Source organism: Sphingobacterium sp. 2149 (assembly GCF_031455655.1).
Classification (GTDB): Bacteria; Bacteroidota; Bacteroidia; order Sphingobacteriales; family Sphingobacteriaceae; genus Sphingobacterium.
This window is the reverse complement of record NZ_JAVDTD010000011.1, coordinates 57672-115342: the sequence shown is the minus strand read 5'-3', so window position 1 is coordinate 115342 and position 57671 is coordinate 57672. Positions and strand designations below refer to the sequence as shown.

At 39.7% G+C, this 57671-nt stretch carries 56 protein-coding genes, 1 tRNA gene and 1 pseudogene (1 of these 58 only partly in view); 23 read left to right on the top strand and 35 right to left on the bottom strand.

The window, feature by feature from the left end:
- Positions 1–258 precede the first annotated feature (258 nt).
- On the bottom strand, positions 259–522 hold the full coding sequence (locus J2X77_RS16625) for a helix-turn-helix domain-containing protein (RefSeq protein WP_310081679.1): 264 nt from the start codon (positions 520–522) through the stop codon (positions 259–261).
- A 704-nt stretch (positions 523–1226) separates the two neighbouring features.
- Between J2X77_RS16625 and J2X77_RS16620 the strand changes: the two genes are divergently transcribed.
- Both J2X77_RS16620 and J2X77_RS16615 read left to right on the top strand, forming a co-directional pair.
- Entirely contained in the window at positions 1227–2021 is a 795-nt protein-coding gene (locus J2X77_RS16620; protein WP_307186447.1) for an alpha/beta fold hydrolase, read from the top strand.
- Between the two features lie 11 nt (positions 2022–2032).
- Complete coding sequence (locus J2X77_RS16615) at positions 2033–3124, top strand: sensor histidine kinase KdpD (RefSeq protein WP_307186446.1); 1092 nt, start codon at positions 2033–2035, stop codon at positions 3122–3124.
- Between the two features lie 997 nt (positions 3125–4121).
- Here the strand turns inward: J2X77_RS16615 and J2X77_RS16610 are convergent.
- The 3 genes from J2X77_RS16610 to J2X77_RS16600 all read right to left on the bottom strand — a co-directional run bounded on the left by J2X77_RS16610 (position 4122) and on the right by J2X77_RS16600 (position 6814).
- Entirely contained in the window at positions 4122–4556 is a 435-nt protein-coding gene (locus J2X77_RS16610; protein ID WP_310081676.1) for a hypothetical protein, read from the bottom strand.
- A complete protein-coding gene (locus J2X77_RS16605; RefSeq protein ID WP_310081675.1) occupies positions 4513–5457 on the bottom strand; it encodes a site-specific integrase in 945 nt (314 codons plus the stop codon). Before J2X77_RS16605 ends, J2X77_RS16610 begins: the two co-directional genes overlap by 44 nt.
- A gap of 499 nt (positions 5458–5956) precedes the next feature.
- On the bottom strand, positions 5957–6814 hold the full coding sequence (locus J2X77_RS16600; protein WP_310081672.1) for a helix-turn-helix transcriptional regulator: 858 nt from the start codon (positions 6812–6814) through the stop codon (positions 5957–5959).
- 742 nt (positions 6815–7556) lie between these two features.
- Between J2X77_RS16600 and J2X77_RS16595 the strand changes: the two genes are divergently transcribed.
- The 3 genes from J2X77_RS16595 to J2X77_RS16585 are packed head-to-tail and all read left to right on the top strand — an operon-like array spanning position 7557 to position 13370.
- Positions 7557–10781 (top strand): SusC/RagA family TonB-linked outer membrane protein, encoded by a 3225-nt coding sequence (locus tag J2X77_RS16595; protein WP_310081670.1) that lies wholly within the window; start codon positions 7557–7559, stop codon positions 10779–10781.
- Positions 10782–10805: 24 nt separating this feature from the next.
- Positions 10806–12167 (top strand): RagB/SusD family nutrient uptake outer membrane protein, encoded by a 1362-nt coding sequence (locus tag J2X77_RS16590; protein ID WP_310081668.1) that lies wholly within the window; start codon positions 10806–10808, stop codon positions 12165–12167.
- A complete protein-coding gene (locus J2X77_RS16585) occupies positions 12168–13370 on the top strand; it encodes a hypothetical protein (protein ID WP_310081666.1) in 1203 nt (400 codons plus the stop codon). It begins immediately after the preceding gene.
- A gap of 55 nt (positions 13371–13425) precedes the next feature.
- On the opposite strand, the gene J2X77_RS16580 is transcribed toward J2X77_RS16585, so the two are convergent.
- The 3 genes from J2X77_RS16580 to J2X77_RS16570 form a co-directional block, all read right to left on the bottom strand.
- Positions 13426–13647 (bottom strand): hypothetical protein, encoded by a 222-nt coding sequence (locus tag J2X77_RS16580; protein WP_310081664.1) that lies wholly within the window; start codon positions 13645–13647, stop codon positions 13426–13428.
- Positions 13648–14140: 493 nt separating this feature from the next.
- Positions 14141–15151: a helix-turn-helix domain-containing protein gene (locus J2X77_RS16575; protein ID WP_310081662.1), complete on the bottom strand. Its 1011-nt coding sequence runs from the start codon at positions 15149–15151 to the stop codon at positions 14141–14143.
- 51 nt (positions 15152–15202) lie between these two features.
- On the bottom strand, positions 15203–15604 hold the full coding sequence (locus J2X77_RS16570; protein ID WP_310081660.1) for a hypothetical protein: 402 nt from the start codon (positions 15602–15604) through the stop codon (positions 15203–15205).
- Between the two features lie 195 nt (positions 15605–15799).
- On the opposite strand from J2X77_RS16570, the gene J2X77_RS16565 reads away from it, so the two are divergent.
- The 5 genes from J2X77_RS16565 (at position 15800) to J2X77_RS16545 (ending at position 19413) form a co-directional block, all read left to right on the top strand.
- A complete protein-coding gene (locus tag J2X77_RS16565) occupies positions 15800–16990 on the top strand; it encodes a hypothetical protein (RefSeq protein ID WP_310081658.1) in 1191 nt (396 codons plus the stop codon).
- A gap of 101 nt (positions 16991–17091) precedes the next feature.
- On the top strand, positions 17092–17400 hold the full coding sequence (locus tag J2X77_RS16560; RefSeq protein ID WP_310081657.1) for a helix-turn-helix domain-containing protein: 309 nt from the start codon (positions 17092–17094) through the stop codon (positions 17398–17400).
- Between the two features lie 491 nt (positions 17401–17891).
- Positions 17892–18536, top strand: a complete 645-nt coding sequence (locus tag J2X77_RS16555) for a DUF6266 family protein (protein WP_293886390.1) — start codon at positions 17892–17894, stop codon at positions 18534–18536.
- A complete protein-coding gene (locus J2X77_RS16550) occupies positions 18484–18942 on the top strand; it encodes a DUF5675 family protein (RefSeq protein ID WP_307186433.1) in 459 nt (152 codons plus the stop codon). The genes J2X77_RS16555 and J2X77_RS16550 overlap by 53 nt, the downstream gene beginning before the upstream one ends.
- Positions 18943–19158: 216 nt before the next feature.
- Positions 19159–19413, top strand: coding sequence for a hypothetical protein (locus tag J2X77_RS16545; RefSeq protein ID WP_310081652.1), 255 nt, complete (start codon positions 19159–19161; stop codon positions 19411–19413).
- A gap of 271 nt (positions 19414–19684) precedes the next feature.
- On the opposite strand, the gene J2X77_RS16540 is transcribed toward J2X77_RS16545, so the two are convergent.
- From J2X77_RS16540 to J2X77_RS16495, 10 genes are all read right to left on the bottom strand, one after another.
- Positions 19685–20104, bottom strand: a complete 420-nt coding sequence (locus J2X77_RS16540; protein WP_310081650.1) for a c-type cytochrome — start codon at positions 20102–20104, stop codon at positions 19685–19687.
- A gap of 91 nt (positions 20105–20195) precedes the next feature.
- Positions 20196–20582 carry a hypothetical protein gene (locus tag J2X77_RS16535; RefSeq protein WP_310081648.1) on the bottom strand — a complete coding sequence of 129 codons (387 nt, stop codon included), beginning with the start codon at positions 20580–20582 and terminating at the stop codon, positions 20196–20198.
- A gap of 43 nt (positions 20583–20625) precedes the next feature.
- Positions 20626–21282, bottom strand: a complete 657-nt coding sequence (locus J2X77_RS16530) for a DUF1345 domain-containing protein (protein WP_310081646.1) — start codon at positions 21280–21282, stop codon at positions 20626–20628.
- A gap of 11 nt (positions 21283–21293) precedes the next feature.
- Entirely contained in the window at positions 21294–22106 is an 813-nt protein-coding gene (locus tag J2X77_RS16525) for a hypothetical protein (protein ID WP_310081644.1), read from the bottom strand.
- Between the two features lie 57 nt (positions 22107–22163).
- The gene (locus J2X77_RS16520) at positions 22164–23153 is read right to left on the bottom strand and encodes an LLM class flavin-dependent oxidoreductase (RefSeq protein ID WP_310081642.1); all 990 of its coding nucleotides are present in this window, start codon (positions 23151–23153) and stop codon (positions 22164–22166) included.
- A 46-nt stretch (positions 23154–23199) separates the two neighbouring features.
- Positions 23200–24387 carry a THUMP-like domain-containing protein gene (locus tag J2X77_RS16515; protein WP_310081640.1) on the bottom strand — a complete coding sequence of 396 codons (1188 nt, stop codon included), beginning with the start codon at positions 24385–24387 and terminating at the stop codon, positions 23200–23202.
- Positions 24388–25650, bottom strand: a complete 1263-nt coding sequence (locus J2X77_RS16510) for an aspartate kinase (protein WP_310081638.1) — start codon at positions 25648–25650, stop codon at positions 24388–24390.
- Positions 25651–25673: 23 nt separating this feature from the next.
- Complete coding sequence (locus J2X77_RS16505) at positions 25674–26465, bottom strand: DUF3298 domain-containing protein (protein WP_310081636.1); 792 nt, start codon at positions 26463–26465, stop codon at positions 25674–25676.
- A gap of 21 nt (positions 26466–26486) precedes the next feature.
- A complete protein-coding gene (locus J2X77_RS16500; protein WP_293886402.1) occupies positions 26487–26939 on the bottom strand; it encodes a GNAT family N-acetyltransferase in 453 nt (150 codons plus the stop codon).
- Positions 26932–27624: a YggS family pyridoxal phosphate-dependent enzyme gene (locus tag J2X77_RS16495; protein ID WP_310081634.1), complete on the bottom strand. Its 693-nt coding sequence runs from the start codon at positions 27622–27624 to the stop codon at positions 26932–26934. The genes J2X77_RS16500 and J2X77_RS16495 overlap by 8 nt, the downstream gene beginning before the upstream one ends.
- A gap of 73 nt (positions 27625–27697) precedes the next feature.
- Between J2X77_RS16495 and J2X77_RS16490 the strand changes: the two genes are divergently transcribed.
- Positions 27698–28444 carry a DUF4296 domain-containing protein gene (locus tag J2X77_RS16490; RefSeq protein ID WP_310081632.1) on the top strand — a complete coding sequence of 249 codons (747 nt, stop codon included), beginning with the start codon at positions 27698–27700 and terminating at the stop codon, positions 28442–28444.
- A 22-nt stretch (positions 28445–28466) separates the two neighbouring features.
- Complete coding sequence (locus tag J2X77_RS16485; RefSeq protein ID WP_209580659.1) at positions 28467–30836, top strand: endonuclease MutS2; 2370 nt, start codon at positions 28467–28469, stop codon at positions 30834–30836.
- Between the two features lie 119 nt (positions 30837–30955).
- On the opposite strand, the gene J2X77_RS16480 is transcribed toward J2X77_RS16485, so the two are convergent.
- From J2X77_RS16480 to J2X77_RS16440, 9 genes are all read right to left on the bottom strand, one after another.
- Positions 30956–31291, bottom strand: a complete 336-nt coding sequence (locus J2X77_RS16480; RefSeq protein WP_293886405.1) for a hypothetical protein — start codon at positions 31289–31291, stop codon at positions 30956–30958.
- Between the two features lie 10 nt (positions 31292–31301).
- Positions 31302–31547 (bottom strand): hypothetical protein, encoded by a 246-nt coding sequence (locus J2X77_RS16475; RefSeq protein WP_209580661.1) that lies wholly within the window; start codon positions 31545–31547, stop codon positions 31302–31304.
- 102 nt (positions 31548–31649) lie between these two features.
- Entirely contained in the window at positions 31650–32981 is a 1332-nt protein-coding gene (gdhA, locus tag J2X77_RS16470; protein ID WP_209580668.1) for an NADP-specific glutamate dehydrogenase, read from the bottom strand.
- A gap of 529 nt (positions 32982–33510) precedes the next feature.
- The gene (locus J2X77_RS16465) at positions 33511–34755 is read right to left on the bottom strand and encodes a sulfate adenylyltransferase subunit 1 (protein WP_209580669.1); all 1245 of its coding nucleotides are present in this window, start codon (positions 34753–34755) and stop codon (positions 33511–33513) included.
- A 35-nt stretch (positions 34756–34790) separates the two neighbouring features.
- Positions 34791–35681, bottom strand: coding sequence for a sulfate adenylyltransferase subunit CysD (gene cysD, locus J2X77_RS16460; RefSeq protein ID WP_209580670.1), 891 nt, complete (start codon positions 35679–35681; stop codon positions 34791–34793).
- Positions 35682–35735: 54 nt separating this feature from the next.
- A complete protein-coding gene (locus J2X77_RS16455; RefSeq protein WP_310081628.1) occupies positions 35736–36437 on the bottom strand; it encodes a phosphoadenylyl-sulfate reductase in 702 nt (233 codons plus the stop codon).
- Entirely contained in the window at positions 36427–37005 is a 579-nt protein-coding gene (locus tag J2X77_RS16450; protein WP_209580672.1) for a bifunctional precorrin-2 dehydrogenase/sirohydrochlorin ferrochelatase, read from the bottom strand. Before J2X77_RS16450 ends, J2X77_RS16455 begins: the two co-directional genes overlap by 11 nt.
- Before the next feature lie 2 nt (positions 37006–37007).
- A complete protein-coding gene (cobA, locus tag J2X77_RS16445) occupies positions 37008–37766 on the bottom strand; it encodes a uroporphyrinogen-III C-methyltransferase (protein WP_209580673.1) in 759 nt (252 codons plus the stop codon).
- Between the two features lie 12 nt (positions 37767–37778).
- Positions 37779–39884, bottom strand: coding sequence for a HEPN domain-containing protein (locus J2X77_RS16440; protein ID WP_209580674.1), 2106 nt, complete (start codon positions 39882–39884; stop codon positions 37779–37781).
- Between the two features lie 148 nt (positions 39885–40032).
- Here J2X77_RS16440 and J2X77_RS16435 point away from each other — a divergent pair, with 148 nt between their 5' ends.
- From J2X77_RS16435 to J2X77_RS16420, 4 genes are read left to right on the top strand one after another with little or no spacing between them, the layout of a single operon-like run.
- The gene (locus J2X77_RS16435; protein ID WP_310081626.1) at positions 40033–41001 is read left to right on the top strand and encodes a substrate-binding domain-containing protein; all 969 of its coding nucleotides are present in this window, start codon (positions 40033–40035) and stop codon (positions 40999–41001) included.
- A 1-nt stretch (position 41002) separates the two neighbouring features.
- Positions 41003–41899, top strand: a complete 897-nt coding sequence (gene pstC, locus J2X77_RS16430; RefSeq protein WP_209580678.1) for a phosphate ABC transporter permease subunit PstC — start codon at positions 41003–41005, stop codon at positions 41897–41899.
- On the top strand, positions 41892–42743 hold the full coding sequence (locus J2X77_RS16425) for a PstA family ABC transporter permease (RefSeq protein WP_209580680.1): 852 nt from the start codon (positions 41892–41894) through the stop codon (positions 42741–42743). Before pstC ends, J2X77_RS16425 begins: the two co-directional genes overlap by 8 nt.
- Positions 42701–43510 carry a phosphate ABC transporter ATP-binding protein gene (locus tag J2X77_RS16420; protein WP_209580682.1) on the top strand — a complete coding sequence of 270 codons (810 nt, stop codon included), beginning with the start codon at positions 42701–42703 and terminating at the stop codon, positions 43508–43510. The genes J2X77_RS16425 and J2X77_RS16420 overlap by 43 nt, the downstream gene beginning before the upstream one ends.
- Positions 43511–43615: 105 nt before the next feature.
- Here the strand turns inward: J2X77_RS16420 and bshB1 are convergent, their stop codons facing one another.
- The 3 genes from bshB1 to J2X77_RS16405 all read right to left on the bottom strand — a co-directional run bounded on the left by bshB1 (position 43616) and on the right by J2X77_RS16405 (position 45616).
- A complete protein-coding gene (bshB1, locus tag J2X77_RS16415; protein ID WP_209580684.1) occupies positions 43616–44347 on the bottom strand; it encodes a bacillithiol biosynthesis deacetylase BshB1 in 732 nt (243 codons plus the stop codon).
- Between the two features lie 125 nt (positions 44348–44472).
- On the bottom strand, positions 44473–44964 hold the full coding sequence (locus J2X77_RS16410; RefSeq protein ID WP_209580686.1) for a glutathione peroxidase: 492 nt from the start codon (positions 44962–44964) through the stop codon (positions 44473–44475).
- Between the two features lie 19 nt (positions 44965–44983).
- Positions 44984–45616: a DUF4294 domain-containing protein gene (locus J2X77_RS16405; RefSeq protein WP_209580688.1), complete on the bottom strand. Its 633-nt coding sequence runs from the start codon at positions 45614–45616 to the stop codon at positions 44984–44986.
- 151 nt (positions 45617–45767) lie between these two features.
- On the opposite strand from J2X77_RS16405, the gene J2X77_RS16400 reads away from it, so the two are divergent.
- From J2X77_RS16400 to J2X77_RS16375, 6 genes are all read left to right on the top strand, one after another.
- Positions 45768–47987 carry a bifunctional (p)ppGpp synthetase/guanosine-3',5'-bis(diphosphate) 3'-pyrophosphohydrolase gene (locus J2X77_RS16400; protein ID WP_209580690.1) on the top strand — a complete coding sequence of 740 codons (2220 nt, stop codon included), beginning with the start codon at positions 45768–45770 and terminating at the stop codon, positions 47985–47987.
- 108 nt (positions 47988–48095) lie between these two features.
- Entirely contained in the window at positions 48096–48587 is a 492-nt protein-coding gene (locus tag J2X77_RS16395) for a Fur family transcriptional regulator (protein WP_209580691.1), read from the top strand.
- A gap of 128 nt (positions 48588–48715) precedes the next feature.
- The gene (locus J2X77_RS16390; protein WP_209580692.1) at positions 48716–49993 is read left to right on the top strand and encodes an adenylosuccinate synthase; all 1278 of its coding nucleotides are present in this window, start codon (positions 48716–48718) and stop codon (positions 49991–49993) included.
- A 3-nt stretch (positions 49994–49996) separates the two neighbouring features.
- Positions 49997–51283, top strand: coding sequence for an anthranilate synthase component I family protein (locus J2X77_RS16385; protein ID WP_209580693.1), 1287 nt, complete (start codon positions 49997–49999; stop codon positions 51281–51283).
- A 61-nt stretch (positions 51284–51344) separates the two neighbouring features.
- Positions 51345–52010: a TatD family hydrolase gene (locus tag J2X77_RS16380; protein WP_209580694.1), complete on the top strand. Its 666-nt coding sequence runs from the start codon at positions 51345–51347 to the stop codon at positions 52008–52010.
- Between the two features lie 75 nt (positions 52011–52085).
- A complete protein-coding gene (locus tag J2X77_RS16375) occupies positions 52086–52811 on the top strand; it encodes a ThiF family adenylyltransferase (protein WP_209580695.1) in 726 nt (241 codons plus the stop codon).
- A 73-nt stretch (positions 52812–52884) separates the two neighbouring features.
- Here the strand turns inward: J2X77_RS16375 and J2X77_RS16370 are convergent, their stop codons facing one another.
- Both J2X77_RS16370 and J2X77_RS16365 read right to left on the bottom strand, forming a co-directional pair.
- The gene (locus tag J2X77_RS16370; RefSeq protein ID WP_209580696.1) at positions 52885–53397 is read right to left on the bottom strand and encodes a BON domain-containing protein; all 513 of its coding nucleotides are present in this window, start codon (positions 53395–53397) and stop codon (positions 52885–52887) included.
- A gap of 72 nt (positions 53398–53469) precedes the next feature.
- Positions 53470–53940 (bottom strand): GreA/GreB family elongation factor, encoded by a 471-nt coding sequence (locus tag J2X77_RS16365; protein WP_209580697.1) that lies wholly within the window; start codon positions 53938–53940, stop codon positions 53470–53472.
- Positions 53941–54084: 144 nt separating this feature from the next.
- On the opposite strand from J2X77_RS16365, the gene J2X77_RS16360 reads away from it, so the two are divergent.
- Positions 54085–54175 (top strand) — tRNA-Ser (locus J2X77_RS16360).
- Between the two features lie 217 nt (positions 54176–54392).
- Here J2X77_RS16360 and J2X77_RS16355 read toward each other — a convergent pair.
- The 4 genes and pseudogenes from J2X77_RS16355 to J2X77_RS23780 form a co-directional block, all read right to left on the bottom strand.
- Complete coding sequence (locus J2X77_RS16355) at positions 54393–54668, bottom strand: helix-turn-helix domain-containing protein (protein ID WP_209580224.1); 276 nt, start codon at positions 54666–54668, stop codon at positions 54393–54395.
- A gap of 427 nt (positions 54669–55095) precedes the next feature.
- On the bottom strand, positions 55096–55683 hold the full coding sequence (locus J2X77_RS16350) for a family 43 glycosylhydrolase (protein ID WP_310081617.1): 588 nt from the start codon (positions 55681–55683) through the stop codon (positions 55096–55098).
- Positions 55684–55759: 76 nt separating this feature from the next.
- Complete coding sequence (locus J2X77_RS23785) at positions 55760–56953, bottom strand: glycoside hydrolase family 27 protein (RefSeq protein WP_409050317.1); 1194 nt, start codon at positions 56951–56953, stop codon at positions 55760–55762.
- A gap of 102 nt (positions 56954–57055) precedes the next feature.
- A pseudogene (locus J2X77_RS23780) lies at positions 57056–57671 on the bottom strand (NPCBM/NEW2 domain-containing protein) (its annotated part continues 67 nt past the right edge of the window); the annotation flags it as partial.

Here is a 57671-nt window from a genome sequence, read left to right as displayed (position 1 = left end):
CTACGGTAACCCGGATGATAAGATGGCACATATTTTATGTAACCAAAATTCTGTAATTGCTTAAAATATTTATGATAGGTAGGAGCAGTATCAATATGAGACATTTTCATTAGCTTACTTCTACTCACCAGTATAGTCCTACCTTCATTTTGCCGGTATGCCAATCGAGTTATCGCGACGAGCAAAGAAATATGCCAAACATTTAATCGATCATCACTACAAGCATTATCGAGATATTGCAATCCGTTTTTTGATAAATCAATTTTCATCTTCAAACAGTTTTTGTAAATCATCCTTACTGTAATAGTACGAGCCCTGAACTTTTTTGAATCTAATTTTGCCAGTAACTCTTAAGTTCTGTAATGTTGCTGGAGAAATATTCATCATCTTCCGAATTGCTTTGCTTCTGAGCCACCCAAAATCATCGGTGGAATGATTTAAATTAGCTTCCAGCATCTTACCGATATCCGACAGTATTCTAATTCTGAATAATTCAAGATCTTGTTTTGATATAATTTCCATATTGTACGTTTTGAATAATTCAAAATTATATCAGTACAATGCTGGTAAAGGGAAGTTTTCCAAATGTTACTTATCTTTTCCTAATATGTCATGTGCTTTGTTAAGTGATTCGTATTGCCTATTGCATACGCATTTTAGCAACGTAATTGTATACGGCTTAAAATTTTTAGCAATCCTTTCATGCGAACTTGAAAGGATGATCTTCGAACCGTCTGATACAAGATTTAAATTGGATTATGAAGTTAAATATCTGATGATTAGTTTGTTGTGTGTATGTTCGGAAAATTCGAATCCTCTTGCCATATTGATTTTATTAAGTTTTCGGACTTTTTGTAATAACCAAAATACATATTTACAGATTGGAATTGATGATAAAACAGCTCCAATTTAGTTTATAAAGAGGATTGTTTTTTTATATATTTTAATCATGTTATTGATGTCAATTACAAGTTTTATAATTTCATTTTTTTATATGCAAGGGAGAGATTCGAACCAACCATTATAATACACTTTGAAAACTCATTTTCAAGTATAATTTTACAATTATTATTAAATTGGGGGTTAATTGAAATGAACAGATTTGTGAGGGTTTAACCTTTTTAAATTTTCTGCTAAAATAATTCATGTCTTGAAATCACATTTTTGTAAATAATGGTTATAAAAAAGTTCTGTAAATAGTTTATATTTATTCAAAGTATTTAGCCATGAATATAATAAAAAGAAATAATGTCATTATTAAAGGAAAAGGTAATAAAACTATAATGTTTGCTCATGGTTTTGGTTGTGATCAGAATATGTGGCGGTATATTTATCCCGACTTTGAGCAAGATTACAAGATCATTCTTTTCGATCACGTTGGAGCTGGCCATTCCGATTTGTCTGCTTATTGCTTTACAAAATACGACAGCCTTGAGGGATATGCATCTGATATCATCGAAATTGCAACTGAATTGGACATTACAAATGGAATCTTTATTGGACATTCGGTAAGTGCAATGATAGGACTTATAGTTGCAGATTTGGCTCCTAACGTTTTTGAAACACTTATCATGATTGGACCATCACCCTATTATATCAATGAGGATAATTACATCGGCGGATTTAGCAGATCTGAAATTGAGGAATTATTGGAATCTATGAATAATAATCATCTCGGCTGGTCAATGACGATGGCTCCAATTATCATGGGAAATCCTGACAAGAAAGAACTTAGCGTAGAATTAGCAAGCAGTTTCTGTAAAACGGATCCCGAAATAGCAAAGCATTTCGCAAAGACTACATTTCTAACAGACAAACGTGAGATGTTAAAGCATACCAAAGCCTCTGTATTAATACTGCAATGTAGTAATGATATTATTGCACCAGTCGAAGTGGGTTATTATATGCATCAACAAATTCCCAATAGTATATTGAGGATTATGAAAGCCACTGGACACTGCCCAAATCTTAGTGCTCCTCAAGAGACCATTGAAATGATTAGAACATTTCTAACTATTTAGTATTACATTTTATGGTATTAGACTTTGAAGATTTTTTTGAATCGCCGCTAAACGGATTCGTGATTACTGATGCCGAAGGGAAGATTTTAAAAATGAATAAACGGATGAGTGACTGGCTTAACTGTGAACCACAGTTCTTTTATGGAGCCCGTTTTTCAAATATTCTTTCTATTGGAGGCAGAATTTATTTTGAAACTCATTTATGGCCATTATTGAATATGCAGGGTTATTTTGAGGAGATTGCTTTAGAATTGAATGACACTGGAAAAGGAAGGCTGCCTATATATATGAATTGTTATGATAGAAAGGATAGAGGTGGACGATCTCTTTTTAAGATTTTTACATTATTTAAAGCGTCAGATCGGCGGTTATACGAAGAAAATCTTAAAATGGCCAAAAAGATAGCTGAAGAGAAACTAAAATTGGAGGTGGAACAGGCTCTATTGAGGGAGCAATTTATAGCTGTTCTTGGGCACGACCTTCGGAATCCGCTAGCCGGAATTATGAGTGCTTCTACTGTTTTAGCTCGTTTTATGCTTAATGAGAGAGAAGTCAGACTTGTAAATATTATAGAGAAGGGTGGGAAGAGAATGTTGGAAATGATAAATAATATTATGGATTTTGCTAGAGGACGTTTAGGTGACGGTATTAAAATTAATTCTATCGCCACGGATCTTGAACAGGTGTTAGATCAGGTTAGGGATGAATTGCAAGTTGCATGGCCCGACAGAACTATTGTGAGAAAATACAATATTAACAGTTATGTTGAGTGTGACGCGGCACGAATTGCACAAATGGTATCGAATCTTCTTGCAAATGCAATAACACATGGTTCATCGAATGACCCTGTGTACCTAGAATCAATAGCCTCTGAAAACTTTTGGCAAATATCTGTTACAAATAGGGGTGAGCCAATTCCAGAGGAAAAATTAAAATATATTTTTAATCCTTTTCACAGGGGAGACTCCAATTTAAATAACGGATTAGGACTGGGCCTTTATATTGCTTCAGAAATAGCGAAAGCACATAAAGGCGATCTATCAGTTGTATCTGAAAAAGAGCAAACCTGTTTTACTTTTAAGGTAGTTAGGATTAATATGTGATTGATTTTTAAGTTAATGACCATAAAAAGTTAAAGTACCATTTTTGAGATTAGTTTAAAGATATATTATATGTTTGGCAATAATTTATTGATAGTGATGCTTAATGAAATTTAATTTCTTTCAATTTTCTCATATCACGGGATATGATAATGAAATATGTCCGAGTATTGTATATTTCTATCGGGTATTTAGGGGAAAATATGCATACAGTGGAGTCTAATTGGTATTTCTGGAAAATTTATATAGTGGTTCTCAAAAATCCTATTAGAATATACTTCGAGTAATGGTTGATTTAGCTGTTTTTTAAGCCTTCTCGTAAGTTTAACCAAAAAGATGCCTAGAATACTCATGAATTAAAAATTAATAAGCTATATTTCCATTAAATTTTTCAATATTATAATTAACACAATGATTATCTATATAGATCTGTTCGTTTAAAATTTTATTTTAAAATTTACTTTTACGTAAAACATAAGTGTTGAACTTATAGAGTTGGCATGCCGTCAACTCTATTTTTTGTTCTATACTCAAAAACCGTGGACGTTATTGTATTTGATTTATCCAATAGATTTGCAACTGTTTTTTATTAGCTTATAAAATTGGGGAGTAGGTGGGATGAACAGATTTGTGGGGCATTAACTGTTTAAATTTTCTCCAACCATTACGCAGTACTTTTGGAGGCGATCTTTCAATTCTTTTTTTCATTTCTTAAATCTTAGATTACAATTTTGGTTTTATATTTGAGCAGCTAATGCAAGTGGCATTCATACTTTTTGTATTAGCTGTCCAACTATTGAGCTCCTAATTTCATAAATTATTTCAATTACATCAGTGATATTAAACATTTGAATATAAGGAAATAGTATTCGCTCGATGGCTGTAAATATTCGAGGTAATTCAAAGGTTGTAAATTATAGCCATGTGAGATTTAAATTGACCGTCCAAACCTACCTTTTCCAATTCTTCCCGGTTTAAAACTGACTATTTTACAAATATTTTAGTTTGGCTTTTTTGAGCGAATTCTACTTAATGTAGACTGCGTTATTCCGTGATATGAGGAGATCATTCCTAAAGGAACCCGTGCGATAATATTGGGATACTTCTGGATTAAGTGCTGATAGCGCTCCGTCGCACTAAAGACTCGTAACTCGTTTGCTTTCTCTTCCGCTTTAATATAATAGTTTTCAGTCAGGATTCTTCCTATATAATTAAATTCAGGAAACTGCTGATACAACTGCATAAGTTTTTCATGGCTAAGCACTAGGAAACTTGTATCTTCTACAGCTTCTAAGACCTCGAAAGATCGCTTCTGGCTAAAAAAACTGTATACAGAAATGGCCACATCCCCCTCAAATAGCAGCCACGAAGTGGCATCCCTTCCGAAACTATCAAGGTAATAATGGGTGATTTTTGTATCGTTCCATAATTTCAATCGCTTGGGGCAGAAGAGGAATATCAGTTTTCGATTTTGATTTTTGCCTGCTTGTCATTATCCATAGGCTGCCGTCGATTCCATTTTTGATATCATCCGGCCTTAACTGGTATGCATCAATGTAAGCAAGTCCTGTATAACATTGGAAAACAAATATATCTCTTATGACTGAAAGTCGCTCAGAAGAAAACACTTTATTTTCAAGCCTTTCAAGTTCTTCCGAAGAAAGTGGCTTTTTATTACATTTTGTTTTTTTGCTTTTAAACATTTTAAAAGGATCCTTTGGAATTATATCTTTTGCAATAGCCCTAAGAATTATGGTTTTAAAGTTAGCAATATATTTTAATGCCGTATTATTGCTACAGTTTCTGACGGTCTTTAAATAAAATTCATAATCCTTTACGAATTCATAGTTCAATTCTCTGAATTCAAAGTCTTCCCTGCCATATTTATAACTTATAAATTCCTTAACATGGGACCGGGCTGTTGTATAACGCTCAAATGTTCCATACGCATATTCTCCTTTTTTAACCAGTGCCAACATTTCATCATTGTGCAACTGGAACTCTTCAAGTACTTTTACTTTTGATACATTCTTGCCTCTTACAAAATCAATGAGCTTCTGAGCAGTAATTGTCTGGTCGTTATTGATTAGTTCTGTGCGATAGTTAGAAATACGATTAGATAAAGAATCCAAAAAGTAATTTAGTGATTTTGCATCTTCCTTGCTGCCGGTAGCCCGTTCTGATTTTTGATTCCAACGGGCAACATCCCATTTACGTTTTGTTGAAATCTCCTTTGGAATACCGTCAACGGTAATTCTCAAATAAACTGTTCGTTGAATTTCATTTTTTTTAGGTGTTTTTAAAAAGAATATTACACCAAAACTGTTTTCAAGCATAATCCAAATTTTATTAAGTTAAAGTTCGAAATATGTTGCTCTTTAGTCAAGTCGTTAACGAGGTATACATCTTGATATACAGTGTTTTAAGCTACTTTTTGTGGCACTTTTTTTTCCTGACAAAAAGTGCCACAAATCTGCCACAAAAATTAAGAGTGTTTTTGAAAATTTTGCGATTTCCAGCTGAAAAAAAAAGCCTGTAATTTTTAAAAATTACAGGCTTTAAAGCTTTTTAGACCATTTGAAAGGTATTATCTTTCAAATCTTGCGGAGAGTGAGGGACTGGAACTTTCTTTGTTTTTAGCCCTATTAGAGCTGTTTTGCGACTGTTAAAGAATCATTTTGCCACGATTCTGCCACAATCTTATTTTCCATGCCTCAAACTGCGCTTTTATGTCTCAGCGGAAAGGGGGGGATTCGAACCCTCGGTACTACGTTTCAATGAATATTTCCAAGCACTATAAATTTATCCCGTACTATGTCTATTATTCGGAGAATACTATACTTCCAATTCTCTTAGCAGTTTAGAGCCCTTGTCTGTCAATTTATAACTCTGTAAACTGCTGGTAACTGGAGATTTAGTTTTAGTAATCAACTTAATATTTTCTAAGACTTTTATTGTCCTAACGACATTGTTGGTATCATTTATCATCTCGGCTTTACTAAAAAGTTCTTTTCTTGTTTTCTCACCGTCATCCAATGATAGAAGCATAATAGCCATTTTTCTTAAAGAAGGTTTGTCTTTTTTGTTGTCACTATTCACTAAGTCAGGTTTGAATAGTTTACAAATTTGCTCTAATTTAATTACTAAGTCGAAAAGGGGATCTATTTCTTTGGGAAACTTTTTGTTGGAACGCTTATATTTTATGGGTGATGTTTGAGTCTTTACTAGTAATCCAATATTTACCAAAGAATTTAAACAATTCTGCACTTTATTTGGTTCAATATTTATTTTGAACTTTGTGGAAATTATTGCTGTTAATTCCGCAGCAGTTGTAGGATCTTCCAGTAGCTTTTCAGGAAGAATTCTTTGCATAATCATTTTTTTAGGTTTGGTCTCTTTACTCGAAATATTACAAATAGATGGGTTTTCGGGATGATTCTTTCTCAAAATTGCTGTTACCTCTCTCCATGTTAAATTGAAAGAAGAGCTAGATAAAACGCTTTTTTCTATACCGATAAATTTTATATATTTCTCCTGCTCTTCTGTATTAAAGTATTTATGAGCCTTCTCAATTCGTTCTATTGATCCTCGGTTAATTCCTGACTTATTAGCCATTTCAATTCGACTAAACAGTAGCTTTTCTCTAGCTATTTTGAGATTTTTTCCGATTATAATATTGATATCCTTTGCCATGTATTAATTTATGGCGGTTTGTGAAAAAATGTATTAAATATTTCTATGAATTATTAGAGGAATTCACTAAGTTTGTATAAATAGTTTCTTCTCCGAAAGAGAGGATTTATGGTATTTAAAACAAAGAGTCTTGCGGTTGCAATTTCTGAAGCCGTAACGCAAGGCAGTAGTTTAAATACCCGCGTCTATTCTTATATAAAAGCTTTTAGTATATTTGCTTGATAAGATAGATGTGGGCCTACTGTTAGTCCGTGTTACGTTAGGCTTCAGAAACTTTTTCGCAACCACGGCATGTAGGCCCGCATTTATCTAAAAATGTCTCATCCCAAGACTCGTTTAACCAATAACGAGTTATGATTATTAAAAACAAACATTCAAAAAATCCCAATCCGCCTTAATTCCATTAAGGCTAGAGGTCTGTATGACCATCCGAAAAAGTGTCATTGTAAATATATCATCTGCTTTGTAACCAATTAGAGACTACTATATCGGAACATTTTTACGAGTTATTCTAATGACCTGATCCATCGCCTCCGCGAGGAAAGGGGAAGATTATGACCATTTTTAAAACCTTAAAATGAACAATTTTATAAGGACTGGGAGAAGTATAGCCTGTTCAAAGCAGGCTGCCCAGCAGGTAAATTTAGCAAATACACAAACTAATTGTATTACAAATAAAGCATATAGCTTAAGAGAACTATTAATCCTAAGGACTCTTTTAGTAATTGTTACCGTATTTCATATGTTTAGTTTATCGGCTCAGACGCCCCGCAAGGACAGCGGGGCCGATGGGTTGTTATCCATCAGCGGTTCTGTGGTATCGTCTGTCGACGGTAAGCCGATCCAAGGTGTTTCCATCCGAGTCGAAGGTGAAAAGGGTAGGGCTTCGTCCAAAAATGATGGTTCCTTTTCGTTAACAGTCTCCAATCCGAAAGGTACTGTTTCATTCTCCCATGTCGGTTTTAAGCGCTTAGAAACTTCGTATAGTGCTGGAGTATCATTGGCTATAAAACTGCTACCACTAGAGAATCAATTGGAAGAGGTGGGGGTGGTCTCTACCGGGTACCAAAAAATTCCGAAGGAGCGGGCGACGGGGAGTTTTGAGCTGATCAATAATAAGATATTAAATAAGCGCGTTGGGGGTAATATATTAGACCGTCTAGAAAACGCAAGCGTCAGCCTTCGGATTGATAAAGATTACCAGTTTGCTGACCGATCACCATATAATGCTACACCGCCCAACAACCTTTTAATGCGCGGTAGATCAGCGATATCAGGAACATTTAAGCAGACAGTGGTATTGGACAATGCGATTTATGAAGGTGATGTACGTGATATTAATCCAAATGATATTGAGAGTGTCACGATATTAAAAGATGCGGTAGCTTCGTCCATCTGGGGTACAGCCGGCGGGGGGGGCGTCATTGTGCTGACTAGTAAAAGTGGAAGCTACAGCCAACCTAGAAGGGTAAATTTTACGTCTAATCTGACATTTGCAGGCAAACCTGACATTTATAAGCTTCCATTTATGTCCAGCCCCAATTTTATAGATTATGAAAGATATCTATTTGATAAAGGTTACTATGATTACTATTTGAATGAGAGGAATAGCTACAGTACCGTGAGCCCGGTTATTGAAATGCTCGGTGCGTTGAGAAGTGGAAATGCGATACAAAAGGATGTCGACAATGCCATCGAAAATTTTAGGCGATATGACGTCCGTGAAGATTACAGCAACTATTTTTATAGAAACTCATTCCTCCAACAGTATAATTTGGATGTATCCGGTGGCAATCAAAAAATCACCTATTTATTCTCTTTGGGAACTGATATCAACAAAAATCAAAATATTGCCTCTAAAAATAACAGATATACGTTCAGGTCTTCGGTTAAGGCCAAGCCTATTGCTAACCTAGAGATCAATACGGATATAAGATACACAAAGGTACACGCCAGAGACCAGAGTATTTTACAGACAATCTCATACGGTGCATCAGATGCAAATGGAAGTGAGTGGCCTTACCTTAAGCTGGTAGATAATAATGGTCAGCCAGTAGATGTGGATATTGTGCCGATACGAAAGGCTTATAGGGACACGGCTGGCAACGGGAAGTTATTGGACTGGCATTTTAACCCATTAAAGGAAATAGATGCGAACCATCAACTAGCCAATCCAAAAGATCTACTGATCAATTTTTCGGCAAGCTACAGATTGATCGACAACCTCAATCTTAACCTAGCTTATATTTATCAGAATTTTCAAAATCCGATAGAAGACTGGGTAGGAGTTGACTCCTACGCAGCAAGAAATATGATCAATTTTTATTCTCAGTGGAATGATAATAGTGTATTAAAAAGACCAATTCCTATTGGTGATCGTATGAACTACATCAATGATAATACGGAAAGTCATACGTTGCGTTTTCAGGGGAACTACAGCTGGCTTTCACCTAATCAGTTACACCGCATACAATTGTTGAGTGGCAGCGAGATAAGGGATAAGAAATATACTAGAAATGCAAATATCCTATATGGTTATAACCGCGAAAATCTCAATCACCTACCTGTAGATTATACTTCGGTTTTTCCGATTTTAAATAAAGGTTATGGTGGCAGTACGATTGAGGATGGGGTAGATCTAATGTTGCAGCAAAATCGCTTTGTATCTTTCTTTGCTAATGCTAATTACGAATTTAAAGAAAAGTATATCGTATCAGGTAGCCTACGTCAGGATGCCTCTAACATATTTGGAATTGGAGCCAATAACAAATGGCAGCCACTATGGTCAGCAGGTGTTTCATGGCGAATGGATAAAGAATGGTTTGCGAAAAATGATCACATTGATCAGTTGAAACTCCGGTTTACCTATGGATTCGCTGGTAGGGCCAATACATCATATAGTGCCTATCCAATTATTTATTATAATGGAGCAGACTCTTATACAAATTTGCCGTATGGATCGCTAAGTTCGGCGCCTAATCCAAGTTTGACCTGGGAAAAGATACAGACCATGAATTTGGCCTTGGACTTTGGTCTTTTTCGGAACCGAATTTCTGGAACATTTGAATATTACCACAAGAATTCAAAAGATCTGATTACAAACGTTCCTATTGACCCTACCATGGGGTATGAATCGGTTACCAAGAACGGTGGTGAATTACGTGGGAAAGGTTTTGAGCTCACAGTTATGAGCCAAAACATCCGTCATGGGAACTTTAGCTGGAATAATAAGCTGCTTTTGAGTAAAAATAGGACTAAAGTTGCCAGATATCCCTATAAATGGTCAAGCCCGGCGACCTACGTTACTACCTCGGGTTCTGCAGGCGGTTTCCTGCGCGAAGGATTTGAAGAGGGGGCAGTCTTCGCTTTTGCTTACGCAGGTCTTGATCCGCAGAATGGTGATCCCCGTGGATATCTGAATGGTGAAGTGTCTACAGACTATAACGGTATTTTATACGGTTCGCTAGACAATATGAAATATGTCGGACCTGGACGCCCCGTTTTTTACGGCTCGCTGGAAAACGAGTTTTCAATCGGCAATTTCTCCTTCGCTTTTAATATGCAGGCACGATGGGGGCACTATATGTTTCGCAAATCTTTTTTTGAAATGGACTTTGCGCTTAATCGTGTGGGGCACGATGATTATTTGAAAAGATGGCAGAATCCCGGTGACGAATTAACAACGGTAGTCCCATCATTACAATATCCATTGAATTCGCTGCGAGATGAATTTTACAAAAAATCTGAAGTACTGGTCATCAAAGGAGATAATTTGCGTCTTCAGGACCTTTACTTATCCTATCGATTACCAAAACCGGGCTTTTGTAAATCGCTTGCACTGACATCCTTTGCTAAAAATATCAATTGGATTATTTGGAAAGCGAACAAACTCAACATAGATCCTGAATATAGGGATGCTATTCCGCTACAATTTACATTATCACTAGGTGCTAAGGTCGAATTATAAGGTAACATTTTAAGAAGAGTTAAGATGAAAGTAGAAAAGATTATTTTTATGCTAGCCTGCAGTTTATTAACACTTGCAGGTTGTAATAAATATCTGGATGTGAAGCCAGATCAAAAAATGCTCGTACCAAAAACATTGGCAGACTGTGATGCCTTGCTCGATAATAGAAGTACGATGAACTCAAGTTTTTCTCCGATTCCGGATATTGCTTCTGATCACTATTACCTTAAAGCGGCCAATTTTAACGCAATAGCAAATAGTGAAGACCGAAATGCTCATGTATGGAATCAAATGGCTGAATTGGCCACAAATCATTGGCAGGCTCCATATAAAGTAGTCCTCATTGCTAATCAGGTACTGAGCTTATTGAAGGATATTGATCGAAGTGTTAACCCTACAGATTATGAACGCATTAAAGGCGAAGCTCTGTTTTTTAGAGCTTATGCATGGATGCAGCTCCTGAATGTATTTACTGTGGGGTATGATGCCGCCAAAGCAAAGAACATCCTTGGCGTGGTATTAAGGTTAAATCCGGACATCGACTATATTGAATCTCGGTCTTCGCTTGAGGATAGCTATCAGCAGATCAAAAAAGATCTAGAAGAGGCAGTACCATTACTTCCAGAAAAAATTGTAATTAAAACGAGGCCGACAAAGGCAGCTGCTTTAGCGACCTTAGCCCGCTTGGGTTTAATGATGGGCGACTATGGGATAGCTGAAAAGAGAGCAAGAGAAGCACTGGATCTTTATGCGGTTCTGATTGACTATACTACACTGAGTAAGACGGCATCCGCGCCCTTTGCACGTTTTAACGATGAAGTGATTTTTCATGCAGTCACTTTTACAAATGCCAGTATTAATCCGACTATAGCAAAAATCGATTCCAATCTAATCAAATCCTATAAGAATGATGATCTGCGAAGGACGCTATATTTTAAAAGCAATAATAACGGTACATACGCCTTCAAGGGAAGATATGATGGCGCTGTTAACGCCTCGACATTTTGTGGGGTTGCCACAGATGAGCTCTACTTAACTTTGTCGGAAGCGTTAGTGAGAAATAATAAGGTAGTCGATGCTATTGGATACCTGAATAAATTATTAAGATCAAGATATGTCAAAAATACGTATCTGGATTTCAGTTCAGATGATAGGGAATTAGTCTTGAAAGAAGTGCTGGCCGAGCGTAATAAATCTTTGATCATGCGCAACTTAAGGTGGATGGATATGAAAAGATTAAATCAAGATCCAGCATTTCAAAAGACCTTTCGGCGAATAATCGACAATGTTGTCTATTCGATAGAACCAAATGATTTGCGCTATGCATTTCTAATCCCTAAAAAGGTAATAGAATTCAATCCATTAATACAACAAAATCAAAGGTAGATGAAAATGAAAATAAATTTGCTGTCTCTAATAATCTTGTATTTTTTTAATACTGTATACTTATATGCACAGGATCAAGACAATAACGCACTTCAAATTGGTGATAAATTTGAAGTTCAACACAAGGTGAAAACGATAACAGGTGAAATAAACTTTACAAGCTTGAAACCTGATTTGGTTATTCTAGATTTTTTTATGACCAACTGTACGGCCTGTATCGAAGCCTTTCCAAAAAATAATAGGCTGCAAGTAGCGTTTGGCAATACAATAAAGATACTACCGATATCACCGGAGAGTAGAGCTGTAGTAAGTATTTTCTTCAAAAAGAATGCATACACAAAAACTAACAAATTGGATGTCGTAGTTGAAGACAATACTTTTAAAAATTTATTTCCACATAAGGGCTATCCTCATGTGGTATGGATTTACAAAGGAAAAGTTATAGCTATTACTGCTGGTGATATGGTTACTAAAAAGTCAATACAGGAGATTTTGGCAGGTAAAACCACAAAGGAATGGCCAATTAAGAATGATTTTGAGGAGCTCCAATTTTTTGATGGTAACGCAGATTTGACGTCTACATTGTCGGCTTACAAGAATGGCCTACCGAGTACTTATCAAAGGGATACGATAGGAGAAAAGATCCGGTACAAAATGACTAATGTATCGCTTCTTCCGGCTTTGTACTACGCTTATTCCAATGTGAGAAAGTTGCCCCTAATGAAAAAAGAAAGAGTTAAACTTATTGATTTAGATGAAACAGATTTTTTGGATTACCAAGCCGAATCAAAATCACAATGGTTAAAAGATCACGGGTTTTGCTATGAATCTTTTTGGCCACTATCGTGGACGGAAGAACAGCGTGTCAATGCGCTGGTAGCCGATATGACAAACAGGATGAGATTGAACGTGTCATTTGCTTTGGAAGACAGTGAAATATGGTTGGTAACAAAGCGGTCGGCAAATAATAGTAATAAACCTAGTGACGGCATGAGTATAAAAATGGTCTGTACATTGTTAGAGATAAACAATCCTGATTTTCCTCCTATTATATTGGATGTCAATAATATGAGTGAAAAAGTGAAGCTCGGTGTGGTTACAGACTATGTGTCTTTTAAAAACAGTATGCAGGCAATTGGATTTACAGTGTCAAAAGAGGATCGAACGATTGAAAAAATTGTTGTTAAAAACTTAGCTAAATAAATGCAGAAAGGCCGAAGATATTTACTTCGGCCTTTAGAATATTAAACTTGCGAGCTTAAGCTTTCAGTTTAACGTTTGTCGTATTGCTGTGCGTATTCAAAGCGGTAACCATTTCGCTCAATAGATTTTCATCTATTTCTGGTTGTCCCGAACCATTGTCATTTGCAGTAATTGTACAAATGCGTTGGTCGCCGACACAACTAGGAGTACCGGAAGCTAATGAATAGCTACTTTCGTCTGCTGGTGCGCTTTGATTGTTCAATTGAAATAAAGCCATGTTGCAAAATTTTAATTTGTCAAATCTTGTTTATTAATCAGCTACATCCAGGATGTATCCGGTTTCACAGATTCTGCCGGGCTGACCGAAACGCCGCATGAGGCCAGCCCTTTTCACGTAAATGCTGTATCGTACCGCCACACGGGAATGTGGTAAACCTGCGGCCGTGCCTGTCACGTACAGGACCAGCACAGCAGCAGGTCACTGAAAGCAAAAGTTTCATCTTCGACAAGCCAGAATATTTTCGCTGCACCAGTTGCGAAGGCCATTGCCGACGTGAGGCGCTCATATCCGCGGCGAATGGTTGTTCATTTGGCGAATTTACCCTGACTCGTTGTGTACGCTGTATACGCTCTTGCTTGATCATACTTCTTTGTTTATAAATTCACCCAGTCCTATGGGTATATGGTTCATAATTCAAAGATAGTGACCGACGCTGCGCCTAATTTGACATAAAGCGCATCAGGATTTGACAAAATCCGTGAATCTAAACCTACCTCCGCTTTTTGGGATTAAAGGTAAGCTGTTGGTAAGCCGTCGGAGATAACCCGGTCTCATTTTTAAAAAACCGGGTAAAACTAGAAATCTGACCAAAGCCACAAAAGTCTGAAACGAGCTTTACAGGCATTTTTCGATCCAGCAGATGCTTTGCCTTGTCGGCCAATACCTGGTTGCGAAAATGCAATAGCGTCTCGCCATAGCGCTGCATATGGTATCTGTTGAGTTGATCTTTTGCAACGTGCAGTGTAGCAGCAATATGTCCAATCAAAATCCGTTCTTCCGTTTCTGCGATCCGCTTGCTGATCAACGCTCGCGCCTGTAGAGCCAAATGGTCTTGGTGGCTCAGGAGACCCTGCGCTTTGAGTAGCTTATTTTTGCTCAGAAGGAGCAGATCCTGAATTGTGTGAAGGATAATACTTTTGGGTATCAACGGCTTCTTGCTGAGTTCCCTCGTGAGCTCGGTAAATAACTGTCGGGTCTGCTCCATAGCGGCAAAGTCCAGGCTGACTCGGTACTGTGCGAGTCTGCCTTTATGCGCTGCGATCACGCTAGAGAGATACTCAAAGCCAGGAACCCCGCCGACATGAAGCAGATTCAACGGTAGTGTAAACCCTTGAATGAGATATGTTCCGGGTTCAAATTTTACTGTAATTTCAGTTTCGGGGGCATAGAGAAACGCACCATGCCGCGGGCGGAAAATAAAGGTTTCTTTGACCTGTGGCTGGCTGTAATGGATCGGAGCATGCCCTGCGAGATGGTAGAGCAGATGGGTCTGCGGACTGCATATCTCAAAACGGATTGTTGTTAAGCTATGCACTTCGAACTGATAGCAATAGCTCTCCAAATTGCCGGTCTGCAGATACTCCTCAAACAGACAAATTTGTGGATGGCATAGCAGTCTGGTCCGGCTACCGGGCAACCGCTGTTGAAAGGATTTTGTGAGCGTACTCTTGCTCACAAAATCCATTTCTTCTTCTATCAACCTGAATGATGGGGTCCGCATAGCGCTGGTGTTTTTGGGGAATAGGCCACGTCTGTTTCGGAGAAACGTGGATTAGCTGCCTGCGGAATTCCGATAAACAATGCGGATAGAAAAATAACCTGTCGGCAACAATCTGTTCGCAACAGGTAGGTCACTGGATGAATTGTATCGTGAAAGGATGATGTCCTTTGGTGTGTCTTTTTCTTCATCGACCGAGCTGCTGTTCTTTTGGAAGTCAACCGCTAGGCTGTTGTTCCAGCTGTCGGCAATCCCGATGCTCAGTTCGGTTTTGAGTGCAAGCGACATGGTATTTAGATATTGTATCTGGCTGAGGCGTAGCTCAAAATAGGTATGCATAAAGCCGACAAAATCGCTCATGACGGAGTTGATGATAGGAAGACGCTCGGCATAAGGAAGGGTCAATACTTTTAGCTGCAGGTCGTTGACACCTGCTTGGTCAAATGTTCTTTTCATATTTTTGCTGTTACGTAAAACCACAAATAAATCAGCTAAAACCATAGAAAACAAATTGTTTGGTCAGATATGACTGGATTCGGTACATTTTGACGGAATGTTTCATCGGGAAATTAGTATTATTTTAAAGAAATTTTGTAAATTTGAGGTAAGTGTTTTATTTTGAATCAATCACCAGACCAATTTGTATTCCTTATGCGATCGGAGAATTTAAATAAAAGTAGAAGATTATTTCCGTATTTATTAAAGACTATTATTGCCCGATGGAGCCAAATGGGCTATTATCCACTTCATTTTTTCTTTTGCATTATCCTTGCTTTGATCATCAATGTGGGTTCTGCCGGCAGCGAGATGCTCGGCCGTATCCAAAGCAAACGTTTTATGGCGGTATGGATCGGCACGGTCTTGCTGTTGCTGGTCTACGCTATGCTGATCAGCTACATACATGCAGCCTTGGTTGTTAGACAGCGGTTCAGTAGGAATACCAAGCTGAATTTTATGATCTATCTGCTCTGCGCATCCGGTATTGTCCTAGCCATCCACGGCGTCGTACTGGAAGTGTTGCTACCGCACAGGCCGGGATTGATCTTGCTTTCGCGATGGTATCTGACCACTGATTTTTGGTTTTTCTTTCCCATAGTGACCGCCTATATACTGTTGGTAAATCGCTTTCCAAAATGGGTATTGCTCGATTGGCAATCCTTTGTTCACACGGCGATTCAGATACCGCCGGAGTCCAAGTCACAGCTCGATCAAGATCACGAGCCACTTTTAGTAGCAGGTGCATCCGAAACTGGTGAAAATAGAGATTCTCTTGAACATGCGACCGACCTGCTGGTTAAGAGCCCAAGGCAGCTATCCCGGCACAATGTCCGCACCACAGCAATCGATCTCCCAGCTGTGACAAAATCAGAATCCCAGGCTACACTGTTCAATCTGTGGCAGCGCGATCGGGATCGGCTAGCACTGATGGTCTACCTTTTGCGTAAATGGGACGATAAAGAAACGGCAGACGAAACCACGATAAAATGCCTGCACGCGGTGATCATCTATAAACAACAACGTACGGCAGATGTCTATCTGCATGACGGAAAGTTGTGTCGGATAGAGGTGACCACCAAAGCACTGCGTGAAAATCCCTGGTTGGTCAAAATACGGGCGAGAGTGTATGTCAATATGCTCTATTTTCGCGTGCCCGTAAATCGGCCCACCATGTTGGAACTTACCGCTGAGATCAAGGAGAAACTACATCGATTGTTGCCGGAGGATAAGCTCAAAATAATGGTCACCCCCTCGCGTGAGCTGCGCAACAACATCAATAATTTTTGGGGAATAATAGATACGCTAGATGAAAGCAAATTGGAAGAGGAATTTAATCTGGCTTAAAAACGAATGTATTGTCTAACGCTGTGGTGATGGAGCCTTTGCACAGTGCCAATGGTGCAAAGTGACTCGTTTCGGCGACCAGCATGTTTAATTGCATGGTTATGTTAAATTTAATGAATCGCATATGTGACCTTTTGGAGGTCATAACCTCCTTATTGAAAGTGATATTGACCCATATAACGGAAGAAATGAATAAAGTATCTACGGACACAGCGGAGATACCTTCCGAACTGGATCATATGCTTGATATCGCTGATGTGCTCGACAAATTGGGTATCTCTGAATCGAAGTATTACCGGCTGGTCCGCGAGGGAAAGCTCATGCCGAGGAAGCTGGGCAAGCGGCACTATTATTACTTGTCAGATTTACATCAACAACTGGAAGAGAGCAGGCGCAAAGGGCGGATTTAGCACGTTGTAAAAAAAAGGAGCCTTTTGGCTCTTTTTTTATTTTCTGGGAGCAAGCGAACGCAAGCTCTTTCAAGTTGCTACGCTTCGGTAGCTGTTCGGCGACGCTATGGCTATCCTTCGACTTTGCTTCGACACAGCTACGGGACATCTTCGACGCTCCTTCGGGTGGGCTTCGACAACGCTTCGAGTCGGCTTCGACTCCCAGTCGAACAGCACCCGAACAATACCCGAACAGCAGCCGAAGCGGTGTCGAAGCTGTCTGCAATCTTTTCCGAAGATGTCCCGAATACAATCCCTTAACGACTCAAAGGACTGCCGAGGGGCTGCCTATCTCTTAAAGTTGACAGGCAATGACAGCATGGCCACCCGTGTACTATCCATCCCTGCATTTATCCTTCTACTGAAAAAAGTCATGCTAATTTAGCTCTTGCTAGCAAAACAAAGACTGCTCATGACAGTCGTAATTATTTATTATTTAAACATGTATAATCATGGCAAGATTTTTAAAAGGTATACACGGAGCTTACTCTGGGAAAGTAGGAAGTGTAATAGGAAGCAGTTGGCGAGGTGTGGATTATGTCCGCTCACTCTCCAAGATTACAAGCAAAAAAGCGAGTGAAGGACAGATCGCACAGCGGGCAAGATTTGCAACCGCGGTAGCTTTTCTTTCGCCGATCAAAGATCTACTCAACCTGGGCTATTCGGACAAATTGCAGAGTAAAGCAACAGGGTACAACAAGGCGCTACAATATCTCCTGAATTATGGTGGCGTCACAGGTACTTACCCTGCATTTGAAATAGATTATGCAAAGATCGTTATTTCCAAGGGCTCATTGGCAACGTTGATGGGTGCGGAATGGTCAGAAGCTTTTCCGCAGGAGATCATGTTGACATGGGAGCCGCAGTTCAACAAACTTAACGCGTTCGCCGGCGATTCTGTTATTCTGCTCATGTACAACAGCAGCAAGAATTTCTTTAGTATCCTGGAGTCTGCGACTCGCGAAGAAGCAAGTATGAGTTTCAAGCTACCTACCAGCTACTCCGGTGACACGCTGGAAGGCTGGGTATTTACCGGTCATCAGGATGGTATCAAGACTTCTCCGAGTGTTTACCTGGGTAAATTATCCATTAGCTAATATGGCTGTTAAACACACCCTGCTGCTCCTACGAAAGTATGGAGCACGGGGAACCAATGGGACCATCAGCTATCAAGGCGAAGAGATATGCCATACGATCGAGCTGCCTGATAGAAATAATACACCAAGGATTAGCTGTATTCCAATTGGTCGATATAAGTTGGAGAAACGGCGCTATCCCAAACATGGCGAGCAGATTGGCATCCCAATGGTGCTCGGCCGCGAAGCAATACTGATCCATGCGGCCAACAATGCACTCCGTGAATTGCAGGGCTGCATTGCGCCGGTGACGACGTTAACAGGCGAGGGTACTGGAGATTATAGCGGCAAGGCTCTAGCAAAGCTCAAAGCGCTGGTGTATAGCCTGTGGGATATGGGGGATGAAGTGTATTTGAGTATTCGCTAAGGCTTTGGAGATCCGGAATTAGTTGCTGCATTCCTTTGTGCCTTCTTCTTAGCAAGCTGACGGCATAAATCAAACTCGCTATGCTCGGACAATGATTTATGCTATCGTCATCTCGCGTCAGCGATAGGCAGTCGGAACGCAAGGCTTTCAATTCCATGATCTCCCTAGCTTAACCAAAGGTGAGTTGATGGTGGCTCTACTGAAAATGCAAAAAGTATGAAAAAAATCTTTAACAAAATAGGACAGGTGCTGCAGCTGGTGCTGGCGGCTCCTGTTAAACTACCGGGAAAGGTAGGCAACGTATTGAAATACCTGGCCTTGGGATTGGGGATTGTGGAAACGGTATTGGATGAAGATAAACCCCAACTGGAGGTAAGTGACGGAAAACCGCCATCGGAAGCTGATTTAAATCCGGCAAACGATACGGCCAAAACTATGGCTGAAAGGAGCGTGGATGATGAAAGTAAATAATATCCGCATCTCGGCCATAGGCGGTACCCTCTGTTCCATCTGGGCCAGCATTTCCCTGGGGGATGTGTTGCAAACAGCCCTGACAGCGGCACTGGGTACTTTGGTCAGTTTTGCCACGAGTAGGCTACTGGGCAGATGGCGCAAGAAGCAGAAAAGGTGAGTGGTAATTAAGGCGCACGGTATTGTGCGCCTTTGTCGTAAGACGAAGGTCCAAAACAAAAGAAAACACCATAATACAAGGACTATGGTGTTACATGAATATGTGGTTTGATTAGTTTTTCGCTAAGACCATCTCGGGTTCTTCTTTTCCGCCATGACAGGTTTTACAGGAAATTGCTTTGGCTGGAGCATTGTCCCAACTGCGGTTAAAATACTTTTTGTTGATCTTTTGGGTCATCTTGATCATCGCCCGCCCAATATCCTTTTTGTGGTTCTCATCACTGGCAAAATCCAATTTCTTAGGATCTTCCTTGGATGGCGCATGACAGAAACCACACTTTACGCCCAAGGCAACGTTAAATTCCTTCATCGTGGAAATCAATTCGTCATGGGAAATATTTTTTGGGAGAACTTTTAGATTGGTTGGTTTGGGCTCTTCCTTTGGTTTGTCCTGTTGGAAACTAAATGCACTCAACGCAAGCGCAAAAGCCAACACGGATGCAATCGCACCTAATTTATTGAATTGTTTCATTTCTCTCTTCCTTTATGCTTGACTAAATATAGGGAGAAAGCAATAATTTTCAAATAGAAAATGAAATTAATATGACAATTTAGATTGATTATTAGTTACGGACTGCATTTTCAACAACCCAACTTTGGCTATTTGCCTGATAATTGATCGTTAATCGTTTTCCTTCAATTCTGACATTCTTTAATCCAGTCGTGTCAGCGGATACCCAAGTAGTATCGTTTTCTTGATTCAATCGAAGGGAAGTGATATTAGGGATACCTGTGAAGAACTCGACTTTATAGGTATCGCCGCTTTCTTTTAAAACACGAATAAGCCGATTATGCCGATCTACTTCCAATGAATTATCCTGGTATTGGATACGCCCGATAAAACTGCCAGCTGCTGCTGCAGTAGCGCTACCTGAATCTTGATTTTTCGCACACGAAGCTACTAGAATAATGATGATACAAAGCGTGAGTAAGGCGTTGAAAAACTTCATGTGTGTAATTTTTGCTCTAAAATAAGACTTTTTGATCGAAAACTCAATTGATTAATCCAGAAATGATATTTATTGTTAATGCAACAACAAATGTATTTAAAGCGAAGGAGAGGAGACCGTGAAAAAGTGCTACCCTGCGGATCTTTTTTGAAGATATCCCCACGTCGGATACTTGAAAGGTGCATCCCATCACGAATGAAAAGTATGCAAAATCCAGATAATCAGGCTTGTCGTCACCGGGAAACGCTAAGCCATCACCATCGGACCTATTTTCGTAATATAGACGTGCATAATGAAAAGTATAGATGGTATGAACCAATATCCATGAAGCCATCATGGCTAATATGCAAATGACGATAATATACGCATCCTTTAGCTGTTTGTCCTTGCTGGATATAATGATCATCAGCACAGAAACAAAGCAACCTATAGTGACCAAAATGATGAATAAGGAGACAAAAAGTCGGCTTCCATCTTCTTTTTGCGCCTTCTTTGCCATTGTTCCAATCGACATGGTATAAAATGTAAACCAGGATATGGCGATGTAAGATACACAGAACCCCAGCCAGCATAGCAGCAGGTTTAATAGCGGAAGGGATTGGATTGGAGAAATAAAGTAGATCAGTAAAAACATGCCCACTGAAAGCAATGCGCGATCAATGGATTTCATTTGATGTAAGTAGTCGTTTATTCTAGCCATGTTACCCAGCTTTAACAATCAAATTGTGCATCAGCTTCAAAAGTGAGTGCATTGCCATGATTGGACAAGAATAGAAGCATTGCTTCCTCCTCATAGTGACGCGGATTAGAAAAGATAAAATCCAAAACACCGTCCCGGTCAATATCCCCAACGAAAAGTGTGGACATAAATACATCATCATATTGATCAATATGAAATAGGGTTTTTTCTTTGTTTTCTTTATTTGAAATGTAGCGTAGTTTGTAATTGGTCACCTCATGAAATAATTTCTCGTGACCTTTGTCATCGGTTTGCACCTCTGTGGATTTAATAGTCCCTAATCCCCTCAGGGTAACTTTTTGATTTTTATACGCATATTCGACCGATTCCTGAGGCCATATTTCGGAATGGGTAACTTTTAAATTTTCTAATGCACCGGCTTGGAGTCCCTCCAACTTTAGGAACAGCAATGAATTTCTTCGTGATTCAATGCTTCGAATTGGAACGCCAGCACACTCGTCATAACCGTCTTTTATTTCATAATCAACTTTTTCCAGGTAATATTTGCCATTTTCTTCATAAAGGTCGTACCAATCTTTATTTAAAACAGCTGTAGGATCTCGCTTTTCCCAAACTCGGTAGCTGCGTACCATCAAAATCTGTCCCTTCTTTGGATCTGCTATGATGGGCTGGTCAACTGTACTGCTGTCCACAACGACGTGGGACAATGTGTCAGTGGCCTTGACCGTGTCGGATTTTCCACCGACCTGTTGAGAAGTGGGATTCGTGCATGCTTGGAGGGAAAACAATCCCATTAGAAGTGCAAAGGCATTATAGCTATTCATATACGGTGAATTTAGTTTAAATATATAAAATTCACCGTATATAAATCGAGCGATTTTTTAAGCGAGTGCTTCTTTTAACAAGGAAAATGACTTAAGGCATTTTTCATCGTCGAAAATATAGGAAGTAGCGATAATTTCATCTACTTTGTGGTCTTTTACAAATTTCTCTATTTGTGGACGTATGTTGGCTTTGTCACCAATGAAAGCACATGAAGCCATACTTTTAACAGCTTGCTCTATTGCCGGTATACCTTTGTAAATTACCTCCGGAGTGGGTTCTGATAATGGTCTTCTTGTATTTGTGACGATGCCGGCAAAGAGATTGAAGAAACTGGTGGCTAAAAATTCTGCTTCTTCGTTGCTGTCTGCGGCGATAACATTGACGCACGACATAAAATAAGGTTTCTCCAATACGTCAGATGGGACAAAGTTTTGATGATAGATCATACTTGCCGAAGCAAATTGCGCTGGCGCAAAATGTGTCGCAAAAGCATAAGGAAGCCCTAAGCTTGCCGCAAGATAGGCACTGTCGGTACTTGATCCCAAAATGTACAGGGGTATCTCCAAACCTTCACCCGGAAAGGCACGTACTTTTGCATCGAAATTGTCTGCGCTAAAGTAACGTTGCAGATCTTTCACTTCTTGAGGAAATTGAAAGGCGGTATTTAGATTATTTCTGCGTAAAGCCATTGCCGTTAGTTGGTCTGTACCTGGAGCACGTCCTAAACCGAGGTCAATACGGCCCGGAAATAAGGTTTCTAAAGTTCCAAACTGCTCTGCAATAACCAAGGGGGCATGATTTGGCAACATTATCCCGCCAGATCCTACACGAATACGGTTTGTGTTTGATGCAATATGTTGTATCAAAAGGGATGTTGCTGAACTCGCGATATATTCCATATTGTGATGCTCTGCAACCCAAATCCTTTTAAAATCCAGTTGTTCTATATGTTGGGCAATTTTGACCGTACGGGCCAATGCGCTAGCTGTATTTTCTCCTTTTTTTATAGGAGCCAAATCCAATGCTGATAATGCTATTTTATCCATGCATTAAAATTACGGAGAAGATTTTCGACAATTGTAATGAAAATGTCTATTCTAAAATTCGTTGTGTATGTATGACACTAAATTGATCATTGACGGTTGTCGTAAAGAATAGGAACGAATTTCCTCCATCGCTGATTTTGAACTTCTTCTTGATTTCTGCTGTTTTGAGCGGAAAATTTTTGGCAATAATCCCTGCTTGCATTGACTGTTTATTTTTTTTGAAATCACTGAAGGACTCCACTTGCTTTATGACGAATGTTTTGCCTGGAAAATTTTCAATCTGTTTATCTGAAGTGTAGAGATGCGTGTTTTTATGTAATTTTTTGACATCAAATAGCTGTCCAATGGTTTTAAAGGCTCCTGCTTTGGAAAGTGCAACATCTGGTTCATACAAATAGGACAGTGGTTCACTGTATTCATTAACCACGGCGCGTTCACTTTCATAGGTAAAGGATACGACCTGTTGTTGCCCATGGAATAACCGCACAGCATGAATGGCAGCTTCACCCTCATATCCTTTTTCTTGCACGAAAATAAGTTCTTTGCAGTCATTCTGCAGCGACAGCACATACACATCTTTGACATACCGCAATTGCTGTAGGGCGGAAGTGATGTCAAGTAGTGGTGCAAGTTTGCTGATAATGCTATCCGAATGCCGGAAAAAGTCATCCTGCAACTGGACTAAATTAGGTTCGCATTCATCCAATAGGAACACTTTTTTGTTTTGAACTCTTCGGGAGGGATCCAGGTAGATGTAGTCGAATCGTTTGGTTGCGTCATGGAGGATGTAATCCACACCGTTAGCGGCAATGACGTGAAGATTGTCTGCCGCTAATACAGCCGCATTATGTTTTGAGATGGCTGCTAACTCAGGATTTAATTCACAGGCAGTAACTTTGGCCGCCTGTCTTGAGAAGTAAAAGCTATCTACACCAAAACCGCTGGTGGCATCCACTAAATGTGTTCCCTTATTAATCAGTGTACTTTTAAATAATGCCGTTTTCTCCGAGGAACATTGCTCCAAATTGAGCTTCGGGGGAAAGTAGATTCCCGGCGTTTTGGCCCACATGGGGATTTTTGTGCTTGCCCGTTGCTTGCCATCCAGCTGTGTAGCAAGCTCGGACGGCGATATTCCTTCAAAAGGAGATTTTTTAAGTGCAATTTTAGCAGGAGACTGCTCCGCGTTTCTATCGAGAAACTGCTGAATCTCCTCTTGAAGGATCAGTGTATTCATTTATATTTTCTTTACGAGAAGCTGGCAAGTATAGGTGTCTTTTAGTTCGCTTATCACTTCCTTATCAACCAGAACTCGATCAATGGTCTCCTGGTTGTAATAGCGAATAGTAATCAGTTCAAGTCCCGATTCATATTTGACTTTGAATCGCTGCTCAAGCTCGTTAATTAAGTCTACCAGATTTTTTCCTGTATCGTCTACCGAAACGGTGAAATTGATGGCTGTATTGTGCATCATATTTATTTTGATACGGTGCTCATGGAATAGATTGAAAATGTCCCTTAAATTATCTTCCACGATAAAGGAGAAATCCCTTGGCGAGATTGAAATGAAAATCTGGTTCACCTTAAAGATGAAAGACGGAACGGGTAAGGTCTGATTCGTACTCCTGATCATTGTTCCTGGCGAGTCAGGATCGACAAAAGAGCGTACATTCAATGCAATTTTCTTATTCTGTAAGGGCTTGATGGTTTTCGGATGGATGACCGTTGCACCATAATAGGTAAGCTCTATCGCATCGGTATAAGATAATTCAGGAATGAGTTCAGTCTTTTCAAACCATTTGGGATCGGCATTGAGTACCCCCGGTACATCTTTCCAGATCGTTACGTTTTCGGCATTTAAACAGGATGCAAATATTGCTGCAGAATAGTCAGACCCTTCACGCCCTAAGGTGGTTGTGAAATTTTCCGAAGTAGAGCCCAAAAATCCTTGTGTGATGACAATGTATTCGTCGAGAATAGCGGGGAGCTCTGCGCGAATTTTTTCTTCCGTTTTGTTCCAGTCTACGACAGCCTCACGATAGGTATTGTCCGTGAATATATAATCACGTGCATCGAGCCATTTTACTTTTTCACCAATCGAAGCCACATAGGCCGCAACGATTTTTGTGGAGATAATTTCACCCATCGATACAATTTGATCGAAAAGATAGTCGTATGAATCTTGAGGTTCCTCTTCTAAAATCCACTCGATCTCGACAAAACAGTTTGCGACTTCATCAAATATCGGGTGTTCACCCTTAGGAAATAATTCTTGAAGGATATGAAAGTGAAATTGTTTGGCCTCATCCAGTGTCTGGTGTGGGTTGCCCGTGTTATTAACATATTCTTTGGTCAATCTTTCGAGAAGGTTGGTCATCTTTCCCATAGCGGATATGACAACGAGCAAGGCGTCGCCTTTGTATTTTGAGATAATCCGTGCTGAGTTTCTGACACTTTCAGCATCCTTGACGGATGCACCTCCAAATTTAAAAACTTGCATTTATTTATTAGTTTAGTTGATTGCTATTTAATACTATGAATGTACTGTAATCCTTTGTCTGAAATCAAATGCCTGAAAGCAGCGTAAGGAATGCGCAATTCAGTCATCCCTTCAGCATAGGATTTGATTTCATAAACATTGTAATGAAATAGGATGTCGTCTTTTTCGAACGTAAAATTATCTGCGAGCGAAAACTTACCGTCTTCAAAAAAATACTTTCCATTTAATAGATCATCGCTACTTAACCCTTCTTGTTTGCGGAAATATTGCTCAGCAATTTTGACAAACTTATCTTTATTTTGTGTTTGAATAATGTCATCAATGACAATCTGTTTGTTTGACTGTCTATCGAAATTTGAATAAAAGGTAAAGTGGTCACCATGCGCACCGCCCGTATACTCTTCTTGTTGGGTTCTAATACCCAGAAAAACTGGCGTATTGGCGATCACATCGACCTGTAGCTCCCGGTTCCAAGTTGCCGTAGATCTGCCGTTATTATCCTCTACATATTCATTGTAAGCATTAATAAAACGATGGGCAGCCTCCTGCATACTGGTATCGCCTTCGAGATGAACAATATCGGTAATGAGATCATTGATCTTATCTTCCGCAAAAACAGGATATTTTGCGCGAAAATACGTCGTGTCCAGTCGATTTTCTTCCTTTAGAAAATAATTGCTATGCTCGTCTATGCTTTTTTTACTATAGGAGAGTGTATCTGCAAGTTGAATACCATCAGCAGGTGCACTTTGGCCATTGCAAGCGTAAAACAGATAGCTGATAACTAAAATTTTTAAGGAAAAATGAAACCGCATTGAACTGATTATCTCCGTTATTTAATAAGTAATGGATACATTGAGCCATCCGGCATCAAAGTCCGCTTTATATTTTTCATAAAACTTAATGGCCGGTTCATTCCAGTCTAAGACCTGCCATACCATGCCATGGTAACCGCACTGTTTGCCGTAGGCCAGCGTCTGATCGAAAAGTAGTTTTCCAATTCCTGATCCGCGCATATTTTCTGTCACAATTAAATCTTCCAAATAGAGTCTTCGGCCTTTCCAGGTTGAATATCTGGTATAATATAATGAAATGCCGACAATTTCGCCCGCTACTTCTGCGACAAATGCACCCCAGACAGGAGATTTTCCAAATCCCGCATCCTCAAACTCCGATAATGAGACCGTGACCTCATCGGGTGCTTTTTCGAAGATGGCCAGTTCATTGATCAATTCGAGCATCCGTGGGCAGTCAGATTTAATAGCTTCTCTTATAAGTGGTTTAGTCATTTTTTTTAAAGTGTTTGATTACTCTTTTTCCAAAGATTGTACTTCCTATACGGACCATCGTGGAACCTTCGCCTATCGCCAATTTATAGTCGGAGGACATGCCCATGGAAAGAATGTTGAAATGTTCATCTTTTCTGTAGAAACTTGCTTTGACCCCATCAAACAACATTTTAAGCTCATAGAATTCAGCTTTTATTACTTTCTGGTTATCGGTATTGGAGGCTATCCCCATCAAACCGCAAATACGGATGTTCTTCAATGCGAGAAATTCATCGTCGCGGAGCAGTTCGATGAGTTCAGCATGATCAAAACCAAACTTGGTGTCTTCCTCAGCAATATAAACTTGTAAAAGACAATCTATGGTGCGTTTGGATTTTTGAGCATGTTTGTTAATTTCCTTCAATAATTTGAGCGAATCAACAGATGCAATTAGGCTGATGAAAGGAGCAATATACTTGACCTTATTCGTTTGAAGATGGCCAATCATATGCCACTGAATATCTTTGGGTAAAAGCTCCGCTTTCTCAACCAACTCTTGAACGTGGTTTTCGCCAAAAATACGTTGTCCGGCTTCATAGGCTTCCATGATATCCGAGTTGGATTTTGTCTTCGATACAGCCACAAGTTGTACGCCGACAGCTTCAGTCTCCAATCTTAACGCTTCTAAATTACTAGCAATACTCATTTCCGATATAGTTTTGATGATGTAAAAAGTGCCAAATGTCGGTGCTTTTTGTAAATTTGTACAAAACTACGAAATGCTACGATTAATACTGAATCTACTTGCAGTCATTTTTTTATTTGCTGCCTGTGTACGTACAGGGGGCAAAGATATTATCTCCGAAAGTGAGTTTGTGGATGCACTTACCGAAATTCAATTGACAGATTCATACCTCAATATTTTGCCTATTGATAGCGCGCGCAAAGTCATATTGCCTTTGTACCGAGTTACCTTCGATAAATATGGTTTGGATTCCGTTTCTTTTAAAAAAAATCTGGACTATTATGGAAAGGATGCCGAAGTCATGTCTGCTATTTATAAAAAAGTGGAAGAAAATCTAACGAAAGAAAATAAGTTTTATGCAGATATTGATAGGAGAAAACAAGATTCTATCCGTAGCAGAGACTCGATTGTTAATGTACGTATTCAGGATAGTACCAATCGGGTTATGCGTGCGCAACAAGCTTATCAGGAAAGAATTGACGCACTTATTCATTATATTCCAAATAAGACAAAATTGAGTTTTAGAGAAGCTGCTTCGTCTTTTAATCGCTATTTCCAAATGAGAACCGGTATCAGCGTAGATGGTTATCTTATGAATCAACTAGCTGTAGGCAGTCCAACTTTACCAGTTGATGCGTCTTCGGGCGCAGGGAGTATTTCGGGTAAGGATACTATACGAACACCGAAGGAGGTTCCACTTCGGCAGTTACCAACGACAGAACTGGACAGAGGACCAGTGCTCAGTCCGCCGAGGCAAATGAAGCCTCCGGTAAAACTTTAACCATTCAACGAATATGATTTCTATGGTATATCCATTAAATGCAATAGATAAGCTCGGATTTTCCGAGATAAAAGATAAAATAAGACAAAAATGCTTGAGCGAATCGGGTAGGGATCTGGTAGATAAAATTCAGCCACAGACCCGTTTTGATCAGATTGATCGATTTTTACGGCAGACTAGTGAGTTTAAAGATCTTTTGGTGAATGACAGTGCATTCCCTGTCGAGAATTTTTTTCCACTTCGGTCTATTATCGAAAAAGCTCGGGTAGAGGGAGCTTTTTTGCTAGAAGAGGAGTTCTTTAAAGTATTACTTTCATTAAAGACTGTATACGCTATCATTCGTTATTTTAATGAACGTGAGGGGCTTTATCCCAATCTTGAGATTCTCTTTGAACATTTACCGATAGAGAAAGGCATCATCCGCGATATCGAAATGGTGATCGATGAGCGCGGAAAGCTCAAAAATAATGCTTCGCGATTGCTATTGGAGATCACTCAACAGATTCAAAAGGCTGAGCAAGAAGCTTTAAAGCGCATCAACAGTATCTTTAAAAGTGCGCAGGATAGTGGATGGACCGCCGATGGTAATCTTACCATACGCGATGGAAGGCTTTGTATTCCCATCTTAGCCGAGAATAAAAGGAAGCTTAAAGGTCTGATCCATGATGAATCTGCTACAGGTCAAACGGCTTATATAGAGCCTGAAGAAGTCTTTCAGTTGAATAATAAAATTAGAGATTTAGAATTTGAACGCCGACGAGAAGTTATTCGTATCCTAGTGGAACTGACCGATAAAGTTCGTCCGCACCTTCCGTTGTTGCTTTCTTATCATGGACTACTGACAAAAGTAGATTTTGTACGTGCAAAAGCACTTTTTGCTTTGGACATTGAGGCTGAAATGCCTGAATTGTCCAAAGAAGTGGAGATTAATTTGGTCAATGCTAGGCATCCACTTTTATTATTGAATCACCATCATACTGTTGTGCCGCTGAATATACAAATTGACAATGTCCAGCGTGTTATTGTTGTTTCGGGACCAAATGCAGGGGGTAAATCTGTCTGCATGAAAACAGTAGGCCTATTGCAGATCATGGTGCAATCTGGGCTATTAATTCCTGCTGACCCAACGACGAAAGTGGGCGTTTTTAAGCAGATATTTGCAGATATAGGGGATGATCAATCGATAGAGAGTGATTTAAGTACCTATAGTGCGCATCTCTCGAAGATGAAATATTTTACGGAATTTGCCAATGGGCGTACCTTGGTTTTAATCGATGAGTTTGGAACCGGTACCGATCCTTTGTTTGGTGGACCTATCGCTGAAGCGGTATTAGAATCGCTCAATAAAAAGCAGATTAGAGGCGTAGTGACGACACACTATTCTAATCTGAAGGTATTTGCGAGCAATTCGTCCGGCTTAGAGAATGCTTCGATGTTATTTGACAATCGAGAAATGAAACCAATGTATATCCTGCAGATCGGTAAACCGGGAAGTTCCTATGCATTTGAAATTGCTCAAAAAATTGGCTTAGGCAAGGAAATATTGGCGTCTGCGAAAGGCAAAATTGGTGTGGAGCAAAAGAAAGTAGACAACCTTTTGATTGATCTCGAAAGAGAGAAGAAAGAGGTGTTTGATACCAAAGTTGCGATCACTAAGCGGGAGAAGGAACTTGAGACCCTCAAATCAGAATACCTGGAACTACAAACCTATCTAGAAGAAAATAAAAGAGTCATTCTGAAAAAGGCTAAAGAAGAAGCGCAGCAGATTATAAAGAATTCGAATAAACTCATTGAGAATACGGTTGCTCAAATTAAATCTGCCAAAGCCGATAAAGAAAAAACCCGTGAATTGCGGAGCAACCTAGATCAAGCTCTTCAGGCAGTCCTACCGAAAGAACAACAGGTCACAAAACCTGCAATTAAAGAGCGCGTTGTGGAGTCTGCAGAAATAGCGATCGGGGATTGGGTACAAATTTTGGATAATGGCGCCGAGGCACAGGTGGTAGAAATTGCTAAAAATAATCTTATTCTGGCTATGGGGGAACTGCGTACCGTTCAAAAACGGAAGAATGTGATTAAGCTAGAGGGACGGGAAGGAAAAAAATCTGCAAAAAGTTTATCAAGGTCAACATCTGCGGGTTCGGTGGCGGACTTTAAACCTGAAATTGATCTAAGGGGTATGCGAACGGAGGATGCGCTTCATGAGTTGGAGCGTGTGCTGGATAGGGCGGTGATGATCGGTTATCCGTCGCTAAAGATCATTCATGGAAAGGGTGACGGAATTTTACGCAAATTTATCCGTGATTATCTCCGCAAATATAGTCATGTTAGTCGTTTTGAGGACGAACATCAAGACCGTGGTGGTGATGGTATCACCTACGCTTATTTGTAGACAAAATGAATTGGAGCTCAAAAGGTTGCTATTGTGAGCTCCAATTTTCGTTTAAATTTTTAAAATTTATGTGGTCGTTAGCTGGCGTCGAACGGGAGCTTTCGTCCTGTAAATTGAGCTTACATCGTTTCTTTACCACCAAAGGTTATCAGCACCATACCGGAGATAATGACAAACATACCCAGCACCTGCATCCAGGTCAGCGGACTTTTAAAATACAGTGCCATGGCTAATTGCACGGTCAAGAATGTGCCGCCAGAGCATAGGGCTATAACAATTGGCTGAGATACATTTTTGAATAATTGTACCAGGAACCAGCTTGCAGAAAGCAGAATAATATTTCCGACAATCAATGTTGTCCATTTATATTTTGGATGAATTCCACCGAGTTTAAATAGGATGGACGAAATAATTTGGCAGGCCCAAAATGCAGTAAAATAGATATAATTCAACATAAATTAGCTGTTATTCGTATCGGCTGTAAGCGTTGTTAAAAGACTGGCGCATCAAGGCGAATTGATTAATTACAGTTTTCATAAATTCTTCATCGAGTAAATCAAATACGCCGTTTACACCACCAATAATATCCACTTCAGCAATTTTATAGGATTGCTCCAAATTCCCCTGTTCAAACTTAATAATAAATTTTTGGTTCATGCCAAATATTGAAATCTTGCAATCGGGATGGGGAAGTTCAGCTATTAGTCTCATGGAATTCTCTAGTTTTTAAATTTAGCATAAAAGTATAAAAAAAACGCCCAAATGCAATGCATTTGAGCGCTCAGGATTATGATATGATTAGAAAAAGGCTTTTTAGACGATACCTTGGGCTTTCATGGCGTTTGCGACTTTGATAAAGCCTCCAATATTGGCACCTTTTAAGTAATTTACAAATTCACTTTCCTTACCATATTTTAAACAGGTTTCGTGGATACTCTCCATAATGGTTTTTAAGCGATTGTCAACCTCTTCGGTACACCATTGTGTACGGATGGAGTTTTGGGACATTTCCAAACCGCTCACGGCAACACCACCAGCATTCGCTGCTTTACCTGGGGCGAAGCTGATTTTTGCATCTAGAAATACTTTAATAGCTTCAGCTGTGGAAGGCATATTAGCCCCTTCGGCTACACAGATACATCCGTTTGCCACAAGCATTTTGGCATCGGATTCATCCAATTCATTTTGCGTTGCACAAGGTAATGCAATATCGCATTTAAATTGCCAAGGCTTTTGGCCTGGGAAGAACTGGGCATTCGGGTATTTGGATGGATATTGATCCAAACTTCTTCCTAATGTAGCTCCAAAGGCCATTTTTTCGGCATCAAAACCATCCGGATCATGTAATGTTCCTAAACTGTTTGATACTGTGATCACTTTAGCCCCAAGCTGCAATGCTTTTTCAACCGCGTAGAATGCCACGTTGCCTGCACCAGAAACAGTCGCTACTTTACCTTTCAATGATTTTCCCTGATGCTTGAAAATACAGTCAACAAAATACAATAAGCCATATCCTGTCGCTTCTGGACGTATATAGGAACCGCCCCACAATTCTCCTTTACCCGTAAGAACACCAGTAAAGTTATTTTGTAAACGTTTAAATTGACCGAATAAATAACCTATTTCACGTCCTCCGACACCAATATCTCCGGCAGGAACATCGGTGTCCGCACCAATATGACGATAGAGCTCGGTCATGAAACTCTGACAAAAACGCATGATTTCATTATCCGATTTTCCTTTGGGATCAAAATCGGATCCGCCTTTGCCACCACCAATCGGCAACCCGGTCAAGCTATTTTTAAATACCTGTTCAAAAGCAAGAAATTTAAGGATACTCTGGTTAACAGAAGGGGCGAAGCGAAGGCCGCCTTTATAAGGACCAATAGCACTGTTCATTTGAACACGGTATCCGCGATTAACTTGTACTTGATGGTTATCGTCCAACCAAGTTACCCGGAAAGATATAATACGCTCGGGTTCAGTAAGCCTTTCAAGAATCTTTTGTTCGAAAAATTCAGGATGGTGTTCTGTAATATAAGGAAATAGGTCCTCGGTAACTTCTTTTACAGCTTGCAAGAATTCTGGTTCATTTGGATTTCGTTTCTCAACGATCGAGATAAACTCGTTATAATTTTTTGACATGTTTAATTAGTAAAATTTCCCTTTGGCTGGCACTAATTTATGTATTTTTTAACGAATAACCAATATTTGTTAATTATTTACAAATAATAATCTATTCTAATGAAATTTAACTTTTTGATTTTTTATATGGAATTATAGAATTTCTGGCGAAGTGTGTGCATAACAGTCCGTTTGCCGTATATTATTCGAATCTACAGGCATATGAAAGAAAAAAATTCACTCTTGATAAAATAGCTGAAATTCTGGTATCTAATATGTTAAATATCTCAATATAATCGTTTATTTCTGGCAATTTTTTAACATGAGGCTGTCGATTCTTAAATATAGTAATTGAGAATCCTTATATATTGATTAATTATAATTTATATTATGTTAAATAGATAGTTTTAATCTACCCCTTTTGTTGTCTTAACCACTCGCTATTGATATCCACTATCATTATCCCGATTGTCTAAAACAAAAAGGAACTCAGCTATTTCTGAGTTCCTTAAAAAAATATTTAGGTTGAATATTTGCGATGAATACGATATTAATCGACGGCTTGAATCATTAAGGCGCCTACGGTTAAATTTGTCCTCGGATCAATAACGATGGCCTGAGAATTCTCGGAGTTTTCTTCCTGTAAATCGAATACGAGGTTTTCAGCAGATTTAATTGTGATTCGTCCAATGTCATTCAGCCTGATGATTTCATTGTACACTTTTTCCTGTGTATTGATGTCAAACTTATACAGCACATCAACGATCTTTATTTTGGTCAATTTACTGTGACTTTGTACAAGATATATTTGATCTGTGTCTAATGGTTTGTTGTCAAACCAGCATACATTTGCCTGGATATTGCGTTCGAACTTTGGTGGATTTTCAACACTTGCTATGGTATCACCACGGCTGATGTCTACATCATCACTGAGATGGATAATGACCGACTGGCCATTTTCAGCCCGTTGAAGCTGCTGTCCATTGAATTCAATCGCTTTAACCGTGCTATATGTTTCTGCTGGATAAACAATGACTTGATCTCCAATCGTTAATCCTTCTCCTAATACCCGTCCCGCATATCCCCTATAGTCATGTAAATCATCCGTTTGCGGACGTACAACCCACTGGACAGGAAATCTCCAATTTGCCGCCTCATTTTCATGTATTTCCACGTGTTCGAGGTAATTCAACAGCGATTCACCTATATACCAAGGCATCCGTTCAGACTTATGGACAATATTATCCCCCTTCAATGCTGAAACTGGTATAAAATCAACATCTTTAAGCCCGAGGTTTACCGCCAACGCCAAATAGTCGCTTTTGATCTGCTCATAGATTGCTGCGCTGTAATCAACCATGTCCATCTTATTGACACAGACAAGTACTTGCTTCATTGCAAGTAATTTAGCAATAAAAGAATGGCGTTTTGTCTGTTCAATTACACCCTTTCTCGCGTCGATCAAGATGATGATCAAATCTGAGTTGGATGCGCCTGTGACCATATTCCTGGTATATTGAATATGTCCTGGAGCATCTGCTATAATATACTTTCTGTGATCTGTTTGAAAGTATTTATAAGCAACATCAATGGTAATTCCTTGCTCACGTTCGGCTTTAAGTCCATCCGTTAATATAGCCAGATCTACCGTACCGTCATCATTTTTGCGGTTCGCACGTTGTATCGCTTCCAGTTGGTCGTCCAGAATCGAGTTGGTATCGTATAATAATCGGCCGATTAGGGTGCTTTTACCATCATCTACAGAACCGGCTGTAATAAATTTCAATATATTCATTGTTGTCAATCTCAGGTATTTGATTTGAAATAGGGTTAAAAGTATCCTTGTTTTTTACGCTCTTCCATAGCAGCTTCAGATACTTTATCATCCATACGGGCTCCACGTTCACTCACGGTTGATGCTTTGATCTCAGCGATAATATCGTCCAGTTCTGTAGCGGTTGAATCCACTGCAGCAGTACAGGTCATGTCGCCAACCGTTCTGAAACGTACAGATTTCCGCTGAATAATTTCATCGGCGTCAATATTGAGAAATGGAGCCGCTGCCATCAACTGCCCATTACGCGTAATGACTTCCCGCTCATGACTGAAATAGATAGATGGCAAGGCAATTTGCTCACGCTTAATATAATTCCAAACATCCAATTCGGTCCAGTTGGAAATTGGGAAAACACGTACATTTTCACCTTTGTTTATCTTGCCGTTGAAAATGCTCCATAGTTCGGGTCGCTGTCTTTTGGGATCCCACTGGCCAAACTCGTCCCGTACAGAAAAGATACGTTCTTTAGCACGCGCTTTCTCTTCATCTCTACGTGCCCCTCCGATGCAAGCATCAAAACCATGCTTCGAAATCGTATCGAGTAACGTTACAGTCTGCAAAGCGTTACGGCTTGCATTTTTACCTGTCTGCTCAACCACTTTTCCTTGGTCTATACTATCCTGAACATAGCCGACAATGAGCTTCTCCCCGATGTCTTCAATCAATGAATCTCTGAAAGTAATGGTTTCGGGAAAATTGTGCCCTGTATCGATATGAACCAATGGAAATGGAAATTTACCTGGTCTGAACGCTTTTTTTGCTAGGTGGACAAGCGTAATCGAGTCTTTACCACCCGAAAATAAGAGTGCAGGCTTTTCAAATTGGCCAGCTACCTCCCTTAATATATATATTGCTTCCGCTTCTAAATGATCTAAATAGTCCATTCTCTGAAAATAATAAAATTTAAATTAATGAATTTGGGTTTAACTGTAGTTTTGTTAAGATTTAACAGCGTGCAAACCGCATTCTTTTTTACTTTGATCTTCCCACCACCATCGGCCGGCACGGAAATCTTCTCCCTCTTGTATCGCTCGGGTACAGGGCTGACAACCAATACTCGGAAAACCTTTGTCGTGTAATACATTGTATGGGATATAGTGTTCCTTACAGTACTTTTTTACCTCTTCAAAAGTCCAGTCAAACAAAGGATGTATTTTGATAATTTGGTTTACCTCATCGTATTCGATAAAGTCCATGTCATGTCTATTGGTAGACTGGTCCGAACGTATCCCTGTTATCCAAACTTTCTTTCCGCTGACTGCACGTTGCAGCGGCTCAATTTTTCTGATTCTACAACACTCTTTGCGGTTTTCTACCGATTCATAAAATGAATTTGGCCCCTTCTTGCTGATAAAATCTTCCAATAACGTGTTATTAGGACTGTACGTTTTAATCTGCAATGGATAACGCTCCAGTGTACGGCTCCATAACGAATAGGTTTCCTTAAACAGTCGGCCGGTATCCAATGTAAATAGTTGAATATCCAGATTATTTTTACCGATCCATTCCGTGATGATCTGATCCTCTATGCCGAACGAGGTTGAGAAAATGACTTCATTAGGAAACAACGAAGTCACGGTCTGCAGGAGCTCCACTCCTTTTTTATCTCCAATAATTTCTTTAAGTTCCTTAACGTTCATGGCGTAATATATCTTTTGTATGCTCGTTCAACTTCTTTACTTTAAATTCGAAGTCCCCTTTGAGCTGATCCCGATAAGTGCTCATGAGTGACAATGTTTCGTCTATTTCCTCCGGTAACAGGTCATTTAGCAACTCTTTGAGGCGCTTAGCTATCGTTGGTGACTTCCCGTTTGTGGAAATGGCGATTTTCAGATTTCCTTTTTTTACAATAGATCCGAGATAGAAATCACACAATTCAGGTTTGTCTGCTGCATTGAACAATATATTCTGTTCGGATGTTAAACTTCGGAGTTGATCATTGAGTTCCATATTGTTGGTTGCTGCAATGACCAGCTGTTTGTTCATCATATCATCTGAGGCGAACGGGCGGACGTGTAGATCAATCTGCGGATACTTTTTTAATAACTCCGCAAATTCTGGTATAATTTCCATAGCTACAATGGTCAGATTCAATGTTTTGTCATTGGATGCCAAAGCTTCAAATTTCTCCAGTGCAACTTTTCCTCCCCCGACAAGCAGGGTGTGGATCTGATTAAGTTTAACGAATATGGGAAAGAGTTGGTTCATGACTACAATGCTAATGCTTTTTCTTTAATTTCATGAAATGAACGGTGTTTAGCGACAACATCACCGATTACGATGATGGCAGGAACTCCTACTCTTTTCTCTACCGATTCATCAAGAATATTGTCTATCGTGCCAAGTACAACCTTTTCATTCGGTAACGAACCGTTTTGAATCAGTGCGATAGGTAAGTTATGTAGATTTCTTTCGCGGTAAATGGCTACGATTTCAGCCAGTTTACCATACCCCATCAAAATGACTACCGTAGCTTTGGATTCCGCGGCCAAATAAAGATCCGATGACAATGAGCCGTCTGACTTTGAGCCCGTTATGACCCAGAAGCTTTCACTAATTCCACGGTAAGTCAGCGGAAGTTGCTGCAATCCAGTTAGTCCAATGGCAGATGAGATCCCGGGGATCACTGCTGTTTCAATACCAAATTGCTGGACATAGTCAATTTCTTCCCCGCCACGACCGAAAACAAAGGGATCGCCACCTTTTAAGCGGACAACATGTCCATAATTTAACGCATAATCTACCAATAGACGATTTATTTCATCCTGAGAGGTTGATAGTTGTTCAGCACGTTTTCCAACATATATTTTGATACATGCTGTTTGTGCATAGTCCAGCAATTCATCATTTACCAACGCATCATATAAGATGACATCAGCTTTTTGTATGGCTTTGATTCCTTTCAGGCTGATCAATTCCGGATCGCCTGGTCCAGCTCCCACTAAAGTTACTTTTGCTTTTATTGACATTCTATTCCCTCCCTATACCAGTATCGGTGTTAAATTTTTACGTTGATAAACCTCATTGATAAACTTTGTAGCTTCTTTTAGGTATCCTGTTGCAAAGTGGTCGCTCGGTTCATTTTTACTGATCTGTAGTACCAATTCTAGAAAAGTTTTATCGAAACTGTATTCGCCTGTTTCCACAAAGTGAATTTGGAATTCGTTGATGACCGTGTTTTGGGTACTGGCACTGATTCCTTTATCCAACAACAGCGCCTTAGCAGCCTGTACAAAGGCGTTGTAAGCGTGGTAAATCGCATCAGAGAATTTTGACTCTTTAAATGTTTCATTTGCCCACTGCAATTTCTCTTCAGCCTCATAAATTAAGGTAGCAACCAAATCAATGACGACCCCCGCACACTCCCCTACACCGATAGCCGTCTGGAACGTTTCTTCGTGGCCCCAGTCTACAAATTCATCTGCAGCTAGGTTGGTAAGATCCGATAGCGGTTTCAGGAGATTGTAGAAGTAATTTTTGCCTTGTCTGTCATAATAGGCGTGAAAGTTTTCGTTTTCATCCGCATTTTTCTTGTAATCATTTAGCACCCACTCAACTACATGTAATACGCGCTTAGTGGGTACTTTTATGATACGTTCGGCAACTCGACCTTCACCATTACCGATGGTGCCGCCTCCTAGCATCACCTGTGCAGCCGGTACCACCTTACCTTCCGCCTTTACCGAACTCCCATGGAACCCAATATGCGCTAGACCATGTTGTCCGCAGGAATTCATACAGCCTGAAATCTTTATTTTTAGATCCCGATTAAAGACGAAATCCTGATGAAACTCTGCAATGTAGGACTCGATCACGCGTGCCATTTCCGTACTATTCGAGATACCAAGGTTACAGGTGTCGGTACCTGGACATGTCGTTACGTCTGCTGTACTGTCATAACCTGCCTGGGCAAGATCTAAGGATTGAAGCAATTGATAGATATGAGGTAGGGATTTTGCCGTCGCATATTTTAATAATAAGCTTTGGTTTTGTGTGATGCGGATATCGTCTGCAATTAAATCTTTAAGTCCCGCGACGAATGCCCTGGCTTTATCCGTACCAATGTCGCCAGTGGAAACGCGGACATACACCCCGTAGTATCCTTTCTGTTTCTGTTCGAAGGTATTGGTGTTTTTCCAAACCTGATAATTTAAATCGCTATCCAGGTCGAGGGATGACAATTGCTCGTCATTTGGTGCTGCAGGTTGCTCAATCTTATTTCGGTCGATTGGGTAGGTTTTTACCTTTGTTGCAATTTTTTCAGCTTCAATTAAATTGAGCACTTCTTCTAAGCCCAATTTCTGAATAAGGTATTTGAAACGGGCTTTATTACGGTTATTTCTTTCACCATAACGATCAAAGACACGAAGCGTGGCTTCTATATAAGGGATAAGTTCATCTTCCGGTAGGAATTCATTTGTCATGGATGCCAAGAAAGGCTGAGAACCCAGTCCGCCCCCCAACAGCACTTTGAAACCACGCGTTTCAATACCATCAACAAATTTTAATTTTGGAATAAAACCAAGGTCATGAATATAGGAAAACGCGCTATCTTCATCACTCGCAGAAAATGACATTTTGAATTTCCGGCCCATTTCCGCACATACGGGATTGCGCAAAAAATATTCAAAAGTTGCCTGAGCATACGGTGAAACATCAAAAGGTTCTTTAGGATCGATGCCCGAACTTGGCGAAGCCGTGACATTGCGCACGGTATTTCCACATGCTTCCCGTAATGTTATGTCATCTTCAGCTAACTTTGCCCAAAGCTCAGGAGTGCGATCTAGACTTACATAATGTATCTGTATATCTTGGCGTGTTGTAAGGTGCAAATTGCTGCTTGCATATTCATCTGATATTGCTGCAATTTTAAGCAATTGCTTGAACGTAACTTTTCCAAATGGGAGTTTTATACGAACCATTTGTACTCCAGGTTGTCGTTGTCCATATACCCCCCGAGCTAAACGCAACGATCTAAATTTCTCGTCTGCTATCTTGCCTTCGTGGAACAATCGAATTTTTTTCTCAAGTTCGATAATCTCCTTTTCCACGACTGGGTTTTCTAATTCTGTACGAAAGCTTTGCATAAAACTAATAAAATCTATTGATTTGGTATTCTTTTCTTGGTGTCAAATGTAAAAATATTTTTTTAATATTCTATAATATCTACCAAATTAATATATATTTGCCCTATAAAATTTAATATACAAAACCTGTAGACTATTAGGTGTAACGATGAGAAAGTGTTTTATTGTACTTGTTTTAAGCGTTTTAATCATATTGAAATTGACTTCCTGTGCGCCTGAAGTGAAGAATGGATATACGAGAGAGCATGGTTTTGAAGGTAATATTTCGCTATCAGGGGCTTTTGCGCTATATCCCTTGGCTGTAGTATGGAGCGAAGATTTTAAAAAAATACATCCGAATGTTCGATTTAATATTTCTGCCGGTGGCGCCGGCAAGGGCATTGCCGATGTCCTTACTGGAATGGTTGATATTGGGATGGTGTCGAGAGATCTGCATGAGCAGGAAGTAAAAAAAGGAGCTGCTCCAATTATTGTGGCAAAAGATGCTGTCATATGTACAATCAATCCAGCAAACCCTAATTATCCTGCTATCTTGAGGCGTGGTTTGAGCCGTGAAGAACTGTTGAACATTTTTGTTAATAAAAAGTTCAAGACGTGGAAAGAAATTGATCCACGTTTTACGGCGGATCCTATCCATGTGTATGTACGATCAGATGCTGCAGGGGCAGCTGAAACCTGGGCTAAATTTTTGGGAAATAAGCAAGAGGATCTGCAAGGAATAGGAATTTTTGGTGATCCTGGGATTGCTCAAGCGATTAAAGACGATATACATGGTATCGGTTTCAATAATATTAATTATGTCTACAATCTTAAAACTAACAAGGTTTTTGACCGTATAGCTGTTGTTCCTTTAGATATTGATGAAAATGGACGTATCGATGAAAATGAACAGTTTTATGGTACACTACCTGAATTAACAGAGGCCGTAGCCACGGGCAAATATCCGGCTCCCCCTTCAAGGGAGTTAACCTTTGTAACGCGAAACAAGACCGAATCCCTTCTTTTGAAGGAGTTTATTTCTTTTGTGCTTCAGAAAAATGCACAGTCGCAGCTGCTTGAAAATGGTTATGTTCCACTAAATGAAACACTGGTAAAAGAAGAACTTAATAAGTTATAGCATGCTAAATACTCGCCTCGTAAAAGATATCCTCGTTAAGCGGACCACTTTACTCCTGTTGCTAATATCACTCTCAGTTGTGGTAATTATAGCGGTTGGTTTGACGGTCAAATCAATTCCTTTATTTAAATACAGTGATATTTTTCAGCTGTTAGCGGGTAAGCTGTGGTCACCAATGAAAGGGTCTTTTGGCTTTTTGCCATTTATAGCCGGTACGCTTGCTGTTACTTTGATCTCGCTAGTAATTGCAATCCCGTTGTGCATATTAACTGCTGTGTACCTAACAGAGTATGCGTCTGATGCGTTGAAAAACATGATGCTTCCATTGGTCAATATCTTAGCTGCAATTCCACCTGTGCTTTATGGGGTGTGGGGTGTGTTGTTTATCGTGCCGCTGATTCAGCTGTACATTGCACCGGTTTTTGGTGTTGTGACCTCTGGATATTCAGTGCTTGCTGGGGGCATTGTATTGGCTGTGATGATCTTCCCTATCATGATCTCCATTATGGTGGAAGTTCTTCAAACCATTCCTTATGATCTGAAGGCTGCCTCACTATCTTTGGGAGCAACGAAATGGGACACCATCAAACACGTTATACTCAAAAAAGCTAGACCGGGCATTGTTGCTGCCATCGTTTTGTCTACATCCAGAGCTTTTGGTGAAACGATAGCGGTATTAATGGTCTGTGGAAATGTTGCAAAGGTGCCGACTTCGATATTTGATGCGGGGTATCCTATCCCTGCGTTAATTGCCAATAATTTCGGAGAGATGATGTCAATCCCACTTTATGAGTCAGCTCTGATGTTCTCAGCACTGCTTTTATTTGTGATCATATTTATTTTTAATTTAAGTTCCCGTCTCATATTAAGACGACTGGAAGGAGGTCAGCATGGATAATACCAGAAGACGGTTACTGAGCGAAAAAGTAGCGAAAGTTTTTATGCATCTTTCGGGTATAACGGTAACAGCTTCGCTGTTTTTTATAGTCGGCACGATATTGTATAAGGGACTTCCCTATCTCAATTGGGAAATGGTCAGTCAGTTGCCTAAAGGTGGGTTTTACATCGGAAAGGAAGGTGGTATTTTGAATGCTATCTTGGGTTCGCTGTACTTGGCTGGTGTTTCAACTGCGCTGTCTGCGCTGATCGGGATTCCGATTTCGTTATATCTGAATATCTATTTGGGAACGAACTCCAAAATAACACAGTTTTCGAAATTATTGTTCGATGTATTGTATGGCGTCCCTTCAATTGTCTATGGTGCTGTAGGTTTCGGAATTATGGTCTATTTGGGTATTCGGGCTTCCCTATTGGGGGGTATTATTACAGTAACGCTACTGACTATTCCAATTGTGGTACGTACTGTGGACGAGTTGATCAAGACCATTCCAGAAGACCTGAAAAACGTTACCCTTTCATTGGGTACCACCCGCTGGGAATTGGCTAAGGTGATGCTGAGAAGTGTTCGTACAGGCCTACTTACAGCTGTTTTACTAGCCTTTGGTCGTGCCATTGGTGACGTGGCGGGAGTTTTATTGACTACTGGTTTTAGCGATAATCTCCCTAAATATATCGATGAGCCGGCGGCAACATTACCTTTATCTATATTTTTTCAGTTAAGTAGCCCTATCCCCGAGGTACAGGGTCGGGCGTATGCCTCAGCTTTAGTTTTAACAATCATTATCTTAATTATTGTAGTATGCACTCATATCCTTCAATCGAAACAAAAGAATCGCCGATAGTAAATCCCTTGATAGATCCGCATATTGAAATAAAGGATCTTAACGTGTATATTGACGGACGTCATATACTGAAAAATATCAACCTTGCATTGCCAAACAATAGTGTAACTTCCATTATTGGGCCATCGGGATGTGGGAAAACAACGCTTTTAAAAACACTAAATAGGTTGGTAGACGATACTAAGGGGGTTGAAATAACAGGCTCCGTTCTGGTTAACGGCGAGGATATCTATGGTAAGAATGCCGAAGTAACACATATCAGGAAGAAGATGGGGTTGCTTTCACAGAAACCTTATCCATTGCCAATGTCCATTTACGATAATGTCGCCTATGGTCCACGAATACATGGTACCCGAAGTAAGAAAGAGCTGGATAAGATTGTCGAAACTCAATTGCGTAATGTTGCTTTATGGGACGAGGTAAAGGATCGTTTAAGTCACTCCGCTAGCGGATTGTCTATCGGTCAGCAGCAAAGGCTCTGTTTGGCGAGAGGATTAGCTGTGGAACCTGAAATTATCCTTGGGGATGAATCCACATCTGCTTTGGATCCATTGTCGACTGCTAAAATTGAAGAACTACTCATCGAGCTGAAGAAAGATTATACTATCGTGTTGGTGACGCACATCCTACGGCAGGCGCGGCGGGTATCAGACTATATACTTTTTGTCTATGACGGTGAAGTTCTTGAGTTTGGGCCAACAGAACAGGTTTTGTTAAATCCCCAAAATGAAATTACAAAACAGTACGTGAAAGGATTTATATCCTGAGTGTAGCGAATATATTAGCAGGATGAATGATGCGGGATCGTTCTAATTAAAAGATGAATGATCCCACATTTTATTTTGCCACAGTATCAGTTTAACTATAAATCCTTATTTTAGCTGAAAAAGATCATCTACACCCAATATTTTCTTTGATGTAAATCCTTCGGCATATTTCGCCTGGATATAGCGTCCAAATTCGCGTGCCCTCGCAGCTGTTGATTCCATGAAATCGGGATTGGAAATATAGGTCTGCGGTTCATCCGGGTTCACATTTTCTCCGGTATAAAATTGAGTTTTATAGGCGAGTACAGATTTTTCTTTAATAGGATAATAATCCGTTATATCAATGACAACATCAGGTTTGATATAGTAGTCCTGTACAAATTGGAGTACCAATCGGGGGCGGTAAGCTTCTTGAATAATATTGTCCTGGTCGAGAGTTTCCACCCTCCTTAAGCCCGCGAGAAAACAGGCTTCATTGACCATTTGCCCAGCTCTTCCATGGTCTGGGTGGCGATCAGTAATGGCGTTTGTAATGACGATTTCCGGCTGATATTTCCGGATAACTTTTATAACCGCCATTTTTTCCATTTCGGCATTTTCAAAAAAACCATCTCTCAGTCCAAGATTCTCTCTAACGGTTAATCCTAAAATTTCTGCGGCATCTTTTGCCTCCTGAGATCGGGTCTCTGCTGTGCCGCGCGTACCAAGCTCCCCTTGAGTCAAGTCGACAATTCCTACTTTTTTTCCTTCAGCAACATATTTTGCCATCACACCCCCAGCGCCTAGTTCAGCATCATCCGGATGGACAGCAATGACAAGTAGATCTAATTTTAGCATATAAATAATCCTCTATTTAATTTAACTTCCCTTCTTATAGTAAATCATTCCGTTTAACCGATGAGTGGTCTTGGCAATTTAGAATATGCTATAGGAAGCAGCTGCAAAGGTAAGCAGTTTAAAGATTACTCTTGTAAAAGACGTTCAATATTGCGGCAAATTTTACTTGATAATGGCGAAGTAATTGGATAATAGAAGTCTATGACTTCTCCTTTCCTATTTATCAGGTATTTGTGAAAATTCCACAAAGGTTTACTGTTGATATTTCCGTTTTGCTCTTTATTGGAAAGAAAACTGTACAGGGGGGATGTATATTCACCAATAACATGGCTTCGTTTAAAGACAGGGAAACTCACCTGTTGATTGATTCTGCAGAATGTTTCTAGCGTGCCACCAGTTAATGGTTCCTGATTCCGAAAATTATTTGCTGGAAATGCCAGGATCTCGAAGCCTTGATCTTTGTACTTTTGATAGAGTTTTTCGAGCGATTTAAACTGTCTGGTCAATAGACATTGACTAGCGGTATTGACGATGAGCAGTACTTTCCCTTCAAAATCTGCTAGCGATCTTTTTTTACCGTTAAACTGGAGTGCATCGAAGTCGTATACTGTTTTCATCTGGTTTTCGTTTAAGTGTTCACATAACAGGCTGTGTTCTCGACTTTTCGAATTCCCTAATAATATTTTCAATGGCAAAGTCTTCTTTAGGGTCATAAGTCGACTTTAAGTTGTGCCCAAATATTTTTGCAACTCCTTGGTAGAAAAATGCGGAAAGCCCGCCCTTCATTTCTTTTACCATTTCGTAGCCTGTATGTCCGGTATAGCGATCGATCAACTTAATGAGTATTTTGCCTTGAGAAACCGTCATATTTTTGATTTCTCTATCAAACATCTGTTTGACATCGTTTTCACATTTCTCCACTAGGGCTTTTTGTTCTTTTTTGTCCGCCGTCAACGCAAGTTCTCTATCCAGTTGATCATATCTTTTTTGCGCATATATCGCATAAGGCAGAACCTTTAGGACATTTCTTCTAAAGCGAAGATATTCTCTGCGCGCTTCTTCACTCGACCAGGTTCTTTTGGCTACAACGGTGACAGTGGGGATAGGAAACCACGGTAGCACTTCTCCATTTGGCAATGTTGTTGTCAGATAGCTGTTTACGGTCTCCTGAGCTCCTTCTCCATAAAGAGGCAGCGTAAGCGACTGAGACTGTGCCCTGCTGGACAAAGGCCCTGTTAGAAAAAGTAAACAAAACAAAATTGTCTTCATCTGGGCAATTATATAACGCTTTTTAATTTGTCAATGCTATAATATTTTGGTAGATTTATTACAAAATAAGTTAGCTTGAAAATAGTGTTCAAGAATACATTAACTAAATTACACAAATTTACTCAAAAAACATCATTTACCAGTAACGTTTATGAAAGATTATGTGATTGATATTGAAGCAGAAAACAAAGAGATAAGGAAACGTTACCGAGCATTGTTACGCGCTTGTAAACCTACTTTACAGCGTGGGGACAAGCAGGAGATCCGGAAGGCATTTGACTTAGCATTGGATAGCCATAAGGAAATGCGACGCAAATCAGGAGAGCCTTATATCTATCACCCAATTGCTGTTGCCCAGATTGCTGCCGAAGAGATTGGTTTAGGGACAACATCTATAGTATGCGCGTTGCTCCACGATGTAGTTGAAGATACCAATGTAACATTGGATGAAATTGAAGAAATGTTTGGTAAAAAAGTTCGTCGGATTATCGATGGACTGACTAAAATTTCGGGAATTTTTGATCCAAATAGTTCCATGCAGGCGGAGAATTTTAGAAAAATGCTGCTCACGCTTGCAGACGATGTTCGTGTCATTCTTATCAAATTAGCGGATAGGCTGCACAATATGCGCACGATGGAATTTATGGCTCGGGATAAGCAGCTGAAGATTGCTTCGGAAACGAGTTACCTTTATGCGCCATTAGCCCATCGTTTGGGGCTTTACGCAATAAAATCTGAGTTGGAAGATCTCTCGATGAAATATACCGATCCGGATACTTATAAATTTATCGCACGAAAACTCAATGAGAAAAAAGCGGAGCGTGAGCGGTTTATAGGTGATTTTATCGATCCCATCAAAGAGATATTGGAGGAACAAGGAATCAAAGCTTCGGTATTTGGCCGCCCCAAATCAATTCATTCCATATGGAATAAGATGCGGAAAAAATCGATTCCTTTTGAAGAAGTTTATGACCTGTTTGCCATACGTATTGTTATCGATGCTGTAGATGAGAAGGAAAAGACTGAGTGCTGGAAGGTCTACTCGATCGTCACCGATTTGTATCGTCCTAATCCCGACCGGCTTAGGGATTGGATTTCCTCGCCGAAAGGAAATGGTTATGAGTCATTGCATACCACAGTAATGGGGCCTCGAGGGCAGTGGGTGGAAGTTCAGATTCGTACTAAACGAATGAATGAAATTGCCGAAAAGGGGTTTGCGGCACATTGGAAGTACAAAGAATCAAATTCTGATTCCGGTTTGGATCAATGGATCAAAAAGGTACGCGATGTATTAAGCAGTCCAGATCAGAATGCAATGGATTTTGTGGATGATTTTAAAATGAATCTGTTCTCGGATGAGATTTTTATCTTCACTCCGAAAGGAACATTGATACAACTGCCCAACAATGCCACGGCTTTAGATTTTGCATTTGAAATTCACTCAGATATTGGGGCAAGCTGTATTGGAGCTAAAGTAAACCACAAGCTGGTTCCTTTGAGTCATATTCTACAAAATGGGGATCAGGTCGAGATTATTACATCGAGCAAGCAATCTCCTAAGGAGGATTGGTTAAATTTTGTCGTAACTGCAAAAGCCAAATCCAAAATTAGGTCTTCATTAAAAGAAGAAAAGAGAAGAGTTGCGGAAGATGGAAAAGAGATATTGGAACGAAAGTTAAAATCACTCAAAGTGACGTATAACACGGACAATATTAACAAAATTGCCAATTTTCTCAAGTATCCCAGTTCACAAGATCTGTTCTACAATGTTGCCAAGGGAATAGTCGATATGAGGCAATTACGAGAGTATGTTGCGCATGAAAAGGCCGTTGAAGTCAATATAAATAGCTCTTCTGGAAATCAATTTAACGCACATATCGGCGGATTAGTCGAAAAGATCAATAAGAAGGAGTTCGATACGATTTTGATTGGTGATGATATGCAGAAAGTCGATTATACTTTAGCTCCGTGTTGCAACCCTATCCCCGGTGATGATATCTTTGGATTTTTAACGGTTAATGACGGAATAAAGATTCACCGTACGAGCTGTCCAAATGCTTCAAAATTGATGGCAAATTATGGGTACAGAATTTTAAAAGCGCGATGGGCCTCCACAAAGGATTCTGCATTTTTGACCGGTTTGCATATTGTTGGTATCGATGATGTTGGTTTGGTAAATAAACTAACAACTGTGATTTCCCAAGAATTTACGGTCAATATCCGATCATTGTCGATTTCAAGTAATGATGGTATTTTTGATGGTAATATTATGGTGTATGTGAATGATACTGCTCAACTTGAAAGTTTAATGAGAAATTTAAAGCAAGTTAGAGGAATAACAGGTGTTAATCGGTATGAATCGGAAAGCTAGTCTTTAGCATTTGGATTCAAAATCGCTTTTAAGCGCCTACCTTGCCCCTATTTTTAATAGCGGAAATATCAATCCTAATTGGTAAATTTGTACAAGAATATTTTTACTATGAATCAAGCTGAAAATTTTGCAACTGTAAAAAAAATCTTCGAGGCCTACTTAGAAAACAAAAATCTAAGAAAAACACCAGAGCGCTATGCGATCTTGGAAGAGATTTATTCACGTACCGACCATTTTGATGTAGAGTCTTTATATATCCATATGAAGAACAAAAAATACCGTGTCAGTCGTGCTACAGTTTATAATACCCTAGAACTTTTGGTGTCTTGCGATCTGGTTACAAAGCACCAGTTTGGCCGGAACATGGCGCAATTTGAAAAATCTTATGGTTTCAAACAGCACGATCACGTGATCTGCATTGAGTGCAATAAGGTTGTTGAGTTTTGTGATCCCCGTATCAACCAAATTCAGAGTCTGATGGGAGATCTTTTAAAATTTGACATTAAGCACCACTCGCTCAATTTGTATGGCGTGTGTCAAGACTGTCAACTTAAGAACAAAAAAGAAGAGGCTGTAGTGCACACAGCTATTTCAAATTAATCTTATATTTTCTTAAATATAATAGTACATTTGTTCAGGAATGTTCAGGAGAAAAATTCCTGAACATTTTATTTTTAAAATAGAGTCTATTTTTATTAATAACATTTAATTACTATACTTTAAAAGCTATGCAAGTTGATGTGCTTTTGGGCTTACAATGGGGTGACGAGGGTAAAGGTAAAATCGTAGACGTATTTTGTCCGAAATACGATTTGATCGCTCGTTTCCAAGGCGGCCCTAACGCCGGACACACGTTGGAATTCGATAACAAGAAATTCGTACTCAACACAATTCCATCTGGTATCTTCAATGAAGGTACACTAAATCTTATAGGTAATGGTGTCGTTATCGATCCGATTATCTTAAAAAGAGAGTTAGACAATCTAAAGACAGCTGGTTTTGATCCGGTGGGTAAAGGCAATTTGGTTTTAGCGCGCAAAGCACACCTTATTCTGCCGACACACCAATTATTGGATGCTGCCTCAGAATCAAATATGGGTGCAGGTAAAATTGGATCTACGCTAAAAGGTATTGGGCCAACTTATATGGATAAAACCGGTAGAAACGGTTTACGTGTAGGTGATACAACGCTTCCAGATTTTCAGGAGCGTTACCAGAAGTTGAAAGAAAAACATCTTAATATTCTTTCACATTATGGTGATATACCAGATTTTAGTGAGAAAGAGAAAGCATTTTTAGATGCTATCGAATTCATTAAGTCAATTCCACATGTGGATTCAGAACATTTGGTGAATCAATATTTGAAAGAAGGTAAACGCGTGTTGGCTGAGGGAGCGCAAGGCACACTTTTGGATGTTGATTTCGGTTCTTACCCTTTTGTTACTTCCTCTAATACCACTACAGCAGGAGCTTGTACAGGACTTGGTATTGCGCCAAATAAAATTGGTAAAGTATACGGTATCTTTAAAGCCTATGCTACTCGTGTGGGTGGCGGTCCCTTCCCTACTGAACTTCATGATGAGACTGGTGAGAAATTACGTCAACTGGGGCATGAATTTGGAGCGACTACAGGCCGTGCCCGTCGTACTGGTTGGATTGATATTCCTGCTTTGAAGTATGCGATTATGTTGAATGGCGTTACAGACTTGATTATGATGAAGGCTGATGTATTAGATACTTTCGATAAAATCTACGCCTGTACGCACTACAAATATAACGGTGAAGTGATTGATTATATGCCTTATGAAATTATCACACATCAAGCGGAGCCTATTTTGGAAGAAATTGACGGCTGGAAACAAGATTTGACCGGTATTACATCTGAACAGGAAATACCTGAAGCATTAAAAAATTATATTTCTTATTTAGAGAAAGCTCTTGAAGTGCCTATTACAATCCTATCGGTAGGCCCTGATCGTAAACAAACATTAGCTTTATCGAAATAAACTATGCGGATCGAAAGTTTTGCTCTTCTCGATTCTAAAGACAAATTTCATCAAAAAGCCCTACACTGGTCGGGGCAATTTGATGAAATTTCTTTCTTTAATAGTAATGGGATGTCCGATCAATGGGGCAAATTTGAACAGGTAATGGCTGTCAAGGCATTGCATTCGTTCCGCGCAAATCAAAATGTATTTGACGGGCTCGATGCTTTTTTGAAATTACATCGATCTGAATTTATACCTGGATTTCTTTCCTATGATCTTAAGAATGAGATCGAAGAATTGCAAACTACGGGAAAGGATGAGCTCGAGTTTCCGGAAGCTTATTTTTTTGTGCCGGCAATTACGATTCGATGGACTGGTGATCAGGTGCATATTGAAGCTGAAGATCCTGTTGCAATTTATCAGGCTATTTCCGATACTCAGATCCCTGAGGCGTTGCCAATTGCTGTGCATGTGCAATCGCGCTGGACAAAAAGTGAATATACCGAAGCTTTTGAAAATGTACAGGCACATATTCAGCGTGGAGACATCTATGAAGTAAACCTTTGTCAGGAATTTTTTGCTGAAAATGCTGATGTTTCTCCCTTTGAAGTCTATCATCGTTTGAATTCCATATCACCTACTCCATTTAGTTCATTTTTCAGGTTAGGGCATCATTTTATCATGAGCGCTTCCCCCGAACGATTTTTAGCGAAACAACGAGGAAAATTGATTTCTCAACCTATTAAAGGTACTGCGAAAAGGGGAACGAATGCAATAGAAGACCAAGAAATTATTGCTGACATGTTGAGATCAAAAAAAGAAATTGCAGAAAATGTGATGATTGTAGACTTGGTTCGTAATGATTTAACGCGTAGCGCTTTACCCGGAACTGTTGAAGCTACCCGCCTTTTTGAGATCCAGTCATTTAAACAGGTGCATCAAATGATTTCGACCATTACCTGCGTTCAGGCACCACATGTTGCCAATGTGGACGTCATTAGAAATACTTTTCCTGCAGGTTCAATGACCGGTGCTCCTAAAATTGCTGCAATGCAGATTTGCGATCAGCTTGAAGCCCGGAAGCGTGGTATCTATGCTGGATCTATTGGTTATTTTGATACTGTACATGATGAATTTGATTTTAACGTCGTTATCCGTTCATTACTTTACAATAAACAAAAAAGGTACCTTTCTTTTCATACTGGAGGAGCGGTTACTAATCAGGCAGATGCCGAACACGAGTATCAAGAGTGTCTTTTGAAAGCTTCCGCCGTCCTGAAAGCGTTGGGGACTAGCTTGGACGAATAAAACTATACTAATTTTGTAGAGAATATTTTTTGCTTCAAGTATTTTTTCGACCTTTGTTCCGTTGGCTTCACAGATTCCCTATATCGATTTACATACGCATCGGAATTATCCGGTCAGCGAGCTCGAAGTTCGTTCTATAAAGAATGTTGCGCTGAACCATTCAGAGCTCGTTACTGAGGTCGATTGTTCAGTAGGTTTGCACCCATGGTATATCAATGGGAATACTGAACACGATTTAGGACTAATGGCCAACGCATTAGAACGAAAGCAAGTTTTAGCTATAGGTGAATGCGGTATAGACAAAACGATAGAAATTCCCCTCACTGATCAGCAGTCTATCTTTGATAAACAGGTTTGCTTAGCCCAAAAATATCAGAAGCCGCTAATCATTCATTGTGTGCGCGCTTTTGAGGAGATCGTAAGCAGCCTGAAAAGATTAGATTTTAAAGAACCTGTCATTTTTCATGGATATCGTAAAAATTGGATTTTGGGTCAACAATTAATACGCAAAGGTTATTATTTATCCATTGGCCAACACTGTCTGAATGGAAGTCAGGATGAGCTTTTACAACATATTTCACTCTGTCATCTGTTTCTAGAGACAGATACAGATACGATGATAGAAATTAATGCCCTTTATTGCTACGTAGCTCAGGTGAGATCGATAGCAGTGGAAGAGCTAAAATGCATTATATATCAGAATTATAAGAAAGTATTTAATAAATAAGCCAGCATATTGTGTTTATTCCTATTGAATGAAATACGCGGGCTGCATCATGAAATAAAAAATTGAATTAAATAAATGAAAGATTTAAGTTGGCTGTCACGTACCGAAGCATTAATTGGTCGAGCGGCGATTGAAAAATTAGCAAATTCGCATGTGATGGTATTGGGATTAGGCGGTGTGGGGTCATTTGCAGCAGAATTTATATGCCGGGCAGGTGTGGGGAAAATGACCATCATCGATGGAGATACAGTAGATCCGTCCAACCGTAATAGACAACTACCAGCCTTGGCGACCAATCATGGCGAGGCGAAAGCTGAGATTATGCGTCAACGATTGTTAGCGATAAATCCCGAGTTAGACTTGACGGTAATACAGGATTTTATCATTCCAGAAAAGATACCTGCATTATTGGAATTGTCTCCGGACTACTGCGTAGAAGCTATTGATAGTATTACACCTAAACTATTTTTCATTCGAAGAGCGTTGGAGGCCAATATACCTTTTGTGAGTTCAATGGGTGCAGGAGGAAAAGTGGATCCCACAAAGATCAAAATTGACGATATTGGTAAATCCTATAACTGTAAACTGGCGCATCACATTCGTAAGAAATTGCGGAAACACGGTATTCGGGAGGGTGTTAAAGTAGCCTTTTCAACCGAATTGCCAAATAAGGATTCTTTGCTGTATACTGATGGGAGTAATTTTAAAAAATCAGCTTATGGAACAATGTCTTATCTACCTGCAGCGTTTGGTGGGGCGATAGCATCAGTTGCTATACGAGATTTGATCGAAAATGTGTAACTTGGTTGTATAAATAGACATATGAAGTAAAGGAAGCTATCCCTCAAATTTGGTTGGCTTCCTTTATAAGATATTAGCGGCTAATAACCCCTTTCATATCAATACCTTTAGGCTTGATATGTTCTAATCTTTTCCTAAGCGTATCTATTTTTGATTTTTCAAGATTCCCAGTTGCTACGATAATTCCCTCCTTAACCTGAGCGGTAATAGTAGGAAAATCTTCCAGAACCAGGTTGACATCCCTCGTCAAGGTAGAATCAACCGCTCCACCAATAATTTCATGATATTTTTCACGCGCATCTTCAGGTTCAGGGAGGTTTACCATGATATTGTTATGAATGGATTTTATATTTTCCCCACCTGCCATTTTCGTTTTGTCTTCTATATGCTGCTTAAGCGAATCAGAACCAATCTGTCCATCCAGCGTAACATTTCCTTCTTCAACATTCACTTCGATACCAGGCGTATTTTCTAAGGCCGCTTGGATTGTTGATTTGAGCTTTTCGTCCGATTCGGGCGATCTACAAGCGTGAATTAAGGATAAAGCTCCTATTGATAGGGTTAAAAATAATTTATTTAATTTCATGTCATTCGTCATATCTGTACTTATAAGAACAGATGAAGCGCACTATTGTTTAATTTTTAAGCTTTTAACTACCTAATAAATTGCATTCACTTTTTGGTTGACAGTGTTAAATACAAAACTATCTCCTATTTTCTTTCCGATAAGTAGCTGTCCGATGGGCGATAACGGCGAGATGATGAAGATCGTACTATCCCCTACTTTCACCGCTCCAATACTTGTTGCAATAAAGTAAAAGCCCACATCAGTTTGAACGAGCGATCCTGCTCGAGCAATGGGTGTTTCATTACGGATTACAGGTTGTATGTTGAGTAGTTGTTGTAAGTCTTTATTAGCTTCGAGAAGTTGCTTTTGGTAACGATTGATATCCTGCTGAATCATTTCGCGTGAAGTTTCATATTTGTCACCAGCGCTACTTTTAGTGTCATCGGTGCTCGAGTCTCTTGCTGTTTCCAAAGCAGATGCTATCATTGAAATCCGATCGTTAGTACGTTTTAGCGCTATTTCGAGAAGCTCGTGTTTGGTGTCGAAATAATTATTTGTCATCCCGAAAATTAAGCAATAAGTTTTATTCCAAAAAAAATAAAAACAATACGCTTACTGTCAATAGCATATAATAAAGTGAACGGTAAATTGTACGAATAAAGTTGCAATAACTCAAAAAATTGCTACATTTGTGCACTGAAACACGGAAAGGTGTCAGAGTGGTCGAATGAGCAGTCCTGGAAAGACTGTATACGGGATGACTGTATCGAGGGTTCGAATCCCTCCCTTTCCGCCAAATGATACAAATGCCACGAATAATCGCTATTCGTGGCATTTTTGTTTTTAGCACTATAAAATACGCTCTGGAAGCGGCTTTGACTCATAAGGTTCGAATCTCTTACTTTCCGCAAAGCGAAAAAAGCTACCGTATTGCTGGCTTTTTTTATTTGAAATGGGCGACGTGTCTCATTTACGGAGACTAAACGAACAAAATTTTGAGATTAATAAATATATTACTTTTCCATTTCTTGAAGTGCCCATTTTGCCATCGCATCAATAACAGGTATTAAAGCTTCACCCGATTCGCTAAGGATATATGAAACGTGTGGCGGTACTGCAGGTTTAGCCCTTCGGATTACCAGACCATCATTCTCCATTTGTTTTAAATGTTGAATTAGCATCTTCTCGGTTATTGCCGGTATTGCCCGCTTCAATTCGCTATAACGTTTTTCCCCATTGGAAAGATGATATAATATAATGGGTTTCCAATATCCTCCGATCTTTTCCATGACATATACAAAAAGTTTTAGAGCTGAAAATTCTGATTTATGATTGCTGTAGTACACCTAAACGTCAGGGAGAATTGCAACGGTATAGGCTCCTTTTAGCTAAAGGAGATAAAAACAGAAATAGAGCTGGCGGTTTGCCAGCCCGAACAACTTTATATGTTAATTAATTTTCCACCAGTCGAAATAGAAAAGGTCTTTTTCCCCCTTAAAAACGAAGTATAAATCGTGGATTCCTTTTACAGTTTTCAGCGCTCTCTTTTTACACCATCCTAGTCCAGAAAGGAAGTTTCTGAATGGTTCCATCCGCATTGTAGGTAATTTCTGTAGCGGTAAGCGAATAATCATTCACATTATGTGTACGAACTGTATATCAATCCAACAGAGTGAAATATTTTATCATTCCCTCTCCTCTTTTTGTGCATGAAACTTAAATTTCATTTCTCAGTTTTCCAGCAGTCAAAAAACATATCTCCCCTGTGTAAGATATCATGTCTTCGTTTAACTGCACATACTTCAATGTTGGGTTACCCCAATACATATGCGCTGTCCCATCGTCATCAATGAAAATGGCAGCGTCAATGTCTCCCCACTCACTCTGCAGGAGTGGTTTGCCCAATGGATCATAAAATGGACCCAGCGGACTATCACCAACGGCGACTCCTATCGCTCCACGATTATTCAGCTCGGAGATAACAGGAACATAAAGGTAAAACTTACCATTTTTCTCAACACATTGTGCCGCCCAAGCATCTCCTTTGGCCCATTCAAAATCGGTGTATGACAGAATTTTACCATGATCGATCCAGTTAATCATATCATTGGTAGAATATGCGCGCCAATTGTTCATATTGAACCACGTGGACTTATCTTCGTCATGTGTCGTATAGACATAAAGTCGATCGTTATAAACCATCGGTGCTGGATCGGCGGTGTAGGTATTCTGTATAATTGGATTCTGGGCAAATATTCGTGTAGACGTTGCTGTTAGAATAAAAATCAATAAGTAGCGAATCATTTTTTTAATTAATAGGTTATAATGATATTTTGAGAATTGTATTTTACTAGAATTTATTACCACAATTATTTTAAAACTATTGGGTGCGGCTTAGTTTATAAAATAGTACACCATGAGCTGGAATTTCAAGCTGCAATTCATCCGCATTTGTCTGTATTTGAGCTATGTCTTTTTGACGCCATAAATCCCGAATTATCTGCTTGCCATAGATCCCTAATTTATTAAAATCGCTATAAGAAAGATTGAGCCTTTCGAGTCCAAAATTAGCAAAGGCTACGGCTTTACTACCATCTTCGAGATCCTTGGTATAAATCCGAAGATCACCTATCGTTTGCTGGCATGTACCCTGCCGACCAAGTGCATCCTGATTTATAGCAATAACTTCGTCATTAGTCAACAGGTTCAAAGTAAAACTGTCTAACTTTTCAAGATCACATCCGATAAGCATTGGAGCAGAAAAGATACTCCATAGACTGATATGTAAATACTGCTCATCAGGTTTGAGTCTGGTCGGATGCGAGTTTCCCCATCCCACAATCCCTACAACTAGCATATCGGGATCATTCCAATTACCGGGCTTTGCATAACTAGCAGCTTTATCTTGCGCCAATGCAATATCTCGCACACTGGCCCAACTGTCAGTAATATCATTTGTGGTACGCCAAGATTGTGCATGAACTTGATTTCCCCATTTCCATACATCTCCCATGCCGTATTGACAAAGATTGTAAACTATGTCCCGAGATTGCTTTTTCAAATAGTCTCCCATAAGCTGAAATGGATAAACCCCTTTCTGAAGGTCTCCTCCTCCTTGAAAAGATAAAGAAGGAACAGTTTTTGGGTCGCTCGTGGTCGGCCGATTGATAACTCCGCCGTAACTGCACCAGTCATACTTCAAATAGTCAATCCCCCATTCCGCATACTTTTCTGCATCTTGCCGTTCATAGCCGTAACTTCCAGCACATCCACCACAGGTCCAAGGACCCGGTGATGAATAAATGCCGATCTTTAACCCCGAATCATGTACATAGTCTGCCAAACCCTTCATATCGGGAAACTTAGAGTTTGTGATAATAAAGCCATCTTTATCGCGCATATTTCCCGCAAAAGCCGAATCTTTCTGATCCCTATTAAACTGCCAAGAGTCATCAATATTGATATAGCTCCAACCGTGATCAACGAGACCGCTTTTGACTAAAGCATCAGCAGCACGCTTAACTTTTTCAGCAGATACTTCATGTCCAAAACAATTCCAGCTGTTCCACCCCATGGTTGGAGTAAGTGCAATTTCATCTCCACATACGATACGTAACTGCTTTGAAGTCGCCCCTTTTCCATTTCTCGCTGCTAATTTCACCTCATAAGTGCCTTTTTTCGCGATATTTCCCCTGATGATTCCGGTATTTGAATCTAAACTCAGTCCTTTTGGTAAATTTTCAACCGAAAAACGCATAGGCCTTATACCAGTAGCAGCTATTCTAAGCAAAAATGGTGACCCCGGCCTGACACCATACACCGAAGCGTTATTGATACGTGGTGTCTCTTTTGCTTTTGGGGTAAGTATATAGGGAACCGACGCTACTGGATCAAAAGTTTTGAAAATAGCCTTTTCATCTGCAGTAAATTTTGCATCTACCCAATTGGCATGATCATAATATGGACCATTGCCGCCGTCTGTTACAACTAAGGCTAACTTTTGAACACCTTTCAGCTCGACATCAATTTTTTTTGCAGCGTCTTTTGATCGCATAATACCACTTGAACATAATTTTTTCTTATCTCCATAAACAATAAATTCAACAGCGGCGTCGTGATCCCGGACAGCATCGTCTAATCCAACGAATGCCGTGAATTTTTTGCTTTTCCGTCTAACTCAATGAAAAGTGTACTTTCAGCATGTGTACCAAAGCCTCGTTTATAGACTTGACCAGCTATCGTTAGTGGCTTTCCACTAACGGACTTATTTGCTTCGGGATTCCCATGACCCA

Coding starts and splice junctions, on each gene's coding strand:
- J2X77_RS16515 (WP_310081640.1), bottom strand. CDS start 24,387: ATGAATACACTGATCCTTCAAGAGGAGATTCAGCAGTTTCTCGATAGA.
- J2X77_RS16600 (WP_310081672.1), bottom strand. CDS start 6,814: ATGGCAAAGGATATCAATATTATAATCGGAAAAAATCTCAAAATAGCT.
- J2X77_RS16535 (WP_310081648.1), bottom strand. CDS start 20,582: ATGAAGTTTTTCAACGCCTTACTCACGCTTTGTATCATCATTATTCTA.
- J2X77_RS16465 (WP_209580669.1), bottom strand. CDS start 34,755: ATGAATATATTGAAATTTATTACAGCCGGTTCTGTAGATGATGGTAAA.
- J2X77_RS16420 (WP_209580682.1), top strand. CDS start 42,701: ATGCACTCATATCCTTCAATCGAAACAAAAGAATCGCCGATAGTAAAT.
- J2X77_RS16500 (WP_293886402.1), bottom strand. CDS start 26,939: ATGACTAAACCACTTATAAGAGAAGCTATTAAATCTGACTGCCCACGG.
- J2X77_RS16475 (WP_209580661.1), bottom strand. CDS start 31,547: ATGAGACTAATAGCTGAACTTCCCCATCCCGATTGCAAGATTTCAATA.
- J2X77_RS16425 (WP_209580680.1), top strand. CDS start 41,892: ATGGATAATACCAGAAGACGGTTACTGAGCGAAAAAGTAGCGAAAGTT.
- J2X77_RS16545 (WP_310081652.1), top strand. CDS start 19,159: ATGAAAAAAATCTTTAACAAAATAGGACAGGTGCTGCAGCTGGTGCTG.
- J2X77_RS16455 (WP_310081628.1), bottom strand. CDS start 36,437: ATGAACGTTAAGGAACTTAAAGAAATTATTGGAGATAAAAAAGGAGTG.
- J2X77_RS16375 (WP_209580695.1), top strand. CDS start 52,086: ATGAAAGATTTAAGTTGGCTGTCACGTACCGAAGCATTAATTGGTCGA.
- J2X77_RS16490 (WP_310081632.1), top strand. CDS start 27,698: ATGCTACGATTAATACTGAATCTACTTGCAGTCATTTTTTTATTTGCT.
- J2X77_RS16350 (WP_310081617.1), bottom strand. CDS start 55,683: ATGATTCGCTACTTATTGATTTTTATTCTAACAGCAACGTCTACACGA.
- J2X77_RS16480 (WP_293886405.1), bottom strand. CDS start 31,291: ATGTTGAATTATATCTATTTTACTGCATTTTGGGCCTGCCAAATTATT.
- J2X77_RS16595 (WP_310081670.1), top strand. CDS start 7,557: ATGTTTAGTTTATCGGCTCAGACGCCCCGCAAGGACAGCGGGGCCGAT.
- cobA (WP_209580673.1), bottom strand. CDS start 37,766: ATGTCAATAAAAGCAAAAGTAACTTTAGTGGGAGCTGGACCAGGCGAT.
- J2X77_RS16555 (WP_293886390.1), top strand. CDS start 17,892: ATGGCAAGATTTTTAAAAGGTATACACGGAGCTTACTCTGGGAAAGTA.
- J2X77_RS16355 (WP_209580224.1), bottom strand. CDS start 54,668: ATGGAAAAGATCGGAGGATATTGGAAACCCATTATATTATATCATCTT.
- gdhA (WP_209580668.1), bottom strand. CDS start 32,981: ATGTCAAAAAATTATAACGAGTTTATCTCGATCGTTGAGAAACGAAAT.
- J2X77_RS16575 (WP_310081662.1), bottom strand. CDS start 15,151: ATGCGGACCCCATCATTCAGGTTGATAGAAGAAGAAATGGATTTTGTG.
- J2X77_RS16390 (WP_209580692.1), top strand. CDS start 48,716: ATGCAAGTTGATGTGCTTTTGGGCTTACAATGGGGTGACGAGGGTAAA.
- J2X77_RS16495 (WP_310081634.1), bottom strand. CDS start 27,624: ATGAGTATTGCTAGTAATTTAGAAGCGTTAAGATTGGAGACTGAAGCT.
- J2X77_RS23785 (WP_409050317.1), bottom strand. CDS start 56,953: ATGGGGTGGAACAGCTGGAATTGTTTTGGACATGAAGTATCTGCTGAA.
- J2X77_RS16525 (WP_310081644.1), bottom strand. CDS start 22,106: ATGAATAGCTATAATGCCTTTGCACTTCTAATGGGATTGTTTTCCCTC.
- J2X77_RS16585 (WP_310081666.1), top strand. CDS start 12,168: ATGAAAATGAAAATAAATTTGCTGTCTCTAATAATCTTGTATTTTTTT.
- J2X77_RS16485 (WP_209580659.1), top strand. CDS start 28,467: ATGGTATATCCATTAAATGCAATAGATAAGCTCGGATTTTCCGAGATA.
- J2X77_RS16620 (WP_307186447.1), top strand. CDS start 1,227: ATGAATATAATAAAAAGAAATAATGTCATTATTAAAGGAAAAGGTAAT.
- J2X77_RS16625 (WP_310081679.1), bottom strand. CDS start 522: ATGGAAATTATATCAAAACAAGATCTTGAATTATTCAGAATTAGAATA.
- J2X77_RS16615 (WP_307186446.1), top strand. CDS start 2,033: ATGGTATTAGACTTTGAAGATTTTTTTGAATCGCCGCTAAACGGATTC.
- J2X77_RS16410 (WP_209580686.1), bottom strand. CDS start 44,964: ATGAAAACAGTATACGACTTCGATGCACTCCAGTTTAACGGTAAAAAA.
- J2X77_RS16385 (WP_209580693.1), top strand. CDS start 49,997: ATGCGGATCGAAAGTTTTGCTCTTCTCGATTCTAAAGACAAATTTCAT.
- J2X77_RS16530 (WP_310081646.1), bottom strand. CDS start 21,282: ATGGCTAGAATAAACGACTACTTACATCAAATGAAATCCATTGATCGC.
- J2X77_RS16370 (WP_209580696.1), bottom strand. CDS start 53,397: ATGAAATTAAATAAATTATTTTTAACCCTATCAATAGGAGCTTTATCC.
- J2X77_RS16550 (WP_307186433.1), top strand. CDS start 18,484: ATGGTATCAAGACTTCTCCGAGTGTTTACCTGGGTAAATTATCCATTA.
- J2X77_RS16540 (WP_310081650.1), bottom strand. CDS start 20,104: ATGAAACAATTCAATAAATTAGGTGCGATTGCATCCGTGTTGGCTTTT.
- J2X77_RS16510 (WP_310081638.1), bottom strand. CDS start 25,650: ATGCAAGTTTTTAAATTTGGAGGTGCATCCGTCAAGGATGCTGAAAGT.
- J2X77_RS16520 (WP_310081642.1), bottom strand. CDS start 23,153: ATGGATAAAATAGCATTATCAGCATTGGATTTGGCTCCTATAAAAAAA.
- J2X77_RS16580 (WP_310081664.1), bottom strand. CDS start 13,647: ATGGCTTTATTTCAATTGAACAATCAAAGCGCACCAGCAGACGAAAGT.
- J2X77_RS16450 (WP_209580672.1), bottom strand. CDS start 37,005: ATGAACCAACTCTTTCCCATATTCGTTAAACTTAATCAGATCCACACC.
- J2X77_RS16570 (WP_310081660.1), bottom strand. CDS start 15,604: ATGAAAAGAACATTTGACCAAGCAGGTGTCAACGACCTGCAGCTAAAA.
- J2X77_RS16560 (WP_310081657.1), top strand. CDS start 17,092: ATGTTAAATTTAATGAATCGCATATGTGACCTTTTGGAGGTCATAACC.
- J2X77_RS16405 (WP_209580688.1), bottom strand. CDS start 45,616: ATGAAGACAATTTTGTTTTGTTTACTTTTTCTAACAGGGCCTTTGTCC.
- cysD (WP_209580670.1), bottom strand. CDS start 35,681: ATGGACTATTTAGATCATTTAGAAGCGGAAGCAATATATATATTAAGG.
- J2X77_RS16440 (WP_209580674.1), bottom strand. CDS start 39,884: ATGCAAAGCTTTCGTACAGAATTAGAAAACCCAGTCGTGGAAAAGGAG.
- J2X77_RS16605 (WP_310081675.1), bottom strand. CDS start 5,457: ATGCTTGAAAACAGTTTTGGTGTAATATTCTTTTTAAAAACACCTAAA.
- J2X77_RS16395 (WP_209580691.1), top strand. CDS start 48,096: ATGAATCAAGCTGAAAATTTTGCAACTGTAAAAAAAATCTTCGAGGCC.
- J2X77_RS16590 (WP_310081668.1), top strand. CDS start 10,806: ATGAAAGTAGAAAAGATTATTTTTATGCTAGCCTGCAGTTTATTAACA.
- pstC (WP_209580678.1), top strand. CDS start 41,003: ATGCTAAATACTCGCCTCGTAAAAGATATCCTCGTTAAGCGGACCACT.
- J2X77_RS16400 (WP_209580690.1), top strand. CDS start 45,768: ATGAAAGATTATGTGATTGATATTGAAGCAGAAAACAAAGAGATAAGG.
- J2X77_RS16435 (WP_310081626.1), top strand. CDS start 40,033: ATGAGAAAGTGTTTTATTGTACTTGTTTTAAGCGTTTTAATCATATTG.
- bshB1 (WP_209580684.1), bottom strand. CDS start 44,347: ATGCTAAAATTAGATCTACTTGTCATTGCTGTCCATCCGGATGATGCT.
- J2X77_RS16565 (WP_310081658.1), top strand. CDS start 15,800: ATGCGATCGGAGAATTTAAATAAAAGTAGAAGATTATTTCCGTATTTA.
- J2X77_RS16365 (WP_209580697.1), bottom strand. CDS start 53,940: ATGACAAATAATTATTTCGACACCAAACACGAGCTTCTCGAAATAGCG.
- J2X77_RS16505 (WP_310081636.1), bottom strand. CDS start 26,465: ATGCGGTTTCATTTTTCCTTAAAAATTTTAGTTATCAGCTATCTGTTT.